Annotated in this window: 48 protein-coding genes, 1 tRNA gene and 1 other RNA gene (2 of these 50 running past the window's edge); 33 read left to right on the plus strand and 17 right to left on the minus strand. The window is 71.9% G+C overall.

The window, feature by feature from the left end; translation table 11 throughout:
- A protein-coding gene (gene aceE / locus Actob_RS07460) for a pyruvate dehydrogenase (acetyl-transferring), homodimeric type (RefSeq protein WP_328518419.1) crosses the window boundary here: on the minus strand, positions 1-559 show its start. It extends 2,180 nt beyond the left edge of the window; only the first 559 of its 2,739 coding nucleotides appear in the window; its start codon is at positions 557-559; its stop codon lies beyond the left edge, outside the window.
- Between the two features lie 153 nt (positions 560-712).
- Complete coding sequence (locus Actob_RS07465) at positions 713-1,117, minus strand: YjbQ family protein (protein ID WP_284919322.1); 405 nt, start codon at positions 1,115-1,117, stop codon at positions 713-715.
- A 196-nt stretch (positions 1,118-1,313) separates the two neighbouring features.
- On the opposite strand from Actob_RS07465, the gene Actob_RS07470 reads away from it, so the two are divergent.
- From Actob_RS07470 to Actob_RS07485, 4 genes are all read left to right on the plus strand, one after another.
- Complete coding sequence (locus Actob_RS07470; RefSeq protein WP_328518420.1) at positions 1,314-3,533, plus strand: transketolase C-terminal domain-containing protein; 2,220 nt, start codon at positions 1,314-1,316, stop codon at positions 3,531-3,533.
- Between the two features lie 108 nt (positions 3,534-3,641).
- On the plus strand, positions 3,642-4,076 hold the full coding sequence (locus tag Actob_RS07475; RefSeq protein ID WP_284919323.1) for a DUF3052 domain-containing protein: 435 nt from the start codon (positions 3,642-3,644) through the stop codon (positions 4,074-4,076).
- A 335-nt stretch (positions 4,077-4,411) separates the two neighbouring features.
- Complete coding sequence (locus tag Actob_RS07480) at positions 4,412-4,876, plus strand: peroxiredoxin (RefSeq protein ID WP_284919324.1); 465 nt, start codon at positions 4,412-4,414, stop codon at positions 4,874-4,876.
- 250 nt (positions 4,877-5,126) lie between these two features.
- Positions 5,127-5,198: transfer RNA gene (locus tag Actob_RS07485), tRNA-Val, on the plus strand.
- A 371-nt stretch (positions 5,199-5,569) separates the two neighbouring features.
- Here the strand turns inward: Actob_RS07485 and Actob_RS07490 are convergent.
- Positions 5,570-6,067: a hypothetical protein gene (locus tag Actob_RS07490; protein ID WP_284919325.1), complete on the minus strand. Its 498-nt coding sequence runs from the start codon at positions 6,065-6,067 to the stop codon at positions 5,570-5,572.
- A gap of 313 nt (positions 6,068-6,380) precedes the next feature.
- Between Actob_RS07490 and Actob_RS07495 the strand changes: the two genes are divergently transcribed.
- Complete coding sequence (locus Actob_RS07495; RefSeq protein ID WP_284919326.1) at positions 6,381-7,220, plus strand: hypothetical protein; 840 nt, start codon at positions 6,381-6,383, stop codon at positions 7,218-7,220.
- A gap of 219 nt (positions 7,221-7,439) precedes the next feature.
- On the opposite strand, the gene Actob_RS07500 is transcribed toward Actob_RS07495, so the two are convergent.
- Positions 7,440-8,108, minus strand: a complete 669-nt coding sequence (locus Actob_RS07500; RefSeq protein WP_284919327.1) for a bifunctional DNA primase/polymerase — start codon at positions 8,106-8,108, stop codon at positions 7,440-7,442.
- Between the two features lie 243 nt (positions 8,109-8,351).
- Here Actob_RS07500 and Actob_RS07505 point away from each other — a divergent pair, with 243 nt between their 5' ends.
- The 11 genes from Actob_RS07505 to Actob_RS07555 all read left to right on the plus strand — a co-directional run bounded on the left by Actob_RS07505 (position 8,352) and on the right by Actob_RS07555 (position 20,303).
- Positions 8,352-9,578, plus strand: a complete 1,227-nt coding sequence (locus tag Actob_RS07505) for a helix-turn-helix domain-containing protein (protein ID WP_284919328.1) — start codon at positions 8,352-8,354, stop codon at positions 9,576-9,578.
- Positions 9,579-9,594: 16 nt separating this feature from the next.
- A complete protein-coding gene (locus tag Actob_RS07510) occupies positions 9,595-10,179 on the plus strand; it encodes a flavoprotein (RefSeq protein WP_284922259.1) in 585 nt (194 codons plus the stop codon).
- An 81-nt stretch (positions 10,180-10,260) separates the two neighbouring features.
- On the plus strand, positions 10,261-11,112 hold the full coding sequence (locus tag Actob_RS07515; RefSeq protein WP_284919329.1) for a Nif3-like dinuclear metal center hexameric protein: 852 nt from the start codon (positions 10,261-10,263) through the stop codon (positions 11,110-11,112).
- Positions 11,109-11,843, plus strand: a complete 735-nt coding sequence (locus tag Actob_RS07520; protein ID WP_284919330.1) for a zinc ribbon domain-containing protein — start codon at positions 11,109-11,111, stop codon at positions 11,841-11,843. Before Actob_RS07515 ends, Actob_RS07520 begins: the two co-directional genes overlap by 4 nt.
- Complete coding sequence (locus Actob_RS07525) at positions 11,840-12,934, plus strand: bifunctional RNase H/acid phosphatase (protein WP_284919331.1); 1,095 nt, start codon at positions 11,840-11,842, stop codon at positions 12,932-12,934. Before Actob_RS07520 ends, Actob_RS07525 begins: the two co-directional genes overlap by 4 nt.
- A gap of 81 nt (positions 12,935-13,015) precedes the next feature.
- A complete protein-coding gene (locus tag Actob_RS07530) occupies positions 13,016-14,296 on the plus strand; it encodes a glycoside hydrolase family 18 protein (RefSeq protein ID WP_284919332.1) in 1,281 nt (426 codons plus the stop codon).
- Positions 14,297-14,442: 146 nt separating this feature from the next.
- Positions 14,443-14,673 (plus strand): DUF3311 domain-containing protein, encoded by a 231-nt coding sequence (locus tag Actob_RS07535; protein WP_284919333.1) that lies wholly within the window; start codon positions 14,443-14,445, stop codon positions 14,671-14,673.
- Positions 14,670-16,316, plus strand: coding sequence for a monocarboxylate uptake permease MctP (gene mctP, locus Actob_RS07540; RefSeq protein WP_284919334.1), 1,647 nt, complete (start codon positions 14,670-14,672; stop codon positions 16,314-16,316). The genes Actob_RS07535 and mctP overlap by 4 nt, the downstream gene beginning before the upstream one ends.
- Positions 16,317-16,510: 194 nt before the next feature.
- The gene (locus Actob_RS07545) at positions 16,511-17,242 is read left to right on the plus strand and encodes a hypothetical protein (RefSeq protein WP_284919335.1); all 732 of its coding nucleotides are present in this window, start codon (positions 16,511-16,513) and stop codon (positions 17,240-17,242) included.
- Positions 17,243-17,536: 294 nt separating this feature from the next.
- A complete protein-coding gene (locus Actob_RS07550) occupies positions 17,537-18,067 on the plus strand; it encodes a hypothetical protein (protein WP_284919336.1) in 531 nt (176 codons plus the stop codon).
- 265 nt (positions 18,068-18,332) lie between these two features.
- Positions 18,333-20,303 (plus strand): PAS domain S-box protein, encoded by a 1,971-nt coding sequence (locus Actob_RS07555; protein ID WP_284919337.1) that lies wholly within the window; start codon positions 18,333-18,335, stop codon positions 20,301-20,303.
- A 23-nt stretch (positions 20,304-20,326) separates the two neighbouring features.
- On the opposite strand, the gene Actob_RS07560 is transcribed toward Actob_RS07555, so the two are convergent.
- Positions 20,327-22,780, minus strand: coding sequence for a putative bifunctional diguanylate cyclase/phosphodiesterase (locus Actob_RS07560; RefSeq protein ID WP_284919338.1), 2,454 nt, complete (start codon positions 22,778-22,780; stop codon positions 20,327-20,329).
- A 67-nt stretch (positions 22,781-22,847) separates the two neighbouring features.
- An RNA gene (gene rnpB, locus Actob_RS07565) (RNase P RNA component class A) lies at positions 22,848-23,254 on the minus strand.
- A gap of 140 nt (positions 23,255-23,394) precedes the next feature.
- Between rnpB and Actob_RS07570 the strand changes: the two genes are divergently transcribed.
- The gene (locus tag Actob_RS07570; protein ID WP_284919339.1) at positions 23,395-24,159 is read left to right on the plus strand and encodes a sulfite exporter TauE/SafE family protein; all 765 of its coding nucleotides are present in this window, start codon (positions 23,395-23,397) and stop codon (positions 24,157-24,159) included.
- Positions 24,160-24,320: 161 nt separating this feature from the next.
- On the opposite strand, the gene Actob_RS07575 is transcribed toward Actob_RS07570, so the two are convergent.
- A complete protein-coding gene (locus tag Actob_RS07575) occupies positions 24,321-24,698 on the minus strand; it encodes a toll/interleukin-1 receptor domain-containing protein (RefSeq protein WP_284919340.1) in 378 nt (125 codons plus the stop codon).
- 204 nt (positions 24,699-24,902) lie between these two features.
- On the opposite strand from Actob_RS07575, the gene Actob_RS07580 reads away from it, so the two are divergent.
- From Actob_RS07580 to Actob_RS07595, 4 genes are read left to right on the plus strand one after another with little or no spacing between them, the layout of a single operon-like run.
- Positions 24,903-25,961, plus strand: a complete 1,059-nt coding sequence (locus Actob_RS07580) for a type I glyceraldehyde-3-phosphate dehydrogenase (protein WP_284919341.1) — start codon at positions 24,903-24,905, stop codon at positions 25,959-25,961.
- Between the two features lie 9 nt (positions 25,962-25,970).
- On the plus strand, positions 25,971-26,858 hold the full coding sequence (locus Actob_RS07585) for a serine/threonine dehydratase (RefSeq protein WP_284919342.1): 888 nt from the start codon (positions 25,971-25,973) through the stop codon (positions 26,856-26,858).
- Between the two features lie 31 nt (positions 26,859-26,889).
- Positions 26,890-28,167: an ABC transporter permease gene (locus Actob_RS07590; RefSeq protein WP_284919343.1), complete on the plus strand. Its 1,278-nt coding sequence runs from the start codon at positions 26,890-26,892 to the stop codon at positions 28,165-28,167.
- Positions 28,168-28,216: 49 nt separating this feature from the next.
- Positions 28,217-28,669 (plus strand): M15 family metallopeptidase, encoded by a 453-nt coding sequence (locus tag Actob_RS07595; protein ID WP_284919344.1) that lies wholly within the window; start codon positions 28,217-28,219, stop codon positions 28,667-28,669.
- Between the two features lie 1,208 nt (positions 28,670-29,877).
- Here the strand turns inward: Actob_RS07595 and Actob_RS07600 are convergent.
- Positions 29,878-30,669, minus strand: coding sequence for a class I SAM-dependent methyltransferase (locus Actob_RS07600; protein WP_284919345.1), 792 nt, complete (start codon positions 30,667-30,669; stop codon positions 29,878-29,880).
- 102 nt (positions 30,670-30,771) lie between these two features.
- Between Actob_RS07600 and Actob_RS07605 the strand changes: the two genes are divergently transcribed.
- Together Actob_RS07605 and Actob_RS07610 are read left to right on the plus strand one after the other, a co-directional pair.
- Positions 30,772-31,797, plus strand: a complete 1,026-nt coding sequence (locus Actob_RS07605; protein WP_284919346.1) for an aspartate-semialdehyde dehydrogenase — start codon at positions 30,772-30,774, stop codon at positions 31,795-31,797.
- A 239-nt stretch (positions 31,798-32,036) separates the two neighbouring features.
- On the plus strand, positions 32,037-32,243 hold the full coding sequence (locus Actob_RS07610) for a hypothetical protein (RefSeq protein ID WP_284919347.1): 207 nt from the start codon (positions 32,037-32,039) through the stop codon (positions 32,241-32,243).
- A gap of 50 nt (positions 32,244-32,293) precedes the next feature.
- Here the strand turns inward: Actob_RS07610 and Actob_RS43970 are convergent, their stop codons facing one another.
- Positions 32,294-37,423, minus strand: coding sequence for a pentapeptide repeat-containing protein (locus Actob_RS43970; protein WP_407653691.1), 5,130 nt, complete (start codon positions 37,421-37,423; stop codon positions 32,294-32,296).
- Positions 37,424-37,443: 20 nt separating this feature from the next.
- Here Actob_RS43970 and Actob_RS07620 point away from each other — a divergent pair, with 20 nt between their 5' ends.
- Positions 37,444-38,853 carry an RNB domain-containing ribonuclease gene (locus Actob_RS07620; protein ID WP_407653692.1) on the plus strand — a complete coding sequence of 470 codons (1,410 nt, stop codon included), beginning with the start codon at positions 37,444-37,446 and terminating at the stop codon, positions 38,851-38,853.
- A gap of 2 nt (positions 38,854-38,855) precedes the next feature.
- On the opposite strand, the gene Actob_RS07625 is transcribed toward Actob_RS07620, so the two are convergent.
- On the minus strand, positions 38,856-39,806 hold the full coding sequence (locus Actob_RS07625) for an MBL fold metallo-hydrolase (protein ID WP_284919350.1): 951 nt from the start codon (positions 39,804-39,806) through the stop codon (positions 38,856-38,858).
- Between the two features lie 145 nt (positions 39,807-39,951).
- Complete coding sequence (locus Actob_RS07630) at positions 39,952-40,821, minus strand: serine hydrolase (RefSeq protein ID WP_284919351.1); 870 nt, start codon at positions 40,819-40,821, stop codon at positions 39,952-39,954.
- Positions 40,822-40,897: 76 nt separating this feature from the next.
- On the opposite strand from Actob_RS07630, the gene Actob_RS07635 reads away from it, so the two are divergent.
- The gene (locus tag Actob_RS07635; protein ID WP_284919352.1) at positions 40,898-41,863 is read left to right on the plus strand and encodes a LysR family transcriptional regulator; all 966 of its coding nucleotides are present in this window, start codon (positions 40,898-40,900) and stop codon (positions 41,861-41,863) included.
- Between the two features lie 55 nt (positions 41,864-41,918).
- On the opposite strand, the gene panB is transcribed toward Actob_RS07635, so the two are convergent.
- Complete coding sequence (panB, locus tag Actob_RS07640; protein WP_284919353.1) at positions 41,919-42,749, minus strand: 3-methyl-2-oxobutanoate hydroxymethyltransferase; 831 nt, start codon at positions 42,747-42,749, stop codon at positions 41,919-41,921.
- Between the two features lie 139 nt (positions 42,750-42,888).
- On the minus strand, positions 42,889-44,670 hold the full coding sequence (locus Actob_RS07645) for an NAD+ synthase (protein WP_284919354.1): 1,782 nt from the start codon (positions 44,668-44,670) through the stop codon (positions 42,889-42,891).
- A 112-nt stretch (positions 44,671-44,782) separates the two neighbouring features.
- On the opposite strand from Actob_RS07645, the gene glnA reads away from it, so the two are divergent.
- Together glnA and Actob_RS07655 are read left to right on the plus strand one after the other, a co-directional pair.
- The gene (glnA, locus tag Actob_RS07650; RefSeq protein ID WP_284919355.1) at positions 44,783-46,135 is read left to right on the plus strand and encodes a type I glutamate--ammonia ligase; all 1,353 of its coding nucleotides are present in this window, start codon (positions 44,783-44,785) and stop codon (positions 46,133-46,135) included.
- A 64-nt stretch (positions 46,136-46,199) separates the two neighbouring features.
- On the plus strand, positions 46,200-46,625 hold the full coding sequence (locus Actob_RS07655; RefSeq protein ID WP_284919356.1) for a DUF350 domain-containing protein: 426 nt from the start codon (positions 46,200-46,202) through the stop codon (positions 46,623-46,625).
- Between the two features lie 214 nt (positions 46,626-46,839).
- Here Actob_RS07655 and Actob_RS07660 read toward each other — a convergent pair whose 3' ends face one another.
- Positions 46,840-47,985, minus strand: coding sequence for a low temperature requirement protein A (locus Actob_RS07660; RefSeq protein ID WP_284919357.1), 1,146 nt, complete (start codon positions 47,983-47,985; stop codon positions 46,840-46,842).
- Between the two features lie 57 nt (positions 47,986-48,042).
- Here Actob_RS07660 and Actob_RS07665 point away from each other — a divergent pair, with 57 nt between their 5' ends.
- Positions 48,043-48,873: a helix-turn-helix transcriptional regulator gene (locus tag Actob_RS07665; RefSeq protein ID WP_284919358.1), complete on the plus strand. Its 831-nt coding sequence runs from the start codon at positions 48,043-48,045 to the stop codon at positions 48,871-48,873.
- Here the strand turns inward: Actob_RS07665 and Actob_RS07670 are convergent.
- Positions 48,810-49,184 (minus strand): VOC family protein, encoded by a 375-nt coding sequence (locus Actob_RS07670; RefSeq protein WP_284919359.1) that lies wholly within the window; start codon positions 49,182-49,184, stop codon positions 48,810-48,812. The genes Actob_RS07665 and Actob_RS07670 overlap by 64 nt on opposite strands.
- Before the next feature lie 108 nt (positions 49,185-49,292).
- Between Actob_RS07670 and Actob_RS07675 the strand changes: the two genes are divergently transcribed.
- The gene (locus tag Actob_RS07675; protein WP_284919360.1) at positions 49,293-50,066 is read left to right on the plus strand and encodes a type 1 glutamine amidotransferase; all 774 of its coding nucleotides are present in this window, start codon (positions 49,293-49,295) and stop codon (positions 50,064-50,066) included.
- 1 nt (position 50,067) lies between these two features.
- Entirely contained in the window at positions 50,068-53,040 is a 2,973-nt protein-coding gene (locus Actob_RS07680) for a bifunctional [glutamine synthetase] adenylyltransferase/[glutamine synthetase]-adenylyl-L-tyrosine phosphorylase (protein ID WP_284919361.1), read from the plus strand.
- Positions 53,041-53,833: 793 nt separating this feature from the next.
- Here the strand turns inward: Actob_RS07680 and Actob_RS07685 are convergent.
- Entirely contained in the window at positions 53,834-54,271 is a 438-nt protein-coding gene (locus Actob_RS07685) for a MarR family winged helix-turn-helix transcriptional regulator (protein WP_284919362.1), read from the minus strand.
- Between the two features lie 84 nt (positions 54,272-54,355).
- Between Actob_RS07685 and Actob_RS07690 the strand changes: the two genes are divergently transcribed.
- Positions 54,356-54,562 (plus strand): hypothetical protein, encoded by a 207-nt coding sequence (locus Actob_RS07690; RefSeq protein WP_284919363.1) that lies wholly within the window; start codon positions 54,356-54,358, stop codon positions 54,560-54,562.
- Between the two features lie 13 nt (positions 54,563-54,575).
- Here Actob_RS07690 and Actob_RS07695 read toward each other — a convergent pair whose 3' ends face one another.
- Positions 54,576-56,111, minus strand: coding sequence for a hypothetical protein (locus Actob_RS07695; protein WP_284919364.1), 1,536 nt, complete (start codon positions 56,109-56,111; stop codon positions 54,576-54,578).
- A gap of 58 nt (positions 56,112-56,169) precedes the next feature.
- Between Actob_RS07695 and mptB the strand changes: the two genes are divergently transcribed.
- Entirely contained in the window at positions 56,170-57,564 is a 1,395-nt protein-coding gene (mptB, locus tag Actob_RS07700) for a polyprenol phosphomannose-dependent alpha 1,6 mannosyltransferase MptB (RefSeq protein ID WP_284919365.1), read from the plus strand.
- On the plus strand, positions 57,491-57,671 hold the beginning of the coding sequence (locus tag Actob_RS07705; protein ID WP_284919366.1) for a glycosyltransferase 87 family protein. It continues 998 nt past the right edge of the window; 181 of the gene's 1,179 nt are visible here — the first part of the coding sequence; the start codon lies at positions 57,491-57,493; its stop codon lies beyond the right edge, outside the window. Before mptB ends, Actob_RS07705 begins: the two co-directional genes overlap by 74 nt.

Raw genomic sequence — 57,671 nt, forward strand, 5'->3', positions numbered from 1 at the left:
CGCCACCGGGGTGGCTGAGCTCCTGGCGGAAGCCGTCCAGCTGGTCGGTGGTCAGACGACCCTCGAGGTACGCCCGGGCGTACATGCCGGGGGAGGCGTGGCCCTGGAAGAAGATCTGGTCGCCACCGCCGGGGTGGTCCTTGCCCCGGAAGAAGTGGTTCATGCCGACCTCGTAGAGGCTGGCACTCGACGCGTACGACGAGATGTGGCCTCCGACGCCAATCTCGGGTCGCTGCGCGCGGTGCACCAGCATGGCGGCGTTCCACCGGACGTAGGCCCGGATGCGCCGCTCCACGAACTCGTCACCCGGGAACCAGGGCTCCTGCTCCGGCGTGATCGTGTTGATGTAGTCGGTGGACGTCAGTGGCGGAACGCCGACCTGTCGTTCACGCGCGCGCTCCAGCAGGCGCAACATCACGTACCGGGCTCGTTTGGCGCCCCGTTCGTCGATGACTCCGTCGAGGGACTCGATCCACTCGTTCGTTTCCGAAGGGTCGATGTCCGGAAGCTGGCTCGGCAGGCCATCGCTGATCACCGGGCGCTTGCGCTCCGTGGCCACAGGCAATCCTCTTGGTGTGAGTGTCGGAACCGGTGCGATCAAGGTGGCGTATCGCCCGGAGGTCTCCATCCTGCCTCTTAACGGTGGGCATCGTCACGCCTAACGGTCGGCGCAGCGATGCGCGACACATGTACTGACCAGTAACTTTGCCGATCACCCGTTGAGGAAGGAGAACCGCACCTGGCGAGTGGGGTTGTCGCCGTTCGGATCCACCAGGCAGATCGACTGCCAGGTGCCCAGCGTGAGCCGGCCGCCGAGCACCGGCAGGCTGGCGTACGGCGGGATCCAGGCCGGCAGCACGTGATCGCGCCCGTGCCCGCGCGAACCGTGCCGGTGCCGCCACTTGTCGGCGGCCGGCAGCAGGTCGTCGATAGCGGTCAGCAGGTCGTCGTCGGAGCCGGCGCCGGTCTCGATGATCGCCAGTCCGGCCGTCGCGTGTGGCACGAAGACGTGCAGCAGGCCGTCCTGCTCGGACGCCACGAACTCCTCCGCCTGCCGGGTGATGTCGACGACGACCGGCCGGTCGCCGGTCCGGACGGTGATCACTTCGCTACGCATCCGGCGAGCCTACCGGCGGCCTATGTGTAGAGATCCAGCACGAGGAAGGCCGCCGCGATCAGGACCAGACAGGCGGCGCACCTCATGATCATCCCGGTATTGCACCACCGGATCCGGGCCCCGCGCAGGAAGATCGACAAGTGTGATCGGCCGCCGGTGGGTGGCAGCGTTCGCCGCGGTCCGCAATGCTGATTTCGTGACCACCCCGCAAAGCCTCGACGAGCGGTTCCGCGATGCGGTCTCGGCCCTGCGACCCCCGGAGCAGCGGCGCGCTCCCGGCGATCCGGTCCGCGACGGCGTCACCCTGACCGGCGCCCGTGCCCTCGAGCTCTTCGACGCCCAGCTGACCAGCCGCCACCTCGACCTGGCCGCGCGCTGGCTGCGCAGCTTCAACGAGGGTTTCCACACGGTCGCCTCGGCCGGCCACGAGGGGAACGCGGCGGTCGCCGCGGCGCTGCGTGGCGACGATCCGGCGCTGCCGCACGACCGGGCCGCCGCCTTCTACTGCGCGCGGGCCGCGGCCGCCGCCCCGGAGAACCGCGCGCAGCGGCTGGAGGACGCCGCCCGGGACATCCTGCGCGGGGTGGTGGCCTCGGTCCGGGATCCGATCAGTGGCGGCCGCGACAAGGTCTTCGGCAATGCCGGGCTGCATCTGGTCCCGGTGGTCTCACCGCCGGCGGGTCACCTGCCGCGAGCGGTCGGTCTGGCGTACGGCCTGAGCCGCTCGCCCGATCCGCGCTGGCCCGCCGACGCGATCGTCGCGGCCACCTTCGGCGACGACGGGATCGACCAGCCCGGCGCGGCCGCCGCCCTGCACGCCGCGGGCTGGCACGACCGGGCCGGCCGGCCGATCCCGCTGCTGCTGGTCTGCGAGGACGACGCGGCCGGCGGGCCGGAGCCGGACGGCTGGGTGGCCTCGGTGCTGCGCGGGCGGCCGGGGGTGCGGTACTCGTACGCCGACGGCTGTGACCTGGCCGCCGCCCACGACGCCGCCGCCGAGGCCGCCGAGTTCGTCCGCCGGGAGCGCCGCCCCGCGGTGCTCCATCTCGGCACGGTGTCGCTGCTGGGCCGGCCCGGCGACCCGGACCCCGGCCCGGAGCTGGCCCGGGATCCGCTGGTCGGCACCGCCCGGCTGCTGGTCGAGGCCGGACTGCTCGGCCCGGACGACGTGATCACCCGGTACGACGAGGTCGGCTGGCAGGTCCGCAAGGCCGCCGAGGAGGTGCTCGGCGAGCCGAAACTGGCCACCATCGGCGAGATCGTCGCCTCGCTGGCCCCGCGCCGCCCGCTGCGGGTGGCGCACGCGATCACCGACGCGGCGAGCCGGGCCGCCGGGCCGGGCGCGTCCGGCCGGGTCCGGATCTTCGACGGGCGGCTGCCCGAGCAGGCCGGGCCGATGACCCTGGCGCAGACGGTCAACGCCGCGCTCACCGACGCGCTGGCCGCCCGGCCCGGGCTGCTCGCCTTCGGGCCCGGCACCACCCGTGGCGGGCCGCACGGGGTGACCGCCGGGTTGCGCGAGCGCGGCGGCGACCGGGTCTTCGACACCCCGCCGGACGCCACCGGCGTGCTCGGGCTCGCGCTGGGCGCCGGGCTGGCCGGGCTGCTGCCGGTCGCCGAGCTGCCCGGGCTGGCCGACCTGCACGGCGGCGAGGAGCAGCTGCGCGGCGAGGCGGCGACCATGTCGTTCCTCTCCTCGGGCGCGTACCGCAACCCGCTGGTGCTGCGCCTCCCCGCGCTGGCCGACCCGTACGGCCTGGGCGGCCACCGGGCCAACGACAACTCCCTCGCCGTGCTGCGCGACGTGCCCGGCCTGGTGGTCGCGGTGCCGGCCCGGGCCGAGGACGCCGCGCCGATGCTGCGTACCTGTCTGGCCGCCGCGGAGGTGGACGGGAGCGTCTGCGTCTTCCTGGAGCCGGCGTCGCTGTATCAGACGAGGGACCTCTATCAGCAAGGCGACAACGAGTGGCTGGCCCCCTACGCGCCGCCGGAACGGTGGGCCGTCGAGCACGCTCCGATCGGCCGGGCGCGCATCTACCCCCTGGGCACCGCGCAGGATCTGACCATCGTCACGTACGGTGGCGGGGTGCGGATGTCTCTTCGGGTGGCCGCCCGGCTGGCCGCCGACGGGTATGGCACCCGGGTGGTCGACCTGCGCTGGCTGAACCCGCTTCCCGTCGCTGACCTGGTACGGGAGAGCCTGGCCACCGGCCGGGTGCTGATCGTCGACGAGACCCGCCGCTCCGGCGGGGTCGGCGAGGGCGTGCTCGCGGCTCTGGTCGACGGGGCGTTCGTCGGATCCGCGCGGCGGGTGGCCGCGGCCGACGCACCGGTTCCGCTGGGTCCGGCCGCCCAGCATGTGCTGGTGGGAGAGGATGCCATCACACAGGGTGCCCAGGCCCTGCTGGCGCGGTAAATTGCCACACACTCGGTGCGCCACTTGCGCCCGGGGCCCGGAGTGTGTGGACTACCCCCAAGTTCCGGTACATTTTCGCGGCATTTCACGGCTAGGAGGATTTGGACAGTGAGCGCGACCGCGGGTCAGGCCGACGGCGTACGCAGCCTGGCGGACCGGTTCGGCTTCGAGCCGAACATGGTGGTCATGGAGATGGGTTACGACGATGACGTCGATGAGGAGCTCCGTGACGCCCTGACCGAACGCGTCGGTGATTTGGTTGACGAGGACACCGACGAGGTCGTCGATGCGGTGCTGTTGTGGTACCGCGATGGCGACGGTGATCTGTTCGAGCTGCTCACCGATGCTCTTGGCCCCCTCGCCGACAACGGCGTGGTGTGGCTGCTGACCCCGAAGGCCGGACGCGACGGGCACGTCGAGCCGAGCGAGATCAGCGAGTCGGCGCCCACCGCCGGCCTGCAGCAGACCTCGACGGTGAACGCCGGCAAGGACTGGACCGGGGCACGGCTGGTCTCCCCGCGAGGCGCCGCCAAGAAGAAGTAGCTCACTGCCGTCACCCGCTCAGGTCGGCGTCCTCGGGGACGCCGGCCCATCGGCATGCCCGGACCGCTTCCGCGACGGATCCTCGGGACCGTTCTTCCCAACCGCTCTGCGCGTCTTCCGCCCGCTCTCCCGGATTTTTCCGACGGCTCTCCCGGAGCATTCCGACGGCTCTGCACGTCTTCCGCCCGCTCTCCCGGACCTTCCGGACCGCCCTCGGGTCTTCCCGACCGCTTTCTCGGACCGCACGCCTGCGGTCAGCCTCGGATGCCGGGCCGTGCCCGGTTCGCGGCCCGGGGCCGTGGCCGGCCGGGGCGGCGGGGGCCTAGGCTGGGGCGGTGCCGATCGAGGTGGGCGCGCCGGCGCCGGATTTCCTGCTCAAGGACCAGAACAACCAAGAGGTCCGCCTGTCCGCCTTCCGCGGCCGCAAAGCGGTCCTGCTGGTCTTCTACCCCCTGGCCTTCAGCCGGCACTGTCACGGTGAGCTGACCGAGATCCAGGAGCACCTGGCGGACTACGTCAACGACCGGGTGCAGGTGCTCACCGTCAGCGTCGACTCGGTGTACAGCCACAAGGTCTGGGCGGAGCGCGAGGGCTTCGACTTCCCGCTGCTCGCCGATTTCTGGCCGCACGGCGAGGTGGCCCGCGCCTACCAGGTCTTCAACGAGGAGACCGGCTTCGCCAACCGCGGCACGTTCCTGATCGACCCGACCGGCACCGTCCGCTTCGCCGAGATGACCGGCCCCGGCGAACCCCGAGATCAGTCCACCTGGCGGACCGCCCTGGCCACCGGCACCCCCTGACCCGCCGCACTCGCTGGCCCGCCGCACCCCTGATCCGAGGCACCCGCTGGCCCGCCGCACCTCTGACCCGCCGCACCCGGCTGTCATCCTCGCCGTTCTGGCACGCCACGACCTGGTCGTCACCTTGGCCGGCGTCTGACCGGGCCTGAACCGGCCTGCCGTCTCATGGGGACGGGCCGCCGGTAGCTGGTTCGCAGCCCGCGCCGGTCACGATCCGTGGCAGGGTAGGATGACCACTCCGGTTTAACCCGGGCGCGTAGCTCAGTGGGAGAGCACTCGCCTTACAAGCGAGGGGTCGTAGGTTCGAAACCTACCGCGCCCACGACCAACGGCGTCCCCGGTCCGCGCTCGTCGCGGACCGGGGACGCTCGTCATATCCCCTCCGCATGCCGCTTCCTCCTTTTCGTACGCCTTGAGCGCACCCCGCGCCGGCACGCGCCTCCGGAGAGCCGACGACCGCCGCCGCCCGTGCGAGTCGTGGTGGCCCACGCAACGCCTCGGTGGCGACTCCTTGGCGCGGGCACGGTGCGGTGCGGGCAGCGCCCTCGATATGGCCTCCAGGCGGGGCGTGGCGCCGGCCGGGTGCGGGACGCGGGCGACGGTGGGCCGGCGCCGGGTCGGCCCACCGCCGGCTCGGTCAGAGGGCAGTCGGGTCCGGTGGGCCGGCGCCTGGTCGGCCCACCGCCGGCTCGGTCACGGGGTGGTCGGGTCCGGTGGGTCGGCTCGTGGTGGGCGCCAGCGGCCGCCCGGTGGGATCTCGCCGAGGTGTTCCAGGCGGGCCCGGACGCCGCCGGTGGTGCGGCCGAACTCGGCGGCGAGCTCGGCCTGGCCGGCGCCCTCGTGGTAGCGGGCGCGGAGCCGGGCGTCGTCGGCCGGGGTCCAGCGGGCGCCCTGGTTGGGTGGGTGGCGCCGGGGCGTCGGGGTGGTGGCCGGTCCGGTGCCGGGCGGGCCGGTCATCGCGATCAGGCCGGCCAGTGTGGAGGTCAGCACCTCGGTGAGGCCGGGGAGGTCGGTCGGTGCGAGGCTGCCGCTGATCTCGCTCACCACCTGGCCGTCGTCGTCGCTGCTCACGATGCAGAGGTCGAGCCGCTGGTCCTCGGTGGGGAAGACGGTGACCTGATAGTCCGTCTCACCGAGCAGGAGGCGACGGTCGAGGGTGATCGGGGAGTTCCGGAGTGCTGTGTCGGTCATGGGGCGACCGTAGGGTTACCCTCTGACAGTTTTCCGGGGTGTGCCGGGCGGTGGCCGGGTCAGCGAGACCGGGGTCACCGGCGGCCCGCCCGGGTGGCCGCCCGGCCCGCCGGGACACCTGCCGATCGGCCCGGCCGGCCGTCGCCGGATCCGGGCACCGGCTCGCACCGACAGCGCAACCGGAGGCGGCTCAAGTCCGCCGGCGTGGCTCCGATCCCTACTGGTACCTGCGGGAAGCACCGCAGATGGGCGGGTCCGGCCGGTTTCCCCTCGGCGGTTCGGGCCCGCCCGGACCCCGGGTGAGGGAGGCGCGGTGAGCACGGACCTGTACATCGGCGCCGACGACGAGAAGGTCGTCGTCTCGTCCCGCCCGGTACGGCTCCGGACCGGGCGCGCCCGCTCCCGGCGTACCGGAACTCTGGTGCAGGCCGTGCCGCGACCGCCTGCCGTGCGCACCCGCGAGGTTCGTCTGGCGCGCACCGCGCGCCTAGCCCTGGCCCTGGTCTTCGCCACCGCGCTGCTCTCGGCGACCGGGCTGTCCTGGTGGTTGCCGGCGACCGCGAGCGCCGCCCTGATCGTCTGGTTCGCCCGCGGGCAGGCCCGGGGCGCCCAGTTCGCCGCGTTCGCGACGCCGCGTGACCCGCAGTCGCGGGTGCTGTGGACCGAGCCGGAGCGGCGGGCGTTCGCGCGCGCCCTGGCCGGTTCGCGCCGGGTGCGCAAGACCTGGCCGGCGCTGGGCGGCATGATCGACGCCGAGCTGGCCGACCGCTCGCTCACCCGCGCCCTGGACGAGCTGGCCACCCTGCTGGCCCGGCGTCAGGAGCTGCGCCGGGTGCTGGCCGGCCTGGAGGCGACCCGGGACGCCGACATCCCGGCGGACAGCCCGGCCCGGATCGCCGCGGACCTGCAGCGGGAGCGGGCCGATGAGCTGTGGCGGGAGACCGGCGCGGCGGCCGAGGGCATCCTGCGGGCGATCGACGCGGCGGCCCGGGCGGGGGAGAGCTTCATCAGCGAGCAGCAGGTGGCGGCGACCGCCCGGCACGCCGAGCGGGCGCTGGCCCGGGTCGGCGGCGTGCCGGTCGCGGAGAGCGGACCGGAGCTGGCCGACCGCACCGCCGCCGTGATCGCCGCCTACCGCGACCTGGCCGCCTGATTTTCATTCATCAGCGTCATCTGTTCGGGTGACTCGCCCCACGCCAGGGTCCGGGATAGCTTGTCGGATGACATGTGTTCCCGTGCCCACGCCCGGCAACCGGCCGCCGGAGTCGATGAGGTGGCCGGCGAGGGACGCGTGTCCGGTTCCGGCGGTTCCGGTTCCGGCGGCCCCGGGCCAGGTCGTGCTCCGGCATCCGATCGGATGCCGGACCAGGATCTAGGCGGCCCGGCGCAGCGTGGAGAGCTGGCGGGGCACGAGCGGCTTGGCGGCCGCCCGGCGCACGTTCGCGGCCAGCATCTCCTGCACCCTCTCCGGGTCCGGCAGCGTCCAGCCCACCTGGCCGGGCGGGATCGCCCAGCGCACCGGTCCCTCCACCAGCCGGCTCGGTGGAGCCGGGATCCACGAGCCCTGCCCATGGCGGACCACGTCCTGGCGCAGGTCGAGTTCGGCCCGCAGCGGGCAGCCCGGCCGGACCAGGAACATCCAGCGACCGGCGGTGGTGACCGCGACCGGCCCGGCCGCGTCGCCGAGCCGTTCGGCGACCGGCCGGCCCAGCACGGCCGGCACCTCCAGCACGTCGAAGGCGTCGCCGGTGGTGAGCAGCACGTTGTGCGGCCGGTGCCGCCACCATCCGGCCACCCGGCCGGGATCGGTGGTGGCCGACTCGGCGAGGGAGTCGACGGCCGGATGACAACCGGTGATCGGGCATCCGGGGCGCCCGCAGTCGAAGCGCGGGCCGGTCAGCACCGCGCCGGGTGCGACCGCCCAGCCGTGCCCGGCGAACGCCTGTGCGGCCCGGCGCAGGCGCACCCGGTCGAGGCGGTCGAGAAGCGACGGTGGGACGAATGGCTGACGGACGAACGGCTGACGGTTGGTCCACTGCATGGCCTGATTCCCCCAGGATCCGGTTCTGCTGCCGCCAAGTCGGGTGTCGAGGCCGTATCCCATCGACGCGAACGTCGTTGGGCCGGTCAGATCCACCCTTTGCAACTTGCACAAAAAACTACGAGCATCGGTGAGCAGGCGATCACACACGTTGTGCGATCTGTGCACACGTGAGCGGTTCAGACTGCAGGTCACCGGATGGCTCACCGGCGGACGGGCCGCCGGGTGAGTGGGGGAGGCACCGTGGACGAGCTGCCGATCGGCCGCCGCGTCGCCTACTGGCGGGGCAGGCGCAAGATGTCTCAACAGGTCTTCGCGGACCGGTTGGGCAAGAGCAAGAGCTGGGTCGACAAGGTGGAGCGGGGGGTTCGCCGACTCGACAAGTTCTCCGTGGTCTACGACATCGCCGACGTGCTCCAGGTCGATGTCCAGCTGCTGCTGGGCAAGGAGGTGGAGCGCAAACCGGAGACGCAGAACTGTATCGACCAGGTGGAGGTCGAGGAGATTCGAGCGGCTCTGGAGCGATATGACCAGATGAGCGCGTTCTTCCAGGCGGTGCCGCAGTCACCACCGCTGGCGGAGATGCACAAAGCGGTCAGCCACGCCTGGCTGACCTATCAGCACGCGAAGTACGGCGTGCTGGCCCGCGCGCTGCCCAAGCTGCTGCGCGACGCCCAGGCGGCGGACAGCGCGCACGCCAACAGCGAGCAGGCGCCGAAGGCCGCGCACCTGCTCGGGCAGGTCTACCAGATCGCCTCCTCGGCGCTGCGGAAAGTGGGCGAGCACGAGCTCTCCTGGCTGGCCGCGGACCGATCGATAGCGGTCTCCCAGCGGGCCGGCGACCAGCTGCTGGCCGGGCTCGCCAGTTACCGGGTGGGCAGCGCCCTGCTCGCGCTCGGACGGGTGCGCCCGTCGCTCGAGGTCAACGTGAACATCGCGAACCGGCTCGCGCCCGGGCCGTCCCGGCCCGAGGCCGAGCAGCTCTCGGTGTACGGGATGCTGCTGCTCAACGGGGCGATGTCGGCCTCCCGGATCGGCGACAGAGCGACAGTGCGGGACCTGCTCAGCGGCGCCGAGCAGGCCGCCCGGGAGCTGGGCGGCGACTTCAACCACTACTGGACGTCCTTCGGGCCGACGAACGTCCAGCTGCACCGCTGTGCGACGGCGGTCGAGCTCGGCGACGGGCGGACCGCGGTGGAGACGCACGAGCGGATGGAGAAAGCCGGGTTCCACGCCATGCTGCCGGAGCGGCGGGCGCATCACTACCTGGACATCGCTCGCGGTTACACACAGATCGGCGACGTGGAGAAAGCCGGCGAGATGCTGCTGGAGGGCGACCGGCTCGCCCCCTCGGAGATCCGCTGCCGTCCGCTCGCCCACGAAGTCCTTTCCGACGTGCTCCGGCGTACCCGGGGCACGCCGCCGGCTCCGATCGCGGAGCTGGCCGAACAGATGGGAGTCGGCGTATGAGGTGGGTCAGCGCGTGATGGCCGGTAACCCCTCACCCGGTGTGCTGTACGTCCTCGTGTGCGGCTCACCGATGGCCCGGGACGTCGGAGTCCTCGTCAGCATGGCCCAGCGGGACGGCTGGGAGGTGTGCGTGATCACGACCCCGGACGGTCGCAAGTTCGTCGACGTGACGGCTTTGCAGACCCAGACCGGACATCCGGTGCGTACCTTCTACAAGAGTCCCGGCGACCCGGACGTGCTGCCGCCGGCGGACGCCATGATCGTCGCGCCGGCCACCGTCAACACCGTCAACAAGTGGGCCGCCGGGATCACCGACACGCTGGTGCTCGGCCTGCTCGTGGAGGGGTACGGGTACGGCGTGCCGACCGCCGTCGTCCCGTACACCAACAAGGTGATGGCCCTGCACCCGGCCCTGCACGAGAGTCTGGCCAAGCTCCGCGACTGGGGCGTGCACGTGCTGTACGGCGAGGACGTGTGCCGGCTGGGCGGTCCGGGCCAGACCGACCGGTTCCGCGGGCAGTTCCCGTGGCGCCGTGCGCTCCAGGCGGTCAGCAACCCGATCACGGCGGCCAGCCGAGTCGAGCCTGGGGCGGTTTCCTAGCCAAGTAGAGTTTGCGGGCGTGACCGACTGCACCCAGAGACGCCGTAGTGTGCCCGGCGGCCGGACCGGCGAGGTGACGCGGTGACCGGGCCGGTCGGGACCCCGGCCGTTCGTCAGGTGGTCGACGCCCTCGACGGGCGGTACCCCCGGCACTGGGCGGAGTCCTGGGACCGGGTCGGCCTGGTGCTCGGCGAGTTCGAGCACGCCGTCTCCCGCGTGCTGTGCGTGGTGGACTGCGTGCCGGAGACCGTCGACCAGGCCCTCGCCATCGGCGCCGACCTGATCGTCGCCCACCACCCCCTGCTGCTGAAACCGGTGTCGTCGCTCGCCCCGGACACGTTCAAGGGCCGGCTCGTCCATCGGCTGATCCGGGCCGAGGTGGCGCTCTACACCGCGCACACCAACGCCGACGTGGCGAACCCCGGTGTCTCCGACGCGCTCGCCGCCCGGCTCGGCCTCACCGGGCTGCGCCCGCTCGCGCCGGCCGAGGGCGCGGCCGCCGGCGAGGGCCGCGGCGTGGGCCGCATCGGTGACCTTCCCGAGCCGCTCACCCTGGCCGATCTGACCGCCCTGGCCGCCGACCGGCTGCCGGCCACCGCCGCCGGGGTGCGCGCCGCCGGCGACCCGGATCGGGTGATTCGTACGCTCGCCGTCTGCGGTGGCGCGGGCGACTCCTTCCTGGCCGGCGCGGCCCGTGCCGGAGTGGACGCGTATCTTTGCGCGGACCTGCGGCACCATCCGGTGAGCGAGCACCTCGCGAACGACGGCCCGGCGTTGCTCGACGCCGCCCATTGGGCCACCGAGCGTCCCTGGCTCGACGAGGTGGCGTCCTGGCTGCGTACCCAGTTCCCCGTCGAAGTGGTGGTGTCCGACCTGGACACGGACCCCTGGACCGTTCATGTCGCTTCTGTGTCGAAGGAGACCCACCCGTGAAGGCCGCCCCGGAAGCTCAGCGCCGCCTGCTCGACCTGCAGGCCGTCGACACCGCCCTGGCTCAGCTGGCACACCGCCGCAAGAGTCTGCCCGAGCTCGCCGAGATCGAGGCGGCGGCCCGGGAGATCTCCGCGCTGGAGGACGAGCGGGTCCGCGCCCAGGTCGCCGTCGACGACCTGGACCGGGACATCTCCCGGTTCGAGAAGGACATCGACCAGGTCCGGCAGCGCAAGGCGAAGGACCAGAAGCAGCTGGACGCGGGTGGTTCGCTGAAGCAGGTCGAGGGCTTGCAGCACGAGCTGGCCACGCTCAACCGGCGGCAGTCGGAGCTGGAGGACGCCGAGCTGGAGCTGATGGAGCAGCGGGAGACCGCGGTCGCGGCGCTGGCCGAGGTGCAGGAGCGGATCACCGCGGCGGTACGGCGGCGCGCCGACGCCGAGCGGCGGCGTGACGAGACGTCCGCCGAGATCGTCAAGGAGCAGGAGTTCAAGGCGGCTTCCCGCGGCCCGCTCGCCAACGACCTGCCGGCCGACCTGGTCACCCTGTACGACAAGATCCGCACTGAGACCGGGATGGGCGCGGCGCTGGTCTACGCCGGCCGCTGCGGCGCCTGCCGGATCGAGCTGTACGGCGCCGACCTCAACCGGGTGAAGTCCGCACCGGCCGACGAGGTGGTGCGCTGCGAGGAGTGCCGCCGGATCATGGTGCGGACGTCGGAGTCGGGCCTGTGAGCGGTGACCTGCGGGTTGTCGTCGAGGCGGACGGCGGCTCCCGGGGCAACCCCGGTCCGGCCGGGTACGGCGCCGTGGTGAAGGACGCGGCCACCGGCGAGGTGCTGCTGGAGCGGTTCGCCGCCCTCGGCACCACCACCAACAACGTCGCGGAGTACTCCGGCCTGATCGCCGGTCTGCGGGCCGCCGCCGAGCTGAACGCCACCCGGGTCGAGGTCCGGATGGACTCCAAGCTGGTGGTCGAGCAGATGTCCGGCCGCTGGCAGATCAAGAACCCGGGTCTGCGCCCGCTCGCCGCCGAGGCGGCCGGCCTGGTCGCCACGTTCGAGTCGGTCACTTTCGGCTGGATCCCACGGGAGCGCAACAAGGACGCCGACGCCCTGGCCAACCGGGCGATGGACGGCGAGACCGAGTCCGCGCCGCAGCGGCCGGAGGCGCCGGCGGCCAAATCCTGGGCCCCGCCGTCGCTGGAGAACGCCACCCGGCTGATCCTGGTCCGGCACGGCGCCACGGCGATGACCGCGCAGGGCCGGTACTCCGGTCGCGGCGACGTGCCGCTCACCGACGAGGGCGAGGCGCAGGCGATGGCCGCGGCCGGCCGGGTGGCCGGGCTGTCCCGGGACGTCGGCGCGGTGCTGACCTCGCCGCTGGCCCGTTGCGTACGGACCGCCGAGCTGATCGCCGCCGAGGTGGGCGGGATGCCGGTGACCGTGCTGGACGACCTGATCGAGTGCGACTTCGGGCTCTGGGAGGGCAAGACCTTCGCCGAGGTGCAGGAGGGCTGGCCGCGGGAGATGGCGGCCTGGCTGGAGTCGACGAGCGTGGCGCCGCCGCGGGGCGAGTCGTTCCAGGCGGTGGCCAAGCGGGTGCGCGGCGCGATGGCGAAGATCGTGCAGGCGTACCCCGGACAGGTCGTCGTGGTGGTCTCGCACGTGTCGCCGATCAAGCTGATCCTCCGCGACGCCCTGGCGGCCGGTGACGCGTTCCTGCACCGGCTGTTCCTGGACGCGGCGGGCGTATCCACCATGGACATCTGGCCGGACGGGAACATCGCGGTGCGGTCCGTGAACGAGACAGCCCATCTTCGATAGAAGGCATTGACCCTCCCAGGTCGAAACGTTTAGTTTCCTCGATCAGGAAACGTTCTTAACCGTTTCGCTCCTGGGGGGCTCATGAAGGGTTTCACCCGCAGTCTCGTCGCGGTCACCGCGGCCGTCACCGCCGTCGTGGCCGGCGCGCCCGCACCCGCCTCCGCTTCTCGTGATTACGTGAAAGTCGGATACTTCACCCAGTGGGGCATCTACGGCCGCGACTTCCAGCTGGCCAAGGTGCAGAACTCGGGCGCCGCAGCCCGTCTCACCCACCTCAACTACGCGTTCGGCCCGGTGACCGCGGAGGGCGTCTGCGCCTCCGCCGACCCGTGGGCCGACTGGCAGACCCCGTTCTCCGACGCGAACAGTGTGGACGGCGTCGGTGACGTGGCGGGCCAGCCGATCGCCGGCAACCTCAACCAGCTCGCCGAGCTCAAGAAGAAGAACCCGAGGCTGCGGGTGCTGATCTCGCTGGGCGGCTGGAGCGGCTCGGCGTACTTCTCGGACGCGGCGCTCACCGACGCCTCCCGCAAGAAGCTGGTGTCGTCCTGTGTCGACCTCTGGATCAAGGGCAACCTGCCCGGCCTGACCGAGGGCGTGGCGGCCGGCATCTTCGACGGCGTCGATCTGGACTGGGAGTGGCCCGGGTCGGCGGGTAACGCCGGCAATGTGATCCGGCCCGAGGACAAGCAGAACTTCACCCTGCTGGCCGCGGAGTTCCGGGCCCAGCTGGACCGGCTCGGCAAGAGCAACCGCAGGCACTACGACCTGACCGCGTTCCTGCCGGCCGCCCCGGCCAAGATCGATGCCGGCTTCGAGGCCGCCAAGATCTTCAAGTACCTGGACTTCGGCACCCTGCAGGGCTACGACTACCACGGCACCTGGGAGGCACGGACCAACCAGCAGTCGGCGCTGCGGGTGCCGGCCGGCGCGCCGGACAACCCGGACTTCTCCGTGGCGAACACGGTGGACGCCTGGCTGGCCGGCGGCGCGCCGAAGCGCAAGCTGGTGGTCGGCCTGCCGTACTACGGGCAGGGCTGGACCGGGGTCACCGGCACCGGCAACGGGCTGTTCCAGCCGGCCGCGGGCCCGGCGCCGGGCGTCTTCGCCGCCGGCACCGAGGACTACAAGACCCTCAAGAAACTGCCGGCACAGGGCTACGCCGTGCATCGGGACCTGCGGGCCGGTCACGCCTGGCTCTTCGACGGCAACACCTTCTGGACGTACGACGATCCGGCCGTACTGCTGCAGAAGACTCTCTACATCCGCAGCCGTGGTCTCGGTGGCGCGATGATGTGGTCGCTCGACGGTGACGACGAGAACGCCACGCTCACCAAGACCGTGGCGGTGGGCCTCTTCTGAGGGCCCGCGTTCCGGGCAATGAGACGGTGTGCCGTTCGGCGCACCGCCTCGCCCGTTCGGCGCACTTTGATCGCCAATGCTCCGGGTGCCTCGTTAGCGTGACGAGAGCTACACGCACTGTCTCGCTACATTGAGGGAGGTGGATCATGGCGGAGCCGAAGTCCCCACCACCACGTACCGATAGCAGTCCCTGGAACTGGTTGCTGCTGGTGCCGATCGTGGTGCCGCTGCTGACCCCGTTGTACAACCACGTCGAGCCGAGGCTCGCCGGATTCCCGCTCTTCTACTGGCTGCAGCTCGCCCTCATCCTGCTCGGCGTCGGTACCACCACGCTGGTCTACCAGATGACCAAGCGGAAGCGGGTGGACCGGCCATGAGCGACCACATCACCGAGATCGTCGTCTTCACGGTCCTGTTCCTGCTCGTCAGCGGCATGGGCTTCGTGGCAGCCAAGTGGCGCGCCCCGCAGGACATGGCGCACCTCGACGAGTGGGGGCTGGGCGGGCGCAGCTTCGGCGGCTGGATCACCTGGTTCCTGGTCGGCGGTGACCTGTACACGGCGTACACGTTCGTCGCCGTCCCGGCGCTGATGTTCGGCGCCGGCGCCGCCGGGTTCTTCGCGGTGCCCTACACCGTGGTGATCTACCCGCTCTTCTTCCTGGTGCTGATCCGGCTCTGGTCGGTGTCGCACCGGCACGGCTTCGTCACGCCTGCCGACTTCGTCCGCACCAGGTACGACTCGCCGACCCTGGCGCTGCTGATCGCCATCACCGGGATCGTGGCCACCATGCCGTACATCGCGTTGCAACTGGTCGGCATCGAGGCGGTGCTCAAGACGATGGGCGTGACCGGGGACAGCCCGCTCGCCCGGCACGCGCCGATCATCATCGCGTTCGCCATCCTGGCGGCGTACACGTACCAGTCCGGGCTGCGGGCGCCGGCGCTCATCGCGTTCGTCAAGGACACCCTGGTCTACATCGTGATCGCGGTGGCGGTCATCTACCTGCCGTACAAGCTGGGTGGCTGGGGTGCGATCTTCGACGCGGCGGACGCGAAGTTCACCGCCTCTCCGGCGCCCGGCGACGGGATCATCCTGAACGCCAACAACCAGGTGCAGTACTTCACCCTGGCGCTCGGCTCGGCGCTCGCGCTGTTCCTCTACCCGCACAGCATCACCGGGGTGCTGGCCAGCCGGAACCGGGGCGTGATCAAGCGGAACATGTCGGCGCTGCCGGCGTACAGCTTCCTGCTCGGCCTGATCGCGCTGCTCGGCTTCATGGCCATCGCGGCCGGGGTGAAGCCGTTGCCCGGTGCCAAGGCCGGCAGCGTGGACAGCAACACTGTGGTGCCGCTGCTGTTCGACATGAAGTTCCCGGCCTGGTTCGCCGGCGTCGCGTTCGCCGCGATCGGGATCGGCGCCCTGGTGCCGGCCGCGATCATGTCGATCGCCGCCGCCAACCTGTTCACCCGCAACATCTACAAGGAGTACCTGAAGCGGGATGCCACCCCGGCCCAGGAGGCGAGTGTCGCCAAGATCACCTCGCTGGTGGTGAAGATCGGGGCGGTCGCGTTCATCGTCTTCCTGGACCCGCAGTTCTCCATCGACCTGCAGCTGATCGGCGGCGTGATCATCCTGCAGACCGGGCCGTCGGTGGTCCTCGGCCTGTACGGCCGGTGGCTGCACCGGGGCGCGTTGATCGCCGGCTGGGCGGCCGGCATGCTGCTGGCGTTCTGGATGCTCTGGCAGATCCCGAACGCGGCCACCAAACGCGCGCACTTCGGCGGGTCGGCGTTCCCGCTCTCCGAGTTCGGCCTCGACTCCTCGAAGACGATCTACGTGGGCTTCGTGGCGGTGCTGGTGAACCTGGCGGTCGCGGTGCTGGCCACCTGGTGGCTGCGGGTGATGAAGGTGGCTCCGGGCGTGGACGGCACGACGCCCGACGACTACTTCGCCGACGAGGGGGACCCGCGGATCGAGCGGGAGAAGGCCGCCGCTGTCGACACCGTCTCCTCCACCTGATCTGGTCCGTTTCTGAGCACGCGCGCCGCGTCCCGCCGCCGGGGCGCGGCGCGCGTGCTCAGGGCGTACCCACATCGGTTTTGGATTTATTGCGGACCTTGCGGTCCGTTGCGAACCTTGCCCCTATTCGACCGACTCTCCGGTAGCGTCTGGCCTGTTCATCCGAAGGTTCTTCGCGTCGAGGGGGACATGCGATGCCGGCGCAGATGACGCTGACGCAGCAGTTCGCCGCCGAATACGCCAAGGGCGCGGTGCCGGGCATGCTGAAGGCGATCCGGACCATCAAACGCGCCAACAACGGGATCCTGGCCGGCGCGCTCGCCGCCAGCTACCTGCACCAGGGGCACTACCTGGTGAGCCTCGGCGCCGGGCTGTTCTCCTGGATAGTGCCGGCCGTTTTTGATCTGGCCATGCTCTCCATGCTCACGATCAGCCAGACCGCCGGGATGGCCCAGGACGCGCGCCGGGCCGCGCTCAAGGTCCTCGTGCTGGTGGTCAGCATCTCCGCGGCGGTGAACTTCGCGGCGCCCGGACCGCTCGGTCTGCGGGTCATCTTCGCCCTGGTGGTCGGCCTGGTCGCGGGCGTCGAATGGGTGGCCGCCAAGATCCGGCCGGACTTCGCGGCGATCGAGGCCCGCGAGGTCGAGGCGACCGCCGACGTGCGCCCGGCGCGGCGCCTCGACCCGGAGGTGGCCCGGCAGCGGGCGGCGAAGGCGGCGGTCACCCGTCGCGCGAACCAGGCGGCCAAGGCCGCTGAGGACGCCGCCCGGTCGCGGGGGGCCAAGGCCGTCGAAAGGGCTCGTGTACGCGCGGCGAAGGACGTGCTGGAGCAGGTGGAGCTGGAGGAGTTCTTCGCGCAGCCGGCCTATCCGCAGGCGGCCCATCCCCATCCCGAGGTGACCCAGCAGGTCCGGGTCCGACGGTGATCCCGAGCCGCTCCAGCGCCGTCCGCCGGACGCGCCAGGTGACCCAGTCGTGGCACCCGTCCCGCCGGAGTTCGCCGTCGCGGAACGGGATCCAGTCGATGCCCCAGCCGCGCAGTCAAACCGTGACGGGGTCGCGGTAGTCGTCGTGGCGTCGTTCGTAGCGGTGGGAGAGCACGATCACCCACGCGGACGTATCCATGAGCACAGGTTAACGGTGATCGGTTCAAAGGTGGTCGACCTGCTTCGGTGATCGAGGCCGGCTCGGTGGCCCGACCGTGCTGAGGAGGTGTCAGAGTGGCTGGATCGTCTCGGCCGGCGGCGTTGGTGATCGTGCTGCTGCTCGCCGGCTGTGCCACGAAGGAGGATGACGGCGGTGCCGCTGGTCTGGCCAAGGGCGCGAGCTGGGAGGAACAGCGTCAGGCCGCCCGGGCGGTGTTGGCCCGCTACGACGCGAGCCTGGCCGGGGCGCGGGCTCCCGGGGCCGGCCCGTCCGCCGCGAACTCCGCTGTGGTGAGTTCCGGCTTGTCCATCGACTCCGCCACCCTGGACGCCCGGGGTACCCGCATGACGGTCTCCTTCATCGGATCGCCGGAGCCGGCGACGCAACCGTGCGGCATCGACTACGCGGCCGAGCCGATCGAGTCGGACCGGGCCGCGACGGTCATCGTGCTGGAGCAGCCGAACGGTGGTGGCAGCGGCACGTGCGCCCTGATCGGCGCGTCCCGTACAGCGGTGCTGAACCTGGCGAGGCCGCTGGGCGATCGAGCGGTCCTGGACATCCAAGGCGAACCGGTGCCGGTCACCCGGACCGCCGGCACGAAGTGAGCGCTGGGCGACGCGGCTGAGCGGCTCCGACTCCGGGCGTCTTCAGGGCACCGCGAGATCGTCCGGGATGCGCCGATGATTGCCCGATGGGTGCCCATGAGACCGGCCGGTCCGATGAGGTCGGGGCGGCGGGTACTCGGTGGCACGCCGATGCCGATGAGGCTTCGGTCTACTGGCTTGACGTCCTCAAGGTGGCCAAGGCGCCGGCGATCGGTCTGACCTGCGGCTCGCTCAGGTTGCCGGATGGTTGTCCGAACGGAAGGGCATGCCGGACCAGATTTTTCTCATGGGCAATCTGGTGATCATGGTGGCCTACGCGGCGATCACGGTGGCGATCGTAGTTCCGGTCGCTCGAGCGGGACAGCTACGCACCAACAGGCTTGCCACCGCCACCGCGTTGATCTTCTTCAGTTGCGCGGTCGGTCACGGACTGCACGCGGTGATGGCGTACCGCACCGTCATGCAGGTTCCGGCCACTCACCAGATGCACATGGAGGCTGCCGGGTGGACCTGGACCTCGGCGATGTGGGACCTTTTCACCGCCGCGATGGGCGTCTACTACTGGACGCTACGCCGGGCCTATGGAGTTCTGCTCGGTAAAGGCGCGATTTATGTGGACCCGTGGGGTCAGTACCGGCTGGACGAAGCCGACGCCCGTGAACGCGCCGCCCGCGATGTCGCCGAGGCTCATCGGGCCACCCTGGCGACCGTGGTCGAGCACACCGACGACGCGGTTGTCGGCGTTACCCCGGAGGGCATCATCACGGCGTGGAACGGCGGGGCGGAACGCCTGTTCGGATACCCGGCTGAGGAAGTCCTCGGCCGGCCCGCCACGATGCTGGCCGATGAGACCGGCTCGGGCGAGCAAGCGGACGTCCTCGCCCGGATCCGGCACGGCGAGCGCGGCATGGCCTACGAGACGCGGCGGCTGCGCAAGGACGGGACTCTCGTCGACGTCGCGCTGACGATGGCACCGATCCACGATCAGGCAGGTACGGTCATCGGTGCTTCTGCCGTCGCGCGGGACATCACCGCGGCGAAGGAGGCCGCCGAACGCGGGCGCGCCATCCAGGAGCGCAGCAACCAGGCACAGCGCATGGAGAGCCTCGGCAAGCTGGCCGGCGGTGTCGCTCACGACTTCAACAACATCCTGGCGATCATCGCCAACTACACCGAGTTCGTGGCGGAGGAGACCGCTGACCGGCCGGAGGTGCAAGCCGACCTGACCCAGGTACGTACGGCGGTGGAGCGGGCGACCAACCTGACCCGGCAGCTGCTGACGTTCACCCGTGCGGAGGCCATCCAGCCGCAGGACGTCGACCTCAACGCGGCGGTCACCGAAGTGCAGATGATGTTGGAGCGCACCATCGGCGAGCACATCGACCTGATCGCGGTGCCCTCGCCGCAGCCGCTGATCGTGCACGCCGATCCGGGTCAGCTTCAGCAGGTGTTGTTGAACCTGGCGCTCAACGCCCGTGACGCCATGCCCGAGGGCGGCGCCCTCGTTCTGGAGGCCAATACCGCCACGCTGGACGGCGAGGAGGTCAACATGCAACCGCCCCTGCCCGCCGGCACCTACGCCCGCCTGCTGGTCAGCGACACTGGCGAGGGCATGTCGCCGGAAACCGCCAAGCGGATCTTCGAGCCGTTCTACACCACCAAGCCTCAGGGTCGAGGCACCGGATTGGGCCTGGCCACCGTCTACGGCATCGTGACCGAATGCGGAGGCAGCATCAACGTGTACTCCGAGCTGGGCACAGGCACAACCTTCCGGGTCTACCTTCCGTTGGCGAAGGCGGTAACCGACACGACGGCGATCCCGCCGGCGCACCGTACGGCACCGCCGCGCGGCGACGGCAGCACCGTGCTGGTGGTCGAGGACGAGCCCGCTCTCGCCCGCGTGGTCACCCGCATCCTCAGCAGGGCCGGATACCATGTGCTCACCGCTGCCGACGCCGGCGAAGCGCTGGACCTGTACGAGCAGCATGGCTGCGACGCCCTGCTCACTGACGTGATCATGCCGGGCGTCTCCGGGCGACGTCTGGCCGAGTCGCTGCACGAACGTCAGCCGGATCTTCCCGTGCTCTACATGTCCGGCTACAGCAACGGACTTCTCGGCACCACCCACATCCTCGACGAGGACATCGCCTTCCTCGAGAAACCCTTCACGGCCGCTGATCTGCTCCACAGGCTGGCGGCGACACGCGAAAGTAGCTCTTCACCACTCGGATCATGACAAGGAGTCAGGCCGACGGGGTGTCACGCCGCGCCGAGAACTGTCGAAGCGGTGAAGGCGGCTAGTTCGGCGGCAGGCATGGGCCGGGCGTAGTGGTAGCCCTGGCCCCGGTCGCAGCCGATGCGGTGCAGCAACTCTCCCTGGACAGCCGTTTCGATGCCTTCGGCGACCGTTGTCAGGTCCAGGCTACGGGCAAGGTCGATCACCGCGCGGACGAGGGCGAGTTGGCGGATGTCGTGTTCGTCGGCGGGCATCAGCGATCGGTCGATCTTCAGCGTGTCGATCGGCAGGACGCGCAGGTAGGCCAGGGAGGAGTAGCCGGTGCCGAAGTCGTCGACGGCGATCCGGATGCCGTCGGCGCGCAGGGTCTGCAGGTGGGCGAGGGCTTGGGCGCTGTGGTGGCCGGCACTGACCAGGATGCCCTCGGTGATCTCCAGGGTGAGCGCGGTCGGTGGCAGGCCGCTGTCGGTGAGCGCGGCGCGAACCTTCGTGGTGAACTCGTCGTCGGCGAGCTGCCGCGGGGATACGTTGACGGTCAGCGTGACGCCGTTCGCCCGGTGCCAGGGTGCGGCGTCGGCGCAGGCGCGGCGCAGCACCCATTCGCCGAGGGCGATGATCAGGCCGCTGTCCTCGGCGGCCGGGATGAACCTGTCCGGGCCGATCGGCGGTTCACCGGGGGGCAGCCAGCGAGCCAGCGCTTCCACGGCGACCGTCGTACCCGTGTCGAGCTCGACAATGGGCTGGAAGTGCACGGTCAGTTCGCCGGCGTTCAGGGCGTGGCGTAGCCGCTCCACGATGCGAATGCGTTCGGTCTGCCGGGTGCGGAACGCCGGGTCGTACTGGCTGACACAGTCCTTGCCCGCGGCCTTGGCCGCATACAGCGCGAGGTCGGCGTCACCGAGCCGGTGCACCACGTCAGCGGCTGCGTCGGGCAGCCGTACGCCGATGCTGGCGGTGATGTGCAACATGTGCTCGCCCACCGGTATCGGCGCGCGCAGCAGATGGAGCAGGCTGTTGGCGCGGCTTACGGCGTCGGGCGAATCGGCGGCGGGCACCAGGAGAACGAATTCGTCGCCGCCGGTGCGGGCGAGCAACTCGCCCGGAGCGAGAGTGGCTTGTAGGCGCTGCGCGATCGCGAGCAGCAACTGGTCACCGATGGTGTGTCCCAGCCGGTCGTTGACGTCCTGAAAGTCGTCGAGGTCCAGCAGTAGCACAGCCCGCGGAGTGGGTGAGGCGAGATGTTGTTCGAGCCGGCGCCGGTTCGGCAATCCGGTCAAAGCGTCGTGGTCGGCCAGGTGCCGCAGCGAGCGTTGTAGCTGTTGCTGTTCGGCCAGCGCCTCGGTGAGCGAGGTGGCATGCCGGTGCAGTTGCCGCTGGGCGATGGTCATGCGAACGACCAGCAGCACGGCGATCGCCGCGGTCGCCGAGAGCGGGACGATGAAGTCGTAGCCGTTGAGCTGACCTTCTCGTTCGTCCTGTACCAGGGCGTAGCAGGTCGCCGCGGGGCCGATCAGGACGAGCACGCCGTGCAGCAGCACGGTACGCCAGCTACCCATCTCCCCGGCGGCGGTGCGGGAGCCGACGGTGGGCTCCGGCCCCGCCGCAGCGAATGCTGGAAGCGTGAACGCGACGAGCCACGCCATGACGCTGGGCGCGGGGCCGGACCACGCGCCGCCCAACGTCACCGACAGGAAGTACGCGACGTCCGCGGCCGCCAGGAGAACGGCCATCACCAGCAAGGCGATGTGTGTCCGGGTGAGCCGTCGCTGCGCGACGAGCAGCCGAACGGCCATGGCGATCAGCAGCACGTCCAATACCGGGTAGCAGACCGCCCCGGCATCCCCGGGCATCCGACCCTCGTCGATCAGATACGGGTCGTACAGCAGGATCCAGGCCAGAATCGCTCCGGTGCAGGCCACGATGCCGGCCTCGGCCCAGCCGGTCCAGCGCGAACTGCCCGGCGGCCGTTCGGGCAGCATCGCCAACGCCGCCGCGAGCAGGGGATACATCGCGAAGTACAGCACGTCGACGACAGAGAACCGAGGCGCTCCCGGCAGACCCAACCCGTATTGGATGCCCCAGATGGTGTTGGCCAGCGCTCCGCACCCGAGGCCGGCAGCCAGCAGCAACCAGGCCGGCTGGTGTGCCCGCCGGTGCCGGTGCCGGCGCGCGGCGACGACGATGACGGTGGCCGAGCCGAACCCGGTCAGCGCGTACATCAACTCCTGCAACGCCGAGCTCAGCGACGGCGCAACGGCAACAACCGCCACCATGACCACGACCGTGAGCACCGCCAGCGAGGGCCTGATCCGCGGTTGCCCGATGGAACCCCGCGTCATCCGGGCCACGCTGAACACCGCCAGCCACGCACCGTATCCACTCCGTTTCCGCGACCACCGATCACCGCCGGTGTCATCGGCAGAAATCCGAGCTGAATGAGCGAATCTGCCATGAACGCCGCGGCCGGGGCGCCGCATGGCGGACGGGGCCGAACTCGCGCCGGGCCTGGCCGGCGCCGCCCCGACGATCGTGGCCTCGAGGCGGCGGACGAGCCGGCCTGTACGCCGGATTCTGTGGCCGGGACCTCGCGGTCCGCGGTGGCGGCCATCCATCTCGGCCTGCCGTTGCCGACAGGCTCATGCAGCCTACCCGCAGGCTCGGGCGAGCAGCCCTCGAACGCCTGCGCCGGCCGGGGCCTCGCGGTCCCGGCCTTGCTTGGCCTTGCTCCGGGTGGGGTTTACCTAGCCGCCCCGGTCACCCGGGGCGCTGGTGAGCTCTTACCTCACCGTTTCACCCTTACCGGCCGGTGCTGGCACCGGCCGGCGGTCTGTTTTCTGTGGCACTGTCCCGCGGGTCGCCCCGGGTTGCCGTTAACAACCACCCTGCTCTGCGGAGTCCGGACGTTCCTCGGCGATGCCCGCGGGCACCGACGCGGCCGCCCAGCCGACTCGTCCGTCGCGTCGCCATAGTACGTCCCGGCCGGTCACCGGCAGTGCACCCGGTCCGGTTTCCGATCTCGGAAGCCGGCGCGGGCGTGATCTCGTGAGAAGGCGGGGCCGAGGCCGGGTGAGGACGTAGATTCGCTCGCATCATGGATCTGTCGCACATCTTGTTGCTGGGCATCGCCGGTGTCGCGGCCGGAGCGGTGAACGCGATCGCCGGGGGCGGTTCGCTGATCACGTTTCCGAGCCTGATCGCGACCGGGCTGCCCTCGGTGGCCGCCAACGTCACCAACTCGGTCTCGGTGTTCCCGGGGTACGTGTCGAGCGTCGCCGGAAGCCGGGCGGACCTCGCCGGGCAGGGGCGGCGGGTGCGGGCGGTGCTGCCCGCCGCGGCGCTCGGGACGCTGGCCGGATGTGTGCTGCTGCTGTCCACGCCGGGGCGGGTGTTCGAGGTGGTCGTGCCGTTCCTGGTGCTGGGTGCGGCGGCGACGCTGGCCTTCCAGGAGCGGCTGCGCGGGCTGGTGGGGCATCCGCGGGCCATGTCGGCGCGACGGGCCGCGGTCACGGTGCAGGCCGTGGTGTTCGTCGGGGCGGTGTACGGCGGGTACTTCGGTGCGGCGCTGGGGGTGATGTACGTGGCGGCGCTGGCACTGGTGCTGGACGAGCCGCTGAAGCGGATCAACGCGCTGAAGAACGTGCTGTCGGCGACGGTGGGGCTGGTCACCCTGCTGGTGTTCGCGCTCTTCGCGGATGTGCGCTGGGATGCGGTGGCGGTGCTGGCACCGGCCACCGTCGTCGGCGGCTACGCGGGGGCCCGGCTGGCCCGGCGGCTGCCGGGCAAGGTGCTCAAGTGGGTGATCGTGACGTTCGGGACGGCGATCGGGCTGCTCTTGCTCTACCGCGCCTTCGCCTGACGGCGGGTGCGGGCCGCGAGAGGCCCCGGCACCGTATTTCTCCCGCGGCGAGGGCGAGTTTCGGCGATTCATGCACACTGGGATCAGAGTCGGAAACTGGTTCACCCTTCCCAAATATGATCTTGATACCCCAATCGGACGTAAGTCAAACACGCCCGCAATCACGGCGTACGCGAAAAAGGGTTTCGCGGGCCGCCGACAGCGACCATCAAGACCTCCAGTGCCTCCTCTTCGTCCAGGTCATAGAGGCTTTTCCAGTTCGTGGCGCGGAGCGCGGCGGGCGGCGATCCGGAATCGAGGAGCAGTGCCACCAGGCCGGGCGCCAGGGGCACCTCGGCCCAGTCCGAATCGGACGCTCGATGCTCCCGGGAGACCAAAATGACCACCAGATCCGGTCCGGATAGCGCAGCGCCTATCCGATCGGCGAAGTCGACCCCGGCCGGCTGCATTTCCACCACATGCCCCGCTGCCTGCAGGGATCGGTTGATCCACTGTGCCCACGGTGCGTCCGAGGTGGCGTAGGAGAGGAGTATGGGCACGTCTCCAGCATGCCGTAACGTGCTCCACATTGTTGCCGGGGCTTTGATGGTCATCATTCGGCTGTGTGACATCGTCTTCCGTTGACGTGCAACTTGCACAACTCATAGTGTCGGAGCCGTGACGCCGAGTGGACTCTTCTGTGAAACAGAGGTGTTCTGGGCGGACGGGGAAGGCATAACAGCAGCGGAGTCGAGGAGCGCTCGATGACTGTCGCGATCGGGATCAACGGCCTCGGGCGGATCGGTCGCAGCTTGACCCGAATCGTGGCGTCGACCCCGAATCCGGGTATCTCGATCGCCGCGGTGAACGACATCGCGTCCACCGAGAAGCTGGCGTACGGCCTGCGCCGGGACAGCATCCGGGGCGCGTTCCCGGGCACTGTCACCGCGCGCGGCGACTATCTCGTGGTCAACGATCACGCGATCCGCGCCTATCACCACGAACGCCCGGAACGCATCCCGTGGGCCGAGCAGGGGGTGGAGGTGGTGATCGAGGCGACCGGCCGGTTCCGGGCCGGCACCGCGGCACGCACCCACATCACCCACGGCGGCGCCCGCAAGGTGGTGATCAGCGCCTCGGCCGACGATCCGGACGCCTTCCTGGTCGTCGGCGCCAATCACCTCAGCTACGACCCGGCCGTGCACAACGTGGTCTCGCCGGCCTCCTGCGGGGTGAACGCGCTGACCGTGATGGCCAAGGTGCTGCTCGACCGATTCGGGCTGCACTCGGTGAACACCTCGGTGATGCTGGCCACCCAGGGCTGGCAGCGGGTGCAGGACTCGCTGATCGGCACCTCGCGGGACGATCCGCGGCTGGGCCGGGCCACCGGGGAGAGCATCATCCCGCACAACCACGTGGTCGGTGACCTGGTCCGGGTGGCGCTGCCGGAGATCGGCGAGATGCGGTACAGCTACTACTGCGTGCCCACGCCGGTCGGCTCGCTGGCCGAGCTCTCCGGGCAGACCGGGCGGCCGGTGACGGTCGAGGAGGTCAACCGGGCGATGGCCGAGGCGGCGGCCGGGCCGCTGCGGGGCATCCTGGCGTACGACCCGGACCCGACCGTCTCCATCGACGTCAAGAACAATCCGGCCTCGTGCCTCTTCGACCCGTCCGGCACCCAGGCGACAGCGGACGGCGGGGTGAAGGTGCGCGGCTGGTTCGACAACGAGTGGGGCTTCTCGAACCGATTACTCGACCTGGCGCGGCTGATCGGGGAGCGCTTACCCGTCCCGTCCGGCCAGGTGAGCTGGAGCGTCGCCTAGATTCGACCCGTGATCAACCTTGCGGACGTGGAAGCCGCCGCCCGGCGGATCGAGGGCCGGATCCGGCGGACCCCGCTGATCGAGGCGGAGCCGGGCCGGCTCTTCAAGCTGGAGTACCTGCAGCACGCGGGGTCGTTCAAGACCCGCGGCATGATGAACAAGATCCTCAGCAGCGAGGTACCCGAGGCCGGCATCGTGGCGGCCTCCGGTGGCAACGCCGGGCTGGCGGCTGCCTACGCGGCGCGCCGGCTGAACGTGCCCGCCGAGGTGTTCGTGCCGGTCACCGCGCCGGCCGTGAAGGTGGCGAAACTCGGCAAGCTGGGCGCCCGGGTCGTCCAGGTCGGCAACGAGTACGCCGAGGCCTACGCCGCCGCGCGGGAGCGGACCGAGGCGCTGTTCTGCCACGCCTACGACGATCCGGCCATGGTCGCCGGAAACGGCACGCTGGGCCTGGAGATCGCCGGGCAGGCGGACACGGTGCTCGTCGCGGTCGGCGGCGGCGGCCTGATCGGCGGCGTCATCGCGGCTCTGCGCGGCACCGCCAAGATCGTTGCCGTCGAGCCGGTCACCTCCAGCGCGCTGCACGCGGCCCTGCGACACGGCGCTCCCGTCGACGTCCCGGTGTCCGGTGTCGCCGCCGACTCCCTCGGCGCCCGCCGGGCCGGCGACATCGCCTTCGAACTCGCCACCGACGCCGGCATCGAGTCGGTGCTGGTCGACGACGACGCCATCGTCGACGCCCGGCAGCGCCTCTGGGACGACCAGCGCATCGTCGTCGAGCACGGCACCGCCGCCGCCTATGCCGCGCTCACCTCCGGCGCCTACCGCCCCGCGCCGGGCGAGCGGGTGATCACCCTGCTCTGCGGGGCGAACACCAACCCGGCCGATTTGGCCTGATTCCACCCCGCCGGAATGGCACGCTCGTGAGGTGATCGAGGAGAACGAGATCCAGCCGGGCCGTCAGTTCCGGCGCTTCGCGCTCGCGGTCTGCGCCATCGGGATGGTCATCCAGCTCGCCCTGACCGCGTACTACCTGGGCATGGGGCATCGGGCCGCACCGCACCACCTGCCGGTCGGCCTGGTCGCCAGTGCCGAGCAGCGCGCCGAGGTGATCGGCGTGCTCACCGCCGGCGACCGGTTCGAGGTGGCCGACTATCCGGCGGCCGAGGCGCTGACCACCGCGATCAGGCGCCGCGAGGTGTACGGCGGCGCCGACCTCACCGGCGACACCCCGCACCTCTACGTGGCGGGCGCCGCCGGACCGGCCGCCGCCAGCCTGCTGCGGTCCACCTACACCTCGATGCTGCAGCAACGGACCGCCGCCCAGGTCACCCGGCTCGCCCAGACCGCGAGCCGGGTGGGCATCGTCACCGTCCAGTCCCTGACCGCCCCGCCGCTGGTCACCGACGTGGTCCCGCTGCCCGCCGACGACGTCAACGGGGTGTCGCTCGGCTTCCTCACCCAGGCGCTGTCCCTCGGCGGCACTGTCGCGTCGATGGGGCTGGGCCGGCTCATCCCGCGCACCCGGCGCAGCTGGCGCCGCGGTGTCGCGCACCTGTCCACGCTGATCCTCTACGCCGTCGGCTCGGCCGTGGCGGTGCTGTGGTCGATGAGCTGGTTCGGCATCGGCAGCCACGCCGACCGGTGGGAGATGCTCGGCATCTTCTCGCTGATCTCGCTGGCCGTGACCGGATCGACGGCCGGCGCGGTGGCGGTGATCGGCCCGCCCGGCGCGGCGGTCGGCGCGTTCTACTTCATGATCGGCACGGTCATCTCCGGGGCCAGCATCCTGCCCGAGTTCCTGCCCACCTTCGGCCGGGTGCTCGGCGAGAACCTGCCCACCGGCGCCGGCGTGCAGGCGGTCCGCGACAACCTGTACTTCCCGGACGCGCCGGTCGGCCCGCACCTGGGTGTGCTCGCCGCCTACGCGATCGTCGGCTCGCTGCTGGTGCTGGTCACCAACGTGCTGCCGAACCGGAAGAACAGCACGTCGGAGATCGATCTCGACCTGACCGTGCGGCTGGAAGGGCCACCGGCTGAGGAAAAATCGCGGAGCGACTCAGTTTTCCGTGGCCACGCCGAACCAGTAGAACGTGGGAATCGAGGGAGTGAACTCGCGCATCGCCGACATCCAGAGCCGGATCCTGGCGTTGCAGACTCAGCAGGCGACCACGGCGACCGCGACCCGGACCTCGGGATCCGCTAGCAACACCAGCACCAGCGCCAGCACGTTCGCCAGCCACCTGAGGGGCGCCATGGCCGCTCAGGGAACCTCGGCGGCGGACCAGGCCTACAAACTCAACGGCAAGGGCATTCCGGAGGATCTCGCCGCGTACGGGAACGGCCGGATCCCGGCGGAGGCCCTCGAACAGGTCGGCGGCACCCGGCACAAGCTCTGGGCCCCGGCCGCCGAGAAACTCACCCAGCTGATCGCCGACGCCAAGGCCGACGGCGTCAAGATCGGCATCACGGACTCGTACCGTCCGTACACCGAACAGGTCGACCTGGCCCGCCGCAAGGGCCTCTACTCACAGGGCGGCCTGGCCGCCAAGCCCGGCACCAGCGAACACGGCTGGGGCATGGCCACCGACCTGGACCTCAACCCGGAAGCGCTCGCCTGGATGCGCAAGAACGGCGGCCGTTACGGCTTCGTCGAGAACGTGCGCCGCGAATCCTGGCACTGGGCCTTCCGCCCGAACGCGCTCTGATCGGCCAGGGACCACACCGGGGGGAAATGCGGGACCGCGACGATGCGTCGCGGTCCCGCTCCGCTTGCGGGAGATGCTTTCCGGTACGGCGGGGGCGGCGCCCGGCCGGCCGCTCGCGCACCGGCGACAGCCCGTGCAACCGGCCGCACTGGTCACACGGCGTACTGGTCACGCGGCGTACTGGTCACGCGGCGTACTGGTCACACCGCGCGCACTGGTCACACCGCGCGCACTGGTCACACCGCGCGCACTGGTCACACCGCGCGCACTGGTCACACCGCGCGCACTGGTCACACCGCGCGCACTGGTCACACCGCGCGCACTGGTCACACCGCGCGCACTGGTCACACCGCGCGCACCGGTCACACCGCGCGCACCGGTCACACCGCGCGCACCGGTCACGTCGCGCGCACTGGCCACAGGGTGCGGACCGGTCACGGCCCGCGCACCGGCCACATTCCGTGCAGCCGCGACAGCCCGCCCACCCTGGGGGTGGGCCCCCGGAAGCAGTGTGGCGCAAGCGCGGTGGCGCCGCGAGCCAGGCTGTGGATAACCATCGGCGGGCGCGTTTCCGTTGAAGTGACCCACGGGCTGCGGGCCACCGTCGGTGCCGGCGCCCTACCCCGGGCCCGAACAGCACCGTCAGGGCCAGCTGGGGTTGTTGGGCTGGTGTTCGTGGTGGTGTGCGGGGCTCGGATGGCACCGTCAGGGCCAGCTGGGGTTGTTGGGCTGGTGTTCGTGGTGGTGTGCGGGGCTCGGATGGCACCGTCAGGGCCAGCTGGGGTTGTTGGGCTGGTACTCACGGTGGTGTGCGGGGCTCGGAGAGCACCGTCAGGGCCAGCTGGGGTTGTTGGGCTGGTACTCACGGTGGTGTGCGGGGCTCGGATGGCACCGTCAGGGCCAGCTGGGGTTGTTGGGCTGGTACTCACGGTGGTGTCCCGGGCCCGGAGAGGACCACCAGGACCAGCCGAGGTCATCGGTCGGCCGGCGGGCGGGACCGTGACCAGCAACTCCATGGCCCGGCAAGCAAACCCCGACCACCCGTAGACCACGACCGGCGACCGGGCGGTTCCCCGGCCGCCGAGACGGCGTTCCGGGACGAGGCGGACGTGGTCAGAGCGACCTCGCTGCCGGACCCGGCGATCTCCCGCACAGCAAACGCACCTGCCAGCGACTGTGGAAACGGTGCGGAGCCGCCCGCCGTGGGGTCAGGCGCGGCAGAGGATCTCGCCGTGCGGGATGGTGAACCAGCCGTCCGGCGACTCCGACCACTCGCGCCAGGCGGCGGACAGGCGCTCGAGGTCGGCCCGCGTCGCGGCGCCGGTGCGCAGCGCCGTGGTGGCCATCTCCGACTTCAGGATGCGGTCGGCCCACATGCCGCCCCACCATCGCCGGTCGGCGTCGTCGGCGAAGCCCCAGACACTCGCGGTGGCCGTCACGTCGGTGAATCCGGCGGCGCGGGCCCAGGACAGCATCCGGCGGCCGGCGTCCGGCTCGCCGCCGTTGCCGCGAGCGATCCGCTGGTACAGCGCCAGCCACTCGTCCAGCTCCGGGATCAGCGGGAACCAGGTGAAGCCGGCGTAGTCGCTGTCGCGCGCGGCCACCACGCCGCCGGACCGGGTCACCCGGCGCATCTCGCGCAGCGCGGCGACCGGGTCGGTGACGTGTTGCAGCACCTGATGGGCGTGCACCACGTCGAAGCTGTCGTCCGGGAAGTCGAGGGCGTGCACGTCGCCGACCGCGAAGTCGACGTTGGCCAGGCCGCGCCGCGCGATCTCGGCACGTGCCACGTCCAGCGCGGCGTCGGTCTGCTCCAGGGCGGTGACCCGTGTGACGTGCGTCGCCAGGTCGGCGGTGATGGTGCCGGGGCCGCATCCGACGTCCAGCAGGGTGAATCCGGAGGAAAGATGCGGCAGCAGGTATGCCGCCGAATTCTCTGCGGTGCGCCAGCGGTGTGAGCGCAAGACCGACTCGTGGTGCCCGTGGGTGTACGTCGCCATGCCCTCGAAGCTAGTCCCGTTGTCCTCTAATGTGAGACAACAATCCCACATATTGAACAAGGCGATTTCTTGGTACGCAGTTCAGGCCGTATTTTGGTCGCCATGAGGATCGGTATCGTCGGCGCGACGGGGCAGGTCGGTGGCGTCATGCGCCGCATCCTGGCCGAGCGCGCGTTCCCTGTCAGCGAGCTTCGGCTCTTCGCTTCCGCGCGCTCCGCGGGCCGCACTCTGCCGTGGGGTGACGGTGAGGTGACCGTCGAGGACGCGGCGACCGCTGACTACAGCGGCCTGGACATCGTGCTGTTCTCGGCCGGCAAGGGCGGCTCGAAGGACTACGCGCCGCGCGTCGCCGAGGCCGGCGCCGTGGTCGTCGACAACTCGTCGGCCTGGCGGATGGACCCGGACGTCCCGCTCGTCGTGGCCGAGGTCAACCCGGACGCGGCCAGGGTGCGCCCGAGGGGCATCATCGCCAACCCGAACTGCACGACGATGGCCGCGATGCCGGTGCTCCGGCCGCTGCACGACGAGGCCGGGCTGGTCTCGTTCATCGCCACCACCTATCAGGCCGTCGGCGGCGCCGGGCTGGCCGGCGCGGCCGAGCTCGACGAGCAGGTCAAGAAGGTCGCCGACCGGGCCCTCGAGCTGGTCCACGACGGGTCCGCGGTGGATTTCCCGGAGACCAAGGTCTTCCCCAAGCCGATCGCGTTCAACGTGATCCCGCAGGCCGGCTCGTTCGTCGACGACGGCAGCTTCGAGACCGACGAGGAGCAGAAGCTCCGCAACGAGAGCCGGAAGATCCTCGGGCTGCCCGAGCTGCTGGTCTCCGGGACCTGCGTGCGGGTGCCGGTGTTCACCGGCCACTCGATCCAGGTGAACGCCCGGTTCTCCCGGCCGCTCTCCGTCGAGCGGGCCCGCGAGCTGCTGGCGTCCGCGCCCGGTGTGGAGCTGTCCGACGTGCCGACGCCGCTGGAGGCGGCCGGCCGGGACCCGTCCTACGTGGGCCGCTTCCGGCTGGACTCGACGGCGGAGAACGGCCTGTCGTTCTTCATCTCCAACGACAACCTGCGCAAGGGTGCCGCGCTCAACGCCGTGCAGATCGCCGAGCTGGTCGCCGCCGAACTGGGCTGATCCGTCCTACGAGCCGCCCCCGCCGCGAGTCCGCGGCGGGGGCGGCTTTGTGTTCCCAGGCTTCCGTGGCGCTCGATGAGGTCTCTGTGGTGTGAATGCGAGCGGGAAGCCGGGCGAATGCGCCGGGTGGCTCGTTCCGATGGGGTATGACGGTCAATCCACTCGGCTCCACAATGGAAATCTTGGGCATTTTGCCCGAATCGGTAGCGCATGGTCGTTTTTAGTTGCACAGTGATGGAATGAACGACAGTGGGCTCGGCGGGGCGGGCTACTTCTGGTGCCTCCGACACCATCGGGTCGAGATCGGCGACGACGTGTGTCCCGCCCAATTCCGGCTCGGCCCGTTCGCCACGGCTGACGAAGCGACGCGGGCCCTCGAAACGGTCGAGAAGCGCAATGCCGAGTGGGATGCCGAGGACGCTCGCTGGACCGGAGAGAGCAGCTAGACCGTCACCTCGCTCCATGTCCGACTTCCCTGGCGCAGACGTGCCCACAGTCATTCGCAAGGAGGAACACCTCGATGCCCGCTGCCAAAAAGGCTCCGATCAGACCCGCCGCCTCCGGCGTCGCCACAAAACCGGTTTCCGGTACGACGAAACGCGCGGCCGCCGTGAGTGAGGCGGAAACCGCGACCGTACGGAATGGGGCCGGGCGGACGGTGAGCGGTCGCGGGGGAGCGGGTTCCCGATCGGCGGCCGCGGTGATCAAGCCGGCCGGCGGGCGTGGGACGGCCGGTGGCCGGGCGGCGGCTGGTGGCCGGGCGACCGCTGGTGGTCGGGCGACGGCTGGTGGTCGGGCGACGGCCGGTGGCCGGAAAGAGGTGTCCGGGAGCGCGGCGAGTGTGGCCGGGGCCGGGGACAAGCGTGTTGGTGGGCGGGCATCCGCGACCCGGGCCGGGGCCCGGGGAACGACGGGTGAACCGAAGACGGCAGTGGCGGGACGAGCCGCCGCGAAGGTGGGGAGTGGAGTCGCGGTGGCGGCCAAGTCGAAGGTTTCGGCGAGTGTGACGGCTCGGGTTTCCGGCAAGCCCGAGGTGAAGGCAGGAACGGCGCGGGGAGCGGCGGCCAAGGTGGCCGGGGCGACCAAGGCAGCCGGTGCGGTCAAGGCGAGCGGCGGGAAGGCTGCCACGGTGAAGCCGGTCGGCGTGGTGAAGACAGTGGCGAAGCCGACCGCTGCGAAGGCGGCGGCCAAGCCGGCGACCGCGAGGACTTCGGCGGTGAAGGGTACGGTGGCGAAGGCCACGGCCGCCAAGACCGCGGCTACCCGGGGCACGGTTGCGAAGCCGGCTGCTGGTAAGGCGGCTACCGCGAAGGCCACGGTTGTGAAGCCGGCTGCTGGTAAGGCGGCTACCGCGAAGGCCACGGTTGCGAAGCCGGCTGCTGGCAAGGCGGCGGCTGGGAAGACCGTGGGCAAGACGGCGGCGGCTGCGGTCAAGGGTGGTTCGAAGGCGGCGGCCAAGGTGCCGGTGGCTCGGGCGGCGGCGGGTGCTGTGGGCTCGGGGACGGCGAAGGCGTCGGCGGGGAAGAAGACGGCGGTGGTGCCGGCCGCACGGACGGCTTCGGTGAAGGCGGCCGGTGGCGCGGCGAAGACGGCCGGGTCCGGCAAGCGGGGGGCCTCGACGGTGCCGATGGCTCGTCAGGCGGCGGTGCCGGGTAAGGCGACGACCAAGCCGGTGGCGCCGGGTAAGACGGTGACCAAGTCGACTGCCGCGGCGGCCAAGAAGACTGCTGGTGCTGAGGCTTCCAAAGCAGTGGCGGCGAGGACCGTTGCGGCCGGTCGCGTCAAGGCGCCGGCGGTCACCGTCAAGGCGAGTGTGAGCCGGGTGAGTCCGGTCAAGGCCGCCGCGGCCAAGAGCGGCGCGGCCAAGACGAGTGCGACGAAGGCCAGCGCGGTCAAGGCGAATGCGACGAAGGCCAGCGCGGTCAAGGCGGGTGCGGTGAAGACCAGCGCGGTCAAGGCGAGCGCGGCGAAGACCAGCGCGGTGAAGACCAGCGCGGTCAAAGCGAGTGCGGTCAAGGCTGGCGCGGCTAAGACGAGCGCGGTCAAGGCGGGTGCGGCTAAGACCAGCGCGGTCAAGATGGGCACGGCTAAGACGGGTGCGGCCAAGGTCAGTGCGGCTAAGGCCGGGGTGGTCAAGGCTGCGGCTGGCAAGGGGAGCGCGGCCAAGGCCGCCGAGGCGAAGACCGGCTCGGGGCGGAGCGGCGCCGGGCAGGTTCGGGTGCCGGTGGCGCGGGCGGAAAGCGTACGCAAGCCGGTTGTGTCGCAGCGGAAATCCGGTGGCGCGGCAGCGGCCCGGAGTGGTCGGCGCGTCGCGGCGGCCAGCAGCAACTTGCCGAACAAGACGCAGGTGACGATGTCGGCCGATCCCGACCGGGACTGGAACCGGGAGACGTCGTCGGCGTGGCCCGAGTCGGCCCCGGCCGGATCGCGGCCGCAGGACGTCGAACAGGAGGTCTCGCCGAGCGAGCTGACGGATCGGCCGTTCCTCGGTGGGTGGTTCGCGCCGCCGCGGGACGCGGCGAGCCCTGAGCGGGAATCCGACCAGTGGGGTGCGGATCGTCCCGACCTGGAGGCGTTGGAGACCCCCGAGCCGGAGGCCGCGGAGGAACCGGGCTCGGATCTGGTGTCGGCGCAGATGGCGGAGTTCGCGAAGAGCGCTCGGGCACGTGGCCAGCTGTTCCTCTCGCCGGACGAGGCGGCTGTCGAGGTCGAGGAGAGCGGGATCGTCCGGAGCACGCCGGTGCGGAAGCGAGCCTCGGCGGGCACGTCGTCCGGGACCGCCGGGCCGGACACGGCCGGTGGACGGGCTGAGGCGGCGGCTGTCCGGGCCGCGCAGGCGGAGATGGCCGCCAACCGGGCCGCCCAGGCGGGGACCGCGGCGGTCGGCCGGTTCGGGCCGGAGCAGCCGGAACCGCCGGCGGCGCAGGTAGCGGTCGGCGGCGGAACGGTGCCCGGCGGATCGGGTCCGGCGCGGGCCGGGCGATCGATGGCCGCTGTGCCGGATCCGGCGGCGCCGGCTGTCAGTGGCGGTGGAGCCGGGGACATCGGCGGCTCGTCGGTGGAACCGGGAGCCGTGGAGGAGGCGGCGGCCAGCGCGGAGCCGGCGCCGTCCCGGATGACGCGGCGGCAGGCGGCGGCTCAGCGGGCGGCTGCCCGGGTGCCGGGCGACGCCGGACGGGCGGTCGGACGGGCTTCGGTGACGGAGCCGGCCGGGGCCGGCGAGGAGTGGGATGCCAAGCCCGCGGCCGACTACCAGGAGGCTTCGCCGGCCACGCAGCCGTTGAAGCGAGGGGCGGACGCCCGCCGGGGTGCGGGCGACAAGACCGCGCGGGGCGCGGTGGGTGCCGCTCGTGGGGCGGCGGCCAAGGCGGCGGAGGCGGCCGAGGCGGCGGCGATGGCGGCCGAGCTGGCCGACGAAGCGGTCATGGCGGCCGTCGAGGAGACCGGTGGGCGAGCTGCCCGGGGCCGGGGTACCGGGGCCAAGGGCGGCAAGGCGCCGGTCAAGGCGGTCGGGGCCCGGGCCTCGGCGGGTAAGGCCGCGGCGCCGGTCAAAGCCGTCGGGTCGAAGGCGGCCGGGGGTAGGAAAACGGCCCCGGTGAAGACGGTCGGCGGGCGGACGGGGGCCGGCAAGGCGGCTGCGGCCGCGGCGGCTCGGGCCGCGGTGGCCGCTGAGGAGGCGGCGGCTGTCGAGGCGCGGAGTTCGGCGGTGGGTAAGAAGCCGGCGGGGCGTGGATCCAAGGTGGCTGCGGGTCGGGGTGGTGCTGGCAAGACCGGTGCGACCAAGGCGACGGCGGCTAAGGCGGCGGGGACCAAGGCGACGGCGGCCAAGGCCACGGGGACCAAGGCGACGGCGGCTAAAGCCACGGGGACCAAGGCGACGGCTGCTAAGGCCGCGCCGAGCAAGGCCACGGCCACCAAGGCCACGGCAAGTAAGGCGACGACCAGCAAAGCGACGGCCAGCAAGGCGACGGCCAGCAAGGCGGCGACCAAGGCGACTGCGAGTAAGGCCACCGCGAGTAAGGCCACAGCGAGCAAGGCGACGGCGGCCAAATCGACGGCGAGTAAGGCAGCGCCCGGTAAGGCCACCGCCAGCAAGGCCACGACGACGGCCAAGAAGACCCCGAGCAAGGCCACGGCGGGCAAGGCCACGGCGGGCAAGGCCACGGCGGGCAAGGCCACGGCGGTTAAGGCGACGGCCAAGAAGGCGGCGACCAAGGCTACGGTGGCTAAGGCGACGGCGGGCAAGGCAGCCGGGGCCAAGGCTGGCACGGCAAAGGCCGCGACCGGTGTCGCGAAGACGGCTAAGGCGGCGAAGACTGCGACCGCGAAGGCTGCCGGCGCGAAGGCAACCGGGTCGAGGGCTACCACGGCTAAGGCGACTGCTGCCACGTCGACGAGGGCCAAGGCGGCTCCGGCGAAGGCCACCGCGGTGAAGGCGACTGCTGCCAAGACGGCTGGTGGCAAGGCCACTGCGGCGAAGGTGACGGCCAGCAAGGCGACCACTGCCACGTCGACGAGGGCCAAAGCGGCTCCGGCGAAGGCCACCGCGGTGAAGGCGACTGCTGCGAAGACGGCTGGTGGCAAGGCGACCGCGGCGAAGGTGACGGCCAGCAAGGCGACCGCGGCCACGTCGACGAGAGCCAAGGCGACGCCCGCCAAGGCTGCCGGCACCAAGGTCACCGGTACCAAGGCGACTGCGGCCAAGGCCACCGGGACGAAGTCGGCTGCGGCGAAGGCCACCGGCACGAGGGCGACTGCGGCCAAAGCCACCGGCAGCAAGGCGACCGGCAGCAAGGCTGCGACGGCTAAGGCGACCGGCAGCAAGGCTGCGACGGCTAAGGCGACCGGGGGCAAGGCGCGGGTGGGTTCGGCCAAGGCGGCTGCGGCTGCTGAGGCCAGGCTCGCCAAGGCGGCCGCGGCTGAGGCGGCGGCCACCGAGATCGCGGTGGCCAAGGCCGCGAAGGCGATGGCGACCGCGAGCGCGGCGGCCGAGTCGGCGTCGGCGGCCAAGAGCGCGGCCGCCAAGGTGGCCAGGACCGCCGCCACCACGCGGGCGGCAGCGACGAAGGCCGCCAAGGCCACCAAGGCGGCGGCGGCCAGGGCCGCGAAGGCCGCCGAGGCGATCGAGGCGACGCCGGCCCGCAAGGCGACCGCGTCGAAGGCGACCGCGACGAAGAAGGCGACCGCATCGAAGGCGACCGCATCGAAGGCGACTGCGACGAAGGCGACTGCGACGAAGAAGGTGGCCGCGTCGAAGGCGACCGCGACGAAGGCGACCGCGTCGAAGGCGACCGCGACGAAGGTGGCCGCGACCAAGGCGCCGGCCAAGAAGGCCGCCAACAAGTCGGCGGCCACCACCGCCGGACGGGCGACCGGGAACGCGGCCAAGGCCACCAAGGTCACCCGCACCTCGGGTGCCAACACCGGGACCGCCGCCGGTACCGCCCGCGGCTCGCGGAACGCGGCCAAGTCGGCGGCGCCGGCTCGGGCCACGCGTGCCACGGCGGCCGGCTCCCGGCGTACCAAATAGGCGGTGAGCGGTGGCGAAGCGGACCGTGCCCTCGGGTGCGGTCCGCTCGTGTCGGTGGCGCGCCGCAGGTGCGGCGCGGCCGGGGCTGGTAGGAATGGGCGGTGCCGATCAAACGGATGTGGGCGCCGCAGATTGACTTCTCCGTGCTGCGCCGGGAGCTGGACCTGCCGGGGGAGTTCCCGGCCGAGGTGATCGCGGAGGCGGAGCGGGCGGCCGCCGGGACGCCGGCCGGGGTGGACCGGACCGAGGTGCCGTTCGTGACGATCGACCCGGCCGGGTCGCAGGACCTGGACCAGGCGATGCATCTCAGCCGGCGCGACGGCGGCGGCTACCGGGTGCGGTACGCGATCGCCGACGTGGCGTCGTTCGTCAGGCCGGGCGGGGCGGTCGAGGCGGAGAGCTGGGTGCGCGGGCAGACCGTGTACCTGCCGGACGGGCGGATCCCGTTGCATCCGCCGGTGCTCAGCGAGGGCGCGGTGAGCCTGTTCGCGGACGTGGAGCGGGCGGCCGTGGTGTGGACCATCGACCTGGACGCCGACGGCGTGACGACGGCGACACACCTGGAACGGGCCCGGGTGCGCAGCCGGGCCAAGCTGGACTATCCGAGCGTGCAGCGGGAGCTGGCCGGCGGGAACCCGTCCGAGCTGGTGGTGCTGCTCGCCGAGATCGGGACGCTGCTGGCGCGGCGGGCGGCCGAGCGGGGCGCGGTGAACCTGCCGCTGCCCGCGCAGGAGGTGGAGCGGGACGGCGACGGCTGGCGGCTGGTGCTGCGCGCGCCGCTGCCGGTGGAGGAGCACAACGCGCAGATCTCCCTGCTCACCGGGATGGCCGCGGCGCGGATCATGTTGGACGGCGGGGTCGGGATGCTGCGGACCATGCCGGCGCCGAAACCGGAGGCGGTGGCGAAGTTGCGGGCGGCCGCCGAGCCGCTCGGGGTGCACTGGCCGGCGGGCGCGACGGTCGGTGCGGTGGTGGCCTCGGTGGATCCGGGCAGCCCGCGCGGCGCGGCGTTCCTCGACCAGGCCGCGGAGTTGTTGCGCGGTGCCGGCTACACCGCGTTCGGCGGCTCCGCCGGTCCGGTGCCGGAGGAGACCGGGCACGGCGGGGTGGGGGCGCCGTACGCGCACGTCACGGCACCGTTGCGGCGTCTCGCCGACCGGTACGTCACGGAGACCTGCCTGGCCCTGTACGAGAACCGCCCGGTCCCCCGCTGGGCGCTCGACGCCCTGCCCCGCCTGCCGAAGCAGATGTCCACCACCGACCGGCTCGCCTCGGCCGCCGATCGGGGCGCGATCGACCTGGCCGAGGCGGTGCTGCTGCACGTCCGGGTCGGCGAGTCCTTCGACGTGGCGGTGCTGGACCGCGAGGAGGCGTCCGGGAAGCGGCCGGCCGGCGGCACGGTGGCGCTCGACGATCCGGCGGTGCGCGCCCGCTGCGTCGGTGACCTGCCGCTGGGCGGCCGCGTCCAGGCCCGCCTCGCCGTCGCCGATCCGGCCACCCGTACCGTCCGGTTCGAGCGCGTCTGAGCTCAGAAGGTGTACGGCTGGTCGTACTCCGGGACGACGATCCGGGACCGTGGCGAGGCGGCCCGGATCGCGTCCACGAACGCGCTCAGCCGATTCCGGTCGGCGGGCGCGACGGGCGGCGGGTTCGTCGCCGGCTGCTCGAAGTCGTCCCAGTGCACCGGGACCACCACCCGCGGCCGGTCGAGCGCGGCGAGCAGCCGGGGCACGTAGTCGAAGGTGGCGGCCGAGCTGTTCAGGGCGATCATCGCGACGTCCGGGCGCAGGCCGGTGAGGTTGCGTTCGACGAAGTCGCTGGCGCCCATCAGGAAGACCGACGGGCCGTCCGGGACGCGCAAGACGTACGCGAGGGTGTCGCCCTCCGGCAGGTCGGCGATGGTCGCCGGGGCCGGCTGGGGCACGGCGAGCCGCACCCCGGGGAAGGCCATCGAGTAGCCGGCGTTGCGGCTGTGCAGCGCCGCTACCACCTCGACCCGGTACGCGCCGAAGTCCAGCACCTCACCACCCTTGACCGGGCTGAGCTGGGCGGCCGGCACCCCGTACGCCAGCCCCAGGTGGTACGCCGTGAGGGTGCCCAGCACCCGCGCCCCGGTGCTCCGGGCGACCTGCGGCACGTCCGCGAAGTGGTCCCAGTGGGTGTGCGTGACCAGCACCGTCTCCGGGGTGCCGAGCCGGGCCGCGGTGATCGCCGCGGGGTTCACGGCGAGCGGGGTGGCCGGGTCGAACGCGCCGGTGAACAGGCCGGTCGGGAAGCGGCTCAGATACGGGTCGACCAGCACGGTCCGGTCGCCGACGTCGATCCGCCAGCCGGCGGTGCCCAGCCAGCGGAACGTGGCGCTCCGATGGTGCCGGGGGGAAGCCGGGGCGGCGTTCGCGACGGCGGGAAGCGTGCTGACCGCCGTGCTCGCCGCCGCGGTGAGCAGGAACCCGCGACGATGTAACGATTTTCCGGACATGGCAGTGCTCCTCGCTGTGTGGCGGAGTCGTAGCCCACCACCGGGGAGGACCGATCGTCCAAGATCGCAGGGCGGAGCCGGTCATATCCGGCTCGATATCGGCGCTGCTCGGCGCCGCCCGCCCGGTGCCGCGGCGTGGTCCGGGTCACTCCCCGCGCAGGTGCCGGACCGCCGTCAGCGCCGCCCGCCCAAGCAGCCGGTCGATGTCCATCCGGGCGGTGGCGAGCTGCCGGGTGCGGGCGAACACAGCGATCGCGTACCGCCCGCCGTCCGGGTACTCGGCCACCCCGGCCTCCATGTGCAGGCCGGGTAGCGTGCCGGTCTTGCCGGAAACGCGTACCCCGGCCGGGAAGGCGGCCGCGAGTCGCGTCCAGAACATCTGCCGCCCCATCAGCTCGCGGACCGTCGCGCAGGCCGCGGCCGGCCCGGCAGCGTCCCGCCAGATCAGCTGGAGCAGCCGGGTGATCTCGGCCGGTGTGCTGGAGGTGGTCCGCTCGGGGTCGAAGGCCCGCAGCCCACGGACCTGATCGCCGGTCAGGGCCGGGAAGATCCGGGCGAACGCGGTGCCGTCGGCCGCACCGACGTCGGCGAACATCGACTCCAGCATCTCCCGGGGGCCGCCGATCACGCGGGTGCGGGACAGACCCAGCTCCGCGGCGAGCATCGGCAGCAGGTCCGGGCCGACCCGGCGCAGCAGCACGTCGGCCGCCGTGTTGTCGCTCACCGACATGGTGAAGTAGGCCAGGTCGCGCAGCGACAGCTCGACGTCGTCAGCGCAGCCGCCGGTGCCCCAGCCGCCCAGCCGGTCGCCGCCGCGCAGCACCACCCGCTCGGCCGGGTCGAGCGCGCCGGCGGCCACCTGCCTGGCGAACTCCAGCACCAGCAGAATCTTGACGATCGAGCTCAGCACCACCGGCTCCCCGGCGCGGACGCCCACCGCCCGGTCGTCGTCGATGTCCCGGACGTGCAGCCAGCCCTCGACATCCTCCGCGGCGAACACCTCGTCGATCGACATCGGACCACCCTAGGCCGCGTTCCGGAGTCCGGCCGCAGCCCCGGTCGGACTCCGGAACACGACCTAAAGTGGCCCGGTGGATCTCTTCCGGCACCTGCGGTACTTCCTGGTCGTCGCCGAGGAGCTGCACTTCAGCCGGGCCGCCGAGGTGCTCGGTATGGCGCAGCCACCGCTCAGCCAGGCGATGCGGCGCCTGGAGCGCGAGCTCGGCGTCACGCTGTTCGACAGGCTGCCGCGCGGCACCGCGCTGACCGGCGCGGGGCAGGCGCTGGTCGAGGAGGCGAGGCAGTTGCTGTTCGCCGAGCAACGTCTGCGTACGGTGATGCGCGCCACCGGCGACGGCAGCCTGGGCGTGCTCCGTGCCGGTGTCCCGCCGGACACGCCCGCGCCGGTGCTCGGCGAGCTGCTGCGCCGCCTGGCCGCGCGGTTTCCCGGGCTCGACGTGGATCTGCAGGAGCTGACCACCGCCGAGCAGGTGGCGGCGCTGGCCGCCGCGCGACTCGACGCCGGCCTGGTGCAACAGCCGGTCGACCGGACCGAGCTGCGGGCCGGTCCGGTCACCTGGAGCCCGCTCGGCGTGGTGCTGCCGCGTACCGCTGCGCTGGCCCGGGCCGCCGCCGTGCCCCTGGCCGACCTGGCCGGGCACGGGCTGGTGCTGTTCCCCCGGGCCACCGCCCCGGACTGGTACGACCGGATCCTCGCGGTCAGCGCCGAGCACGGGTTCCATCCGGCGCGGGTCCGGCACGCCCGCAGCCCGGAGCTGCTGTGCGGGTTGGTGCTGGCCGGTCAGGGCGTCGCGCTGGCCCGGGAGGACACGGTGCGCCGGGAACCGCGGGTGGCCTGGCGCCCGCTGCGGGGTGAGCCGCTGCGCCAGGGGCTGGTAGCGGTCTGGCCCCGCCGGGCGGGGCATCCGGCCGCGCCGCGGTTCGCCGAACTGGCCGCCGAGGTGCTGGCGGCGGCCAGGACCCGGGTGACACCGGTCGGCGGGGGAGACCCGGCTCCCGCGCCGTGGTCGGTGGTGTTCGACGCCGCCCGCTCGTAGGGCCAGGGCTGGGAGGCCCGTGGACGGGGGGCTCCCCGCCGTACCGGAAAGGGTCCTAGAAGGTGTGCTCCGCGGCGGGGAACTCGCCGTTGCGGACCTCGTCGGCGAACTGCCGGGTCGCCTCGGTCAGCGCGCCGGCCAGGTCGGCGTAACGCTTGACGAAGCGCGGGGCCTTGCCGGTGCGCAGGCCGGCCATGTCCTGCCAGACCAGGACCTGGGCGTCGGTGTCCGGGCCGGCGCCGATGCCGACGGTGGGAATCGGCAGCTCCTTGGTGATCTGCTTGGCGACCTCGCCCGGGACCATCTCCAGGACCACGGCGAACGCGCCGGCGTCGGTGACCGCGCGGGCGTCCGAGATCACCTCGGCGCCCTCGTTCTCCCGGCCCTGGACGCGGTAGCCGCCGATGGCGTGCTCGCGCTGCGGGGTGAAGCCGATGTGCGCCATCACTGGGATGCCGGCGCCGGTGATCGCCTCGATCTGCGGGGCCATCTTGCGGCCGCCCTCCAGCTTGACCGCGTGGCAGCCGCCCTCCTTCATGAACCGGACGGCGGTGCGCAGTGCCTGGGTGGGGCCCTCCTCGTAGCTGCCGAACGGCAGGTCGCCGACGATCAGCGCGGTCTTGGTGGCCCGGACCACGGCACGGACCAGCGGCAACAGCTCGTCGACGGTGACCGGGACGGTGGTCTCGTAGCCGAACACGTTGTTCGCCGCGGAGTCGCCGACGAGCAGCACCGGTACGCCGGACTGGTCGAAGATCGAGGCGGTGTACTGGTCGTAGGACGTGAGCATCGGCCAGCGGTCGCCGCGGCCCTTCGCGTTGAGCAGGTCGCGGGTGCGGACCCGGCGGGTCGCGGGCCCGCCGTACAGGGTCGGGATGTCCGACATCTCGTCACTCTCCTCCCTCGAGGCCGCCTGGTGCGGTCCCCGGGTGTTGCGAGCATCGTCGCACCGGGGACCGCGCCGCGGTCAGGGGTAAGTGGAGGTTTTCACACCGTCCGACCGACCGCCGCCGCCCTGAAGCGGCTCAGGAGCCTGCCCCTTCTCGGAACCGGTTGGTGATCGGCAGCCGCCGATCCCTGCCGAACGCCTTTCCGGAGATCTTGGTGCCCGGCGCCGACTGACGGCGCTTGTACTCCGCCAGGTCCACCAACCGCAGCACCCGGTCGACCAGGGCCGGATCGTTGCCGGCCGCGATCAGCTCGGCACGGCCCAGGTCCTGGTCCACATACCCCTTGATGATCGGATCAAGCACCTCGTAGTCGGGCAGCGAGTCCGAGTCCTTCTGGTCCGGGCGCAGCTCGGCGCTCGGCGGCTTGGTGATCGAGTTCTCCGGGATGGGTGGCTCGCCCTGCGTGTTCCGCCAGCGGGCGAGCTGCCAGACCATGGTTTTCGGCACGTCCTTGAGCGGGTTGAAGCCACCGACCGAGTCGCCGTAGAGGGTGGAGTAACCGACCGCCAGCTCGCTCTTGTTGCCGGTGGTGAGCACCAGGTGCCCGTCGGCGTTGGAGAGCGCCATCAGGATCACGCCGCGGACCCGGGCCTGCAGGTTCTCCACCGCCAGGCCGGAGAGCGACAGGTTCGCCAGGAACGCGTCGACCATCGGCTGGATCGGCTCCACGCGGTAGTTCAGGCCGGTACGTTTGGCCAGGTCGGCGGCGTCGTCCTTGGAGTGCTCGGAGGAGTAGCCGCTGGGCAGCGAGACGCCGGTGACGCGTTCCGGGCCGAGGGCGTCGACGGCGATGGCGGCGACCACCGCGGAGTCGATGCCGCCGGAGAGGCCGAGCACCACGGAGCGGAAGCCGTTCTTGTCGACGTAGTCGCGCAGGCCCATGACCAGGGCGGCCCAGACCTCCGCCTCGTCGGCGATCCGGTCGGCGACGCCACCGTCGCGCCGCCCGTCGAGCGCCGCGAGATCGGCCTCCACGACAGTCCGGTGGATCGCCATGTCGTCCGCGATCTCCTGCTCGACCGGTGGCTTCGCCGCATCCGTCGAGCCCGCCTGATTCGGCGTGGTGCCGGCAACGGGCAGGTCCAGGTCGTGGACGAGCAACTCGGCGGTGAACTGCCCGGCCCGGGCGAGCAGCGAGCCATCCGGCCCGACGATCATCGAGTCCCCGTCGAAGACCAGCTCGTCCTGCCCGCCGATCATGTTCACGTAGGCGACGGTGGCCCCCGCCTCCGCCGCCCGCCGCTGCACCAGCGGCAGCCGCACGTCGTCCTTGTTCAACTCGTACGGCGAGGCGTTGATGTTGACCACCAGCCCCACCCCGGCCCGCCGCGCCGCGGTGAACGGCCCCCCGGCCTGCCAGATGTCCTCGCACACGGTCAGCGCGACGTCCACCCCGCCGAGCCGGACCACGGTCAGCGCGTCGCCGGGCTCGAAGTACCGGTCCTCGTCGAAGACGCCGTAGTTCGGCAGGTGGTGCTTGAAGTAGGTGGCCACCACCTCGCCGCGGTACAGCAGCGCCGACGCGTCCCGCCGGCCGCTGCCGGGTGTCGCGTCGGAGCTGATCGCGGCCGGGCCGTCGGCGTCCACATAACCCACCACCACGGCCAGCTCACCCAGCCCGTCGGCGGCCAGGTCGGCGGCGAGCGAGCGCAGGGCCCGGCGGGAGGCGTCGACGAACGAGTTGCGGAAGACCAGGTCCTCGATCGGGTAACCGGTCAGCATCATCTCGGGGAAGGCCACCAGGTGGGCGCCGGCCTCCGAAGCGGCCTGCGACCAACGGCGGATTTCGGCCGTGTTACCGGCGATGTCGCCGACCGTCGAGTTCACCTGAGCGAGGGCGATGCGCAGCGTGGGCATGGGCTCATTGTCCCCCCATGACGGGGTTCCGGATCCGGACCCGGGCCCACGTCACAGGGCGCCGCCAGCGTACTCTCGGCTCGAAGGATCGACAGCGGGACGAGGGGTGGAAGTGGACCGACAGCAGGAGTTCGTGCTTCGTACGCTCGAGGAGCGCGACATCCGTTTTGTCCGTCTCTGGTTCACCGATGTGCTCGGCACGCTGAAGAGCGTGTCGGTGGCCCCGGCCGAGCTGGAGTCCGCCTTCGAGGAGGGCATCGGCATCGACGGCTCGGCGATCGAGGGCTTCGCCCGGGTCTTCGAGTCGGACATGGTCGCCATGCCGGACCCGACCACGTTCCAGGTCTTCCCGTTCGAGGGCGGCGGCAGCGGCGAGAGCGCCCGGATGTTCTGCGACATCCTGCTCCCCGACGGCAGCCCCGCCTGGGCCGACCCGCGCCACGTGCTGCGCCGCGCGCTGGCCCGGGCCGCGGAGAAGGGCTTCACCTTCTACACCCACCCCGAGGTCGAGTTCTTCCTGGTCCAGGACGGGGACAACGACGGCTCGGTGCCGATCCCGGTGGACACCGGCGGTTACTTCGACCACACCACCCACGCGGTGGCCCGCGACTTCCGCCGGCAGGCCGTGCTGGCCCTGGAGCGGATCGGCATCTCGGTGGAGTTCAGCCACCACGAGGTCGCCCCCGGCCAGCAGGAGATCGACCTGCGGTACGCGGACGCCCTGACCACCGCCGACAACATCATGACGTTCCGGCACGTGGTCAAGGAGGTGGCGCTCTCCCAGGGCGTCAAGGCCACCTTCATGCCCAAGCCGTACACCGACCAGCCGGGTTCCGGCATGCACACCCACCTGTCGCTGTTCGAGGGCGAGCGCAACGCGTTCTACGACGGCGAGGACCCGCAGAAACTGTCCAAGACGGCGCGCGCGTTCATCGCCGGCCTGCTGGTGCACGCCCGCGAGTACACCGCGGTGACGAACCAGTGGGTCAACTCCTACAAGCGGCTCTTCCCGCTGCAGCTGCCGGACCGGATCACCGAGTCGCCGGCGTTCGTCAGCTGGGGCCACCTCAACCGGTCCGCCCTGGTCCGGGTGCCGGCGTTCGGCAAGCCCAACTCGGCCCGGGTGGAGGTCCGCTCGATCGACTCGGCGGCCAACCCGTACCTGGCGTTCGCGGTCATGCTCGGCGCCGGCCTCAAGGGCATCGAGGAGGGTTACGAGCTGCCCCCGGGCGCCGAGGACGACGTCTGGTCGCTGTCCCCGGCCGAGCGCAAGGCCGCCGGTTACGAGGCGCTCCCGGAGAACCTGTCCGAGGCGATCGAGGTGATGGCCGGTTCGGAGCTGATCGCCGAGGTGCTCGGCGAGCACGTGTTCGACTTCTTCCTGCGCAACAAGCGGGCCGAGTGGGAGCAGTTCCGGCGCGAGGTGACGCCCTACGAGCGGCAGCGCTACCTCGGCGCACTCTGAGATCACGAAGTTGGGTGACACGCGGTACGGTCTCTGCTGACGTCAGGCGACAAGGGGAGAGGCCGTGCTGCAAGAGTTGCTGGAGGGGGCCGGGCGGAGCATCGTCTTCGGCGGGATCGGCATCGGTCTGATGGCCCTCGGCTTCGTGCTCATCGACATGCTCACGCCGGGCAAGCTGCGTCACCTGATCTGGACCGAGCGCAACCCGAACGCGTCGATGCTGCTGGCCGCCAACCAGCTGGGCATCGCGCTGATCGTGTTCACCTCGATCTGGACCACCTACGACTCGTTCGGTCAGGGTGTCGCCTCCACCGCGCTGTTCGGCGTGCTCGGCATCGCGATCATGGGCCTGGCCTTCCTGGTGCTCGACTGGATGACGCCGGGCAAGCTCGGCGAGGTCATCTGCACCCCGGATTACCACGGTGGCGCCCTGGTCAGCGCCGCCTCGCACTTCGGCGCCGCCCTGATCGTCTGCGCCTGCATCGCCTGACCGACCCGACAAGCACAACCCGATTCGGGTACGCCCCGGGCACCCGCCCGTCCGTGGCCCGCACGCGAGGCCGCTCAGGGCGCGGACCGCGGCGCGGCCCCCGGTTCCGGCTGGCGCTCACGGTGGTCTCGGACGTCGGGATACCACCACCAGCGCCAGCCGGGGGTGAGCAGGGTCGGCGGGACGGTGCTCACGGCGTACCGTGAATCGGGTTTCAGGCTCCTCGGCCGAAGTCGCCGATGGCTTCGGCGAGGCTGGAGCGGCGGATGCGGTGGACGTCCTCGACGATGGCGCCGCCGGCCATGATGATGGCGACGGCGGCCAGTTGCGCGACCGCCAGCAGGTGCCCGAGCGGCGCGGTCGCCACGCACAGAGCCGCGACCCCGATCCGGTACGCCGCGCCGGGCAGCCGCAGCAGCCGCAGGAAGGCGGCGTGCCCGAGCAGGTAGAGCGCGATGCCGCCGCCCAGCGTGACCGCCTCACCCCAGTGCAGGCCCTCGAACGGATGCCCCACCGTCTTCTTGATCCCGACCGCGGTGACGACGATGCCGAGCAGGATCGGGATGTGCGCGTAGCCCCAGGCGTTCAGGGCCAGCCGGGCCCGCCGCCCCGGATCGCCGGCCTCGGCCAGCACGTGCTCGGAGCGCCGATCGCCGTCGGCGAAGTAGGCCCACCAGAGGTAGTAGGCCACGCAGAGGCCGAGGACCGCGGCCAGGATCACGCCGCCGGACAGGTGCGCGCCCACGCCGACGCCGATCGCGATGATCGACTCACCGATCGCGATGATGGTGACCAGGCTGTGCCGCTCGACGAAGTGCGCCGCCGAGATCTGGTGCAGCTCCGCCGGGTGCAGGTAGCCGGCCGCGATCTGCACCAGCGGAGCGGCCAGCCAGCACAGGTGCCGCCACGGCTCGCCGGGTAGCAGCCCGCCGGTCAGCACCAGCAGCGCGGCCAGCAGGTTCAACGGGCCCAGCGTCCGCATCACCCGCACCGCCGCCGGGCCGGCCTGCAGGAACATCACCGAGTGGCTGATGTTGACCAGCACGTAGGCGAGGCCGAAGATCCAGCCGTACCTGCCGAAGGCCGCCGGGATGGCCAGCGCCATCACCAGGAACCCGGCCATGCCGACCAGCAGCAGGGTGCGCCGGGTGGTGGTGGCCGGGGCGACGGCGTTGGTGAGCCAGGCGTAACCCGAGTACATCCACCAGACCACGACCAGGATCAGCACCACGTCGATCAGGCCGGCGGGTGTCAGGTGGTGCGCGAGGTAATCGGCGAGCTGGGTGACCGTGAAGACGAAGACCAGATCGAAGAAGAGTTCCAGCGTGGACACCCGGACACCGGGAGACTCCTGCGTCATGCCGCAGACACTAAGCGCTCGAGGATTTTGTCGTACCCCCGCTCTACCGTGCGAGACGTGAACCGTACCGATCGGCTCTACGCCATCGTCGAGGAACTGCGGGCGGTCGCGCCCCGGCCGCGCAGCGCCCGGTGGCTGGCGGACCGCTTCGAGGTGAGCACCCGCACGGTGGAGCGGGACATCGCCGCGCTGCAGCAGTCCGGCACCCCGGTCTATGCCGAGCCCGGCCGCACCGGCGGCTACTGCCTGGACCGCGCGCACACTTTGCCGCCGGTCAACCTGACGCCCGAGGAGGCGGTGGCGATGGCGCTGGCCCTGCGCCGGCTGGACGGGACACCGTTCCGGCAGGCCGCGGCCAGCGCGCTGCGCAAGCTGGTGGCCGCGATGCGGGCCGACGACGCGGCCGCCGCGCACGCCCTGGCCGGCCGGATCCACCTGGTGGGTGGCTCGGCGCCGGCCGTCATGCCGCCGGCGTTGCCGGTCGGCCAGGTGATCAGGATCGGTTATCGGGATCGTTCCGGCACGGTGACCAGGCGAGACGTCGAGCCCCAGGGCTATGTCGCGGTGCGCGACAGTTGGTACCTGATCGCCTGGTGCCGGCTGCGTGACTCGGCGCGGATCTTCCGGGTCGATCGGATCAGCGAGGTGACGCCGACCCGCGAGCCGGCGCCGCCACGCACCCTCGACGAGAGCGAGTTGGACATTCCCGCCGACAAGCGGGAGCGGCTGTCCCTCCTCACCGAGCCGGCTCGCTCCGCCGCGTCCCGCGGCGGGCGCCTGGTGGCCGGTGCGGGGGTGGGGCAGGCTTCCGCACCGGCCACGTTTCACCGAGCCGGCGGCGTGAAGACGCCGAAAAGGTTGCCCAGCGGGTCGCTGAGCCGGGCGTAGACCAGCCCGTTCTCCTCCCGCCGCGGCCCGACCAGCACCTTCGCGCCGTGCGCCTCGGCCTGCCGGCAGGCCGCCTCGGTGTCGGCCACCACGATCAGGAAGATCGCCTGGTCCGGGGCCTTGCCGCCGGTGCCGTAAAAGCCGCCGAACGGCGCGCCCCCGTCCGGCCCGGTGACCATCCGGTACGGCCTGCCGTCCAGCCCGAGCGAGGTGTCGTCGTCGGCGAACGTCCAGCCGAACACCTCCCCGTAGAACCTCTCGGCCTCCTCCGGACGCTCGGTGCCCACTTCGATCCAGCCGATGTTGTTCATCCCATCCTCCGTCACGACGACGTCAAAGCTGTCGGAAGGAACTCTCGCGGGCGGCCGCGACAACGTCCTGTCGGTGTTTGTCGCGCGGTAATTCGTTAGCCTCGTCACGTGAGCACAGCGCTTGTCATCGAGAACGATCCGACCGACGACCTCCGGCGACTCGGGGACTGGCTGACCGAGGCCGGGCTGCGGCTCACCGTGCTGCGGCCCTACGCCGGCGACGACCTGCCCGAGACCCTCGACGACTACGCCGCGCTGATCGTGCTCGGCGGCGACCAGAGCGCCTATCCGGACGCGGCCGGCAGCCCGGGCGCGCCCTGGTTCCCCGCGCTGGAGGGCCTGCTGCGCAAGGCGGTCCGGCACCGGGTGCCGACCCTCGGCGTCTGCCTCGGCGGGCAGCTGCTGGCCGGCGCGCACGGCGGCCTGGTCGAGCGCAGCCCGTCCGGCCCGGAGATCGGACCGGGCCTGGTCGGCAAGCGCGACGCCGCCGACACCGACCCGCTGTTCAAGTGGGTGCCGCTGCTGCCCGACGTGATCCAGTGGCACCGCGACGAGATCACCGAGCTGCCGCTGAGCGCCACCCTGCTGGCCGCCTCCAGCCGGTACCCGCACCAGGCGTTCCGGATCGGTGACCGGGCCTGGGGCCTGCAGTTCCACATCGAGTGCGATGCCGAGATGATGGCCGACTGGACCCGGACCGGCGCCGCCGACCTGGCCGAGCTGGGCTACGACGCGGAGGCGGTGGTGCTCGCCGTCGCCGAGATCCTGCCGGACGTCGAGGAGGTGTGGCAGCCGTTCGCCGCCCGGTTCGCGGCGCTCGCCCTGGGCACCCTGCCGGACGCCGACATCCCGGCCAGGAACCTGCCACTGCTGGGGCACTGAGATGACCCGGCCCACCCGGCTGGCCCGGTACGGCTTCGCCGACAACGGGGCCGCCCTTCTCGGTGCCCAGGGCCTGCGGCTGTGGGACGCCGAACAGGGTCCGGTCAGCCCCGACGCGGCCGAGCTGATCCACGCCCTGTCCCGGGCCGCCGATCCGGACCTGGCGCTGCGTCAGTTCCACCGCCTGGTCGACTCGGTCTCCCGGGCGGCCGAGCGGGCCAACGGCGGCCGGCCCACCGGCCCGACCGGCGAGATCACCGAGAACGCCGCCACCCGGGAACTGATCGGCCTGCTCCACCAGGACCACGGGCTGCGGCGGCGGCTGGTCGCGGTGCTCGGCGCGTCGTCGACACTCGGCGATCACCTGATCGCCAACGAGCAGGAGTGGCGGACCCTGGCCACCGCGGCGAGCGGGCTGCCACCCGACCCGGAGGGCCACCTCGACCTCGACGAGGCGACAGTGCCGGCGCTGCGGAAGGCGTACCGGATCGCCCTGCTGCGGATCGCGGCCGCCGACCTGACTGGCGGCCGCGGCCTGGAACCGACGATGGCCGCGCTCTCCACGCTCGCCGACGAGACCCTGGCCGCGGCGTACGCGATAGCCGTCGCCGCCCTGCCCGCCGGCACCCCGGAGCCCCGCCTCGCCGTGGTGGCGATGGGCAAGTGCGGTGGCAACGAGCTGAACTACGTCTCCGACGTCGACGTGATCTTCGTGGCCGCCGGTGACGAGGACCTGCCGGCCGGCACCACCGTCGCGGCCCGCCTGATCGAGATCTGCGGGCAGGTGGCCTGGCCGGTGGACGCCGCGCTGCGCCCGGAGGGCAGCCGTGGCCCGCTGGTCCGGACCCTCGCCAGCCACCAGGCCTACTACCGGCGCTGGGCGCGCACCTGGGAGTTCCAGGCGCTGCTCAAGGCCCGCCCGGCGGCCGGCGACCTGGCCCTGGCTGCCGAGTGGCTGGCCGACCTGGGACCGCTGATCTGGCACGCGGCCGAGCGGCCCGAGGCGGTCGCCGACGTGCGCGACATGCGCCGCAAGATCATCGACAACGTGCCGGCCAAGGAGCTGGACCGGGAGATCAAGCGCGGCCCGGGCGGGCTGCGCGACATCGAGTTCGCGGTGCAGCTGCTGCAACTGGTGCACGGCCGGGTGGACGAGACGCTGCGGCTGCCGGGCACCCTGCCGGCGTTGCGCGCGCTGGTCACCGGGGGCTACGTGGGCCGGCAGGACGGCGAGACGCTGCTGCGCGGATACCGCTTCCTGCGCGCCGTCGAGCACCGCCTGCAACTGCAGCAGCTGCGGCGCACGCACACCGTCCCGGACGACCCGGCCGCCCTGCGCTGGCTCGCGGCGGCCCTCGGCTACACCCCGCTGCCCGGGCAGGACGCCGTCGAGGCGTTCCGCTCCGACTGGGTGGGTCACGCCGCCAACGTCCGCCGCCTGCACGTCAAGCTGCTCTACCAACCCTTGCTGGAGGCGGTGGCCCGGGTGCCGGCCGAGGCGCTGCGGATGACCCCGGAGTCGGCGCGCCGGCGGCTGGAGGTGCTCGGCTTCGCCGACCCGGCCGGCGCGCTGCGGCATCTGGAGGCGCTCACCGGCGGGGTGACCCGCACCTCGGCGATCCAGCGCACCCTGCTGCCGATGCTGCTGCAGGACTTCTCCGACGCCCCGGAACCGGACCGTGGCCTGCTCAACTACCGGCAGGTGTCGGACAAGCTGGGCAGCACGCCGTGGTACCTGCGGCTGCTGCGCGACGGCGGCCCGGTCGCCCGCCGGCTGGCCCGGGTGATCAGCCTCTCCCGGTACGCCACCGACCTGCTCACCCGCGACCCGGAGGCGCTGCGGCTGCTCGCCGACGACCCGGAGCTGCTGCCCCGGTCCCGGGAGAAGCTGCTGGACGGGTTCGCCGCGGCCGCCGTCCGGCACGCCGACGACCCGGTCAAGGCGATCGCCGCGGTCCGCGCGCTGCGCCGCCGGGAACTGTTCCGGCTGGCCTGCGCGGACATCCTCAGCCACGGCGGCGCCCTGGCCCCGGCCCAGCCGATCGACGTGCACGCGCTCGGCGCCGCGCTCTCCGACGTCACCGACGCCACCCTGAACGCCGCACTGCTGATCGCCCGCCGGTCGAAACCGGGCCCGGCCGGGATGCGGTTCGCGGTGATCGGCATGGGCCGCCTCGGTGGGTACGAGATGAGCTACCCGTCCGACGCCGACGTGCTCTTCGTCTTCGACGGTGGCGACGAGGCCGCCGCACACGCCGTCGCCGAGGAGATGCGGCGCCTGCTCAACGCCCCCGCACCCGACCCGGCCCTGGGCATCGACGCCGATCTGCGCCCGGAGGGCCGGCAGGGCCCGCTGGTCCGCAGCCTGCAGGCCTACCGGCAGTACTACGACCGCTGGTCGAAGGTGTGGGAGGCGCAGGCGCTGCTGCGCGCCCGGTTCGTCTGCGGCGACGCGTCGCTCGGCCAGGCCTTCCAGGAGCTGGCCGACAGCAAGCGCTATCCCGAGGGCGGCCTGACTCGCGAGCAGGTGGTGGAGATCCGCCGGATCAAGGCCCGGGTGGAGACCGAGCGGCTGCCCCGCGGCGCCGACCCGAACACGCACACCAAACTGGGTCGCGGCGGCCTGACCGACGTCGAATGGGCGGTCCAGCTGCTCCAGCTGCGGCACGCGCACGCGTTGCCCGGCCTGCGTCGCACCCGCACCCTGGAGGCCCTCGCCGCGGAGTGCGAGGGCGGCCTGGTGGCGGCGGCCGACGCGGAGGAGATGGCGGCCGGGTGGACGCTGGCGGCGCAGGTCCGCAACGCGCTGACCCTGGTCCGCGGCCGTCCGACCGACCAGTTGCCGCAGCACGGGGTGGAACTGGCGGGGGTGGTGCTGCTGCTCGGCGGCGGCGATCCTGGCGAGTTCGTCGACCGTTACCTGCGGACGACGCGCCGCTCCCGGGCCGCCATGCAACGCGTCATGGAATCCTGACCGCGCCGGGCCCGCTGCCTCTGACGACCGCCGCTTTCCGGTACGCCCTCGGCCCGGTCCCGTCCACGCCCGGTCCCGCTCGTGCCCGGCGTGCGTGCCGGGCTCCCGCCCCGGTCCGCGGTTCACACGCTGCCCGTCGTCCACGTGGGTTGCACACAGCGGTATCGGGGCTGGCGCTCATGGTGGTCTCGCGAGCCGGGACACCACCGTCACGGCCAGCCGAAGGTTGGCGGCTGGTGCTCATGGTGGTCTCGCGAGCCGGGACACCACCGTCACGGCCAGCCGAAGGTTGGCGGCTGGTGCTCATGGTGGTCTCGCGAGTCCGGAGACCACCGTCACGACCAGCCAGGGTTCGGGCTGGTGCTCAGGGTGGTCTCGGGAGCCGGGAGACCACTGTCACGGCCAGCCGGGGGTTGGGGGCTGGTGCTCATGGTGGTCTCGCGCGTCCGGAGACCACCGTCACGACCAGCCAGGGTTCGGGCTGGCGCTCAGGGTGGTCTCGCGAGCCGGGAGACCACCGTCATGGCCAGCCGAGGGTTCGGGGCTGGTGCTCATGGTGGTCTCGCGAGCCGGGAGACCACCGCCACGGCCAGCTGGGACTGATCTTGACGGGCTGGGGGCGGTTCCGGGTGCGGGGTTGCGGGCGTACCGGAAGAAACGGACCGCGGTCTGGACCGGATCGTAGACCGCGACTGGCCGCATGCCCGGAATGACCGCGAGCATTGGCAACCAAGACTGGCGGCGGCGGCCGCACCGGGGCGGCGGGGTGGGAGCGCCGCGGGCCTACCGGGAATCAGGCGGCTGCGGCGATGACCTGGGTGAGGGAAGCGTGCAGGCGCTGCAGGTCCTCGATCGGCATGCCGAGGCGGGCGACGACCGCGGGCGGGATCTTCTCGGCCTCGGTGCGCAGGGCGCGACCGGAATCGGTCAGTGTGATAGCCAGGCTGCGCTCGTCGGCCGGGTCGCGCTGGCGGGTCAGGTAACCGATCGCCTCCAGCCGTTTGAGCAGCGGGGAGAGCGTGCCCGGGTCGAGCTGCAGCAGCTCGCTGAGGCGGCGCACGGAGAGCGGCGAGTCACCCCAGAGGGCGAGCATCACGAGGTATTGCGGGTGGGTCAGGCCCATCGGCTCCAGCAGCGGGCGGTAGATCGCCACCACGCTGCGCGCGGCCACCGACAGCGCGAAGCAGACCTGCCGCTCCAGGGCCAGCGGATCGGGATCGTCGTCACTCACTTGCGGATCTCCTCAGCTCGACGGCTATCCTACCAATAGTTGGGGTACCAACGGTTAGCGCACCAACTGATTGAGGAGAGCGTCGTGTCGCAGTGGCAGGATCGGTTCGCGAACTGGTTCCACCAGACCTTCGACGACATGTGGTTCCGGACGATCATCGGGCCGGCCCAGACCAAGGGTGCCGTCCAGGGCTGCGACGAGTTCGCCCGCGAGGGGTGGAAGGCCGACCTGGAGCGGCGCAAGCGGTTCACCCGGGAGCAGCGCGAGCGCAAGCGCGCCGCGCAGAGCTGACCGGAGATCGTGGCTAGCTGGAGATCGTGTACCGGCCGGGTCCCGGCACTCGCAGGATCGTCCAGTGACCGTCTCTGATCACCTCAGCGCCGCCCGAGCCGGTCAGCCACCGGTACCAGCGCACCCGCAGGTGGACGTCGCCGGCGGCCGGGGCGTCCAGGGTGATCGAGGCGGCGGTGTGCCGGACCAGGGTGGCCGGGGCCGCGACGATCGGCTGCGGGCCGGCCACCGCGTAGAGCCGCCAGTGCGCGTCCGACCAGACCGGGGTCAGGTAGGGCAAACCGGCCGTGACCAGACGCTCCTCGGCCCGGCCGGACCAGGACAGCTCGGTGTCCGGCACCGCGACGAACTGGACCGCCTGCTCGGCCAGCCAGGCGCGGTAACTCTCCGCGGTCAGCGGCACGCCGGTGCCGGCCGCGCCCGGGACCGTGGTGAAGAAGAGCGGGTTCCGGTCGATGTCCGCCTGCCGCAGCCAGCCGCGCGCCAGCGGGACGTCGCCGAGCCGGGCCGCCTCCCAGTAATCCCTGGTCGGCGGGATCTCCACCCGTCCGGTCAGGGGCGCCGCGGCCAGCCGGTCGGTGAGCGGGCGGAAGTAGGCGGGGTCCGCCGCCGGATTACCGATGTCGCGCAGATCCGCCGACACCACCGGCGGCTGCCACCAGGCGACCAGGGCGAGAATCCCGGCGGTCACGGTCCGCTTCGCCCAGCGGTCCGGCAACGTGGCGTACGCCGCCAGCACCGGCAGCGCGAACATCACCGCCAGCCGCGTCGCGTTGAGTCCGACCGGCGTGTGCACCAGAGCCGCCGCCAGCACACCGGCCGAGGAGAGCAACGCGCCGATCCGGATCGGTCGTGCCCGGACCAGCGCCGCCACCAGCAGCCCGGTCAGCACCGCGTGCAGGGTGTCGGTGCGGCTGATGTTCATCCACCCGCCGTCGCCGAGGAACAGCGCGCTGACGCCCATCGGGACGGCCGCCGGCACCGCGATCAGCAGCCCGGCCGGCACCCGGCGGCTCAGCAGCAGGGCGGTGCCGGCCAGGCCGAGGAACAGGCCGACGACCGGGCTGGTGGCCGCGGCGAGGGCGGCCAGGACCGCTGCGGCGGCCGCTGCGGCACGCCGGGGCAGCCAGGTCAGCGCGAGCAGCGCGGCCAGCCCGAGGCAGACGCCCAGGCCGTACGTGACCCGCCCGCTGACCAGGTTTCCGGCGAGCCCGGCCACGCCGAGCGGGGCGGCCACCCACAACCGGACCCCGCCGGTGCGCCGGAACAGCAGGACCAGGAGCACCGATCCGGTGACCAAGGACACCACGCCGGTAAGCCGCGCTCCCAGCAACGCCATCACCGGCTGTGACACCAGGCTGTAGCCGAGCTGGTTCACCCCGGCGTACCAGCGCAGGTCGATCGGGGTCCAGCCGTGCGCCGCGAAGAACTCCGCCCGCCCCACCTGCGCGGCCAGGTCAGAGCCCATCCGTGGGGCCGTCAGGTAGGCGCCGCCGAGGACCGCCGCCACCAGCGCGGTGATCACTTCCAGCCGGTGCCGTAGCCACATCCCGTCGACAGTACCGGGCACCCCGTGGGTAGCAGCGCGTCACGGTAGGGTCAGCGCCATGCCCCGTCCGTTCCTCGTCCGCACCACGGGGCTGCTCGGCAGCGCGCTGCTGGCCGGCGCCGCGTACCTCGGCGGCGCGCGCTGGCCGTGGGCACCGCCGATGAACCCGCGCACCATCTTCGCGGGGCGGGACGGGGTGCTGCTGCCGGTGCTCTGGCTGGCCGGCACGCTGCTGCTGACCGGCGCCTGGTGGGCCGGGCGGCGGGTGGTGCCGTCGGCGCGGTGGGCCTTCGTCACGGCCGGGCTGTGGGCGCTGCCGCTGCTCCCGTTCCTGCCGCTGGGCAGCTACGACGCTTATTCGTACGCGTGTCAGGGCTGGCAGCAGGCGACCGGGCTGGATCCGTACGCCGGTGGTGTCGATCTTCTGGGGTGCCCCTGGGACGACGCCGTCGCGCCTACCTGGCGTGCCGCCCCCGCGCCGTACGGTCCGGTCTTCCTGGTCCTGGCCGCCGCCGCGGCCAAGCTGGCCGGCTCGCTCACCGGGACCCTCGCACTGCTCCGCCTGATCGCGGTGCTCGGCGTGGTGGCGCTCGGCGCCTGCCTGCCGGTGCTGGCCCGGCGGGCCGGGGTGCCGGTGGAGCGCGCGGTCTGGCTGGTGTTCGCCTGCCCGCTGGTGCTCATCCACCTGATCTCCGGCATGCACAACGACGCGGTGATGGTGGCGCTGCTGGCCGGCGGTCTCGCGGTGGCGGCGACCGGCCGTGGGTGGCCGGCCGGCGTGCTGTTCGGGCTCGCGGTGGGGGTGAAGGCGACGGCTGTCGTCGCGCTGCCGTTCGCTATCTTCCTGATCCCGCGGGCGTGGTGGCGGGCCACGCTGGAACTGGTCCTGGGCGCCGCCGGTGCCCTCGCGCTGGTCTCCGCCGGGGCCGGGCTGGGGCTGGGCTGGATCGGCGGGCTGACCGGCAGCGGCGTCTCGGTGCAGTGGACCGCGCCGCCCACCGCGATCGGGATGACCCTGGAGCTGCTCGGGGTGCCGCACGCGGTCGCGGTGACCCGGGTGCTCGGCCTGATCGCCCTGGCCGGCGTGCTGCTCTGGCTGTTCCGGCGGGCCTGGCGCGGCGGTGACCCGCTGCTGCACGCCGGGCTGGCGCTGGCCGCGACAGTGCTGCTCGCCCCGGTCTTCCACCCGTGGTACGCGATCTGGCCGCTCACCGTGCTGGCCGCCACAGTGCGGCGGGAGACTCGCTGGCTGGTCGTACCATGCGCGGTGGCCGCCGTCCTCTGCCTGCCCGACGGTTACAACCTGGCCCTCGCCACCAAGGCGCAGGGCGCCGTCGCGATGACGGTTTTCGCCGGTTTTCTAGCGTGGAAAGTGCTGCATGAAGCGAATCGTGACCCTGATCGTCTCCGTACTGGCCGCGGCGGCACTGATTCTCGTCTCCGGGCTCCGTAACAAGTTCTTCGACTCGAAGGTCTACTGGGGCGCGGTGCGGTACTGGTTCCACGACGGCGGGATGGTCTACGACTGGCTGCAGCGGGACACGCCGTACGGATTCACCT

This window comes from Actinoplanes oblitus, from assembly GCF_030252345.1.
GTDB classification, from domain to species: Bacteria; Actinomycetota; Actinomycetes; order Mycobacteriales; family Micromonosporaceae; genus Actinoplanes; species Actinoplanes oblitus.

Excerpts from the sequence above, each read along its gene's own strand:
- Actob_RS07465 (WP_284919322.1), bottom strand. The coding sequence starts at position 1,117 with ATGCGTAGCGAAGTGATCACCGTCCGGACCGGCGACCGGCCGGTCGTC.
- Actob_RS07490 (WP_284919325.1), bottom strand. The coding sequence starts at position 6,067 with ATGACCGACACAGCACTCCGGAACTCCCCGATCACCCTCGACCGTCGC.
- Actob_RS07500 (WP_284919327.1), bottom strand. The coding sequence starts at position 8,108 with ATGCAGTGGACCAACCGTCAGCCGTTCGTCCGTCAGCCATTCGTCCCA.
- Actob_RS07510 (WP_284922259.1), top strand. The coding sequence starts at position 9,595 with ATGGCCGGTAACCCCTCACCCGGTGTGCTGTACGTCCTCGTGTGCGGC.
- Actob_RS07530 (WP_284919332.1), top strand. The coding sequence starts at position 13,016 with ATGAAGGGTTTCACCCGCAGTCTCGTCGCGGTCACCGCGGCCGTCACC.
- Actob_RS07535 (WP_284919333.1), top strand. The coding sequence starts at position 14,443 with ATGGCGGAGCCGAAGTCCCCACCACCACGTACCGATAGCAGTCCCTGG.
- mctP (WP_284919334.1), top strand. The coding sequence starts at position 14,670 with ATGAGCGACCACATCACCGAGATCGTCGTCTTCACGGTCCTGTTCCTG.
- Actob_RS07545 (WP_284919335.1), top strand. The coding sequence starts at position 16,511 with ATGCCGGCGCAGATGACGCTGACGCAGCAGTTCGCCGCCGAATACGCC.
- Actob_RS07555 (WP_284919337.1), top strand. The coding sequence starts at position 18,333 with ATGCCGGACCAGATTTTTCTCATGGGCAATCTGGTGATCATGGTGGCC.
- Actob_RS07560 (WP_284919338.1), bottom strand. The coding sequence starts at position 22,780 with ATGCGGCGCCCCGGCCGCGGCGTTCATGGCAGATTCGCTCATTCAGCT.
- Actob_RS07570 (WP_284919339.1), top strand. The coding sequence starts at position 23,395 with ATGGATCTGTCGCACATCTTGTTGCTGGGCATCGCCGGTGTCGCGGCC.
- Actob_RS07580 (WP_284919341.1), top strand. The coding sequence starts at position 24,903 with ATGACTGTCGCGATCGGGATCAACGGCCTCGGGCGGATCGGTCGCAGC.
- Actob_RS07595 (WP_284919344.1), top strand. The coding sequence starts at position 28,217 with ATGGCCGCTCAGGGAACCTCGGCGGCGGACCAGGCCTACAAACTCAAC.
- Actob_RS07600 (WP_284919345.1), bottom strand. The coding sequence starts at position 30,669 with ATGGCGACGTACACCCACGGGCACCACGAGTCGGTCTTGCGCTCACAC.
- Actob_RS07605 (WP_284919346.1), top strand. The coding sequence starts at position 30,772 with ATGAGGATCGGTATCGTCGGCGCGACGGGGCAGGTCGGTGGCGTCATG.
- Actob_RS07610 (WP_284919347.1), top strand. The coding sequence starts at position 32,037 with ATGAACGACAGTGGGCTCGGCGGGGCGGGCTACTTCTGGTGCCTCCGA.
- Actob_RS07620 (WP_407653692.1), top strand. The coding sequence starts at position 37,444 with ATGTGGGCGCCGCAGATTGACTTCTCCGTGCTGCGCCGGGAGCTGGAC.
- Actob_RS07625 (WP_284919350.1), bottom strand. The coding sequence starts at position 39,806 with ATGTCCGGAAAATCGTTACATCGTCGCGGGTTCCTGCTCACCGCGGCG.
- Actob_RS07630 (WP_284919351.1), bottom strand. The coding sequence starts at position 40,821 with ATGTCGATCGACGAGGTGTTCGCCGCGGAGGATGTCGAGGGCTGGCTG.
- panB (WP_284919353.1), bottom strand. The coding sequence starts at position 42,749 with ATGTCGGACATCCCGACCCTGTACGGCGGGCCCGCGACCCGCCGGGTC.
- Actob_RS07645 (WP_284919354.1), bottom strand. The coding sequence starts at position 44,670 with ATGCCCACGCTGCGCATCGCCCTCGCTCAGGTGAACTCGACGGTCGGC.
- Actob_RS07660 (WP_284919357.1), bottom strand. The coding sequence starts at position 47,985 with ATGACGCAGGAGTCTCCCGGTGTCCGGGTGTCCACGCTGGAACTCTTC.
- Actob_RS07670 (WP_284919359.1), bottom strand. The coding sequence starts at position 49,184 with ATGAACAACATCGGCTGGATCGAAGTGGGCACCGAGCGTCCGGAGGAG.
- Actob_RS07680 (WP_284919361.1), top strand. The coding sequence starts at position 50,068 with ATGACCCGGCCCACCCGGCTGGCCCGGTACGGCTTCGCCGACAACGGG.
- Actob_RS07695 (WP_284919364.1), bottom strand. The coding sequence starts at position 56,111 with ATGTGGCTACGGCACCGGCTGGAAGTGATCACCGCGCTGGTGGCGGCG.
- mptB (WP_284919365.1), top strand. The coding sequence starts at position 56,170 with ATGCCCCGTCCGTTCCTCGTCCGCACCACGGGGCTGCTCGGCAGCGCG.